Source organism: Desulfothermus naphthae (assembly GCF_054657475.1).
On the sequence record NZ_BAAHYQ010000001.1, the window covers coordinates 1,093,701 to 1,150,245 of the forward strand.

The following is a 56,545-nucleotide window of genomic DNA, read 5'->3' on the forward strand; positions in this document are numbered from 1 at the left end:
AACTTAAACAGGATAGATTAAACCTACTCCTGGATAATAACAACTTTTCTTTCTACAAGATTTCTATTGAAGATCGTAACAGCATAGAGGACATTTTTAAAAAAAACAAGATAAGATATGTAATTCATCTTGCAGCTCAGGCTGGTGTTAGACATAGTCTAAAAGATCCCTATTCATATATTGACAGCAATATCGTTGCATTTATTAACCTTTTAGAAGGTTGCAGGCATACAGGTGTTGAGCACTTAGTTTTTGCATCATCTAGTTCGGTTTATGGGTTAAATACAAAAATGCCTTTTAGTGTTAAAGATAACGTTGATCATCCTATTTCATTATATGCTGCAACAAAAAAGGCAAATGAGTTAATGGCTCACACATATAGTTATCTTTACGCACTACCTTGTACAGGACTTCGTTTTTTCACTGTATATGGCCCTTGGGGTAGACCAGATATGGCCCTTTTTAAGTTTACCAAGGCTATTATTGAGGATAGACCTATTGATGTTTACAATTATGGCAAGATGGAAAGGGATTTTACCTATATAGACGATATTGTTGAGGGAGTAATAAAAGTAATGGGCCGCATACCAGAACCAAATCAAAAGTGGTCATCTGATAATCCTGACCCTTCATCCAGTATATGTCCCTATAAAATCTATAATATTGGTAATAATAGAAGTGTTAGTCTTGAAAGATTTATTGAGATAATTGAGAAATCTTTAGGAAAAAAGGCAAAAAAAAATTATATGGAACTACAGCCTGGAGATGTGCCAAAAACCTATGCTGACATAGAAGATTTGACTAAAGATATTGGTTTTAGACCCAAAACAAAAATAGAGGAAGGGATACCGAAATTTATAAAATGGTATATTGACTACTTTAAGGTGAAACTTTAAAGAACATAGAGGGCTAACTTTTTAAAAGCATCCAATTGGAGGAGTTCATGGATTTTAAAAAGTTAAAAAGGGAAATGGAACGATATTTTACAAAATTAATGGACAATGTAGAAGAAGGTCAAATACCGACAAAAGAAGATGTGAAAGAATTTACAAAACTTGCATTACGTATGCAGAATTTTGCTCAGGAAGATTGGTCTTATGAGGCAGAAGATTTTGCTCACCTTGCAAATCAATTAATTGGAGCTGTAAAATCTGAAGATTTACAGGAAATATATAGACTAATATCTGCACTTGAAGACGCAAAAAATTATTGCCATCGTTCATTTAGGGATTTTTAACATGAAAAATGTGGTGGCAATAGCAAATCAAAAGGGAGGAGTAGGTAAAACTACTACTGCTATAAATCTAGCTGCATCATTGGCAGCTCTGGAAAAAAAAATTTTATTAATAGATTTAGATCCCCAGGGAAATGCCAGCAGCGGCCTGGGGGTTGAGGTTGATGCTGAGAAAAATATTTATAAAGCATTATTTTCACCTGATAAAGTTCGGTCAATGATATCAGATACAAAACTTCCTTATCTTTCATTATTAGGGGCAAACCAGGATCTCATTGGTGCAGAAATAGAGCTGGTAGATAAGATAGGTAGGGAATTTTATGTCAGGGATCTAATAAAAGAAATATCACAGGATTATGAATGTATAATTATTGATTGTCCGCCATCTCTTGGCCTCTTAACTGTTAATGCATTATGTGCTGCATCAAATTTATTAATACCTCTTCAATGTGAATATTATGCTTTAGAAGGCATAGCCCATTTACTTAGAACCTATAACCTTGTCAAAACCAGATTAAATCCAAATCTAAACATTTTTGGTGTAGTACTCACTATGTTTGATAAGAGAAACAATTTATCCCATCAGGTAGCAGAGGAAGTAAAAAAATATTTTAACGAGTTAGTTTTTGACACAATAATACCTAGAAATGTCAGGCTTTCGGAGGCCCCAAGTCACGGGCTTCCTGTAATTTTATATGATGTGAGGTCAAGAGGTGCCCGAGCATATATGGAGCTGGCCAAGGAATTTTTAAAGCGTTATAGAAATAATTCAAAGTAAAAATGTTTTTTTATAAATGGTGGTTATTTATTATTAAATTTTTTTAATGTTCGCTTTTGCTTTAATTTTTTTCATCTCTAGCCTCCAATCTTTAATAGAGAAGTCAACCTTTAAACAATCTTTGGAAAAATATCTCTCTCAATTGACAAAGTTTAAGTAACCCTATATAGATACCTATCAAAAAGAAGTTTGTTATTGATAATCCAGCCAAATCTCACTTAGCTTTAGCTGGATATTTTAGAAGTAATGGCTTTTGTTAAATTTTATTATGTTTCTCATAGGAGGAGGAAACTATGTCTCAAAATGCCTTAAAGATAGGCAGAGAAGAGAAAAAGACCACCTTTATGCAAAAAGTTATGGAAATTTTGCCTGAAGGTGGAAATTTAAATCTCTGCCTTACCTGTGGAGCATGTTCCTCTGGGTGTCCAGCTTCTGGAATAGATGGAATGGATCCCAGAAAATTTTTGAGGATGGCTGCCCTTGGATTAGATGAGGAAGTAACGAAATCTGGATGGGTTTGGTGTTGTACCCAGTGCAGACGTTGTGTTCATGTCTGTCCTATGAATATAGACATCCCGAGATTGGTCTATTATGCTAGACAAACATGGCCAAGAGAGGAAAGACCAAAAGGAATTAGAGGATCCTGTGATTTTGCATTAAAGACGCCTGGAAATAGCGCTATGGGTGCCGGAACAGAAGATTTCAAGTTTGTTGTAGAAGATGTTTTAGAAGAAGTCAGGGAGACTCAACCAAAGTTTAAAGATCTGCAAGCTCCAATTGACAAACAAGGTGCATATTATTTCTTGAACCAGAATTCAAGAGAACCTGTGACAGAGCCCGACGAAATGGTTCCCCTGTGGAAGATTTTGCATATTGTGGGGGCAGATTGGACATACAGTACTCAAGGATGGGCCGCTGAGAATTATTGTATGTTCTTGTCAGATGATGAGGCGTGGGAAAAGATTGTAAGAAATAAGGTTGAGGCAGTTGAAAAACTTGGGTGTAAGGTGTGGCTCAACACTGAGTGAGGACACGAATTTTATGCATTCCTGGAAGGAATGCGCAAATTCAATATCAAAGGAAATTTTGAAGTTAAATCTATTATTCAATTATACGCCCAGTGGATAAGGGAAGGTAAACTTCCAGTATCCTCAGATTGGAATAAAGATCTTAAAATAAAATTTACTGTCCAGGATCCCTGTCAGCTCGTAAGAAAGTCTCTTGGAGACCCGGTTGCAGAAGATCTACGTTATGTTGTGAAAGCATGTGTTGGTGAGGAAAATTTTGTTGATATGCATCCAAACAAATCCAATAATTTTTGTTGTGGCGGCGGTGGTGGCTTCTTACAGGCAACTGGTTTCCAGGAGCAGAGACGACAGTTTGGAAAAATAAAGCTCAGACAAATTTTGGAAACAGGAGCCAAGTATTGTATTACCCCATGTCATAATTGCCATTCCCAAATTCATGATTTAAGTGAATATTATGAAGGCGGATTTCATGCAGTTCATTTGTGGACAATAATCTGTCTCTCCATGGGTTGCCTAGGTGAAAATGAAAGGGAGTACCTTGGTGATGATTTAAAAGAAGTTGGCCTTTAATTAATAGATTTTTAATTAAATAAAAAAGGGACATCCACATAGATGTCCCTTTTTTATTTTCAGCCTGTAAAACTCTTTTCTTGACTAATTTCTAACAGATCTTCAATTTTTATTTTACCTCTATCCAACAATCTTAACAATAAGTCAACTGGTTTGGTTTGATTGATTTCACCTGATTCATATTTATAAAAAGCTCTAATCCCCCCACCAAAAAGCAAAGAGGCGTCTTTTTGAGTAAGACCAAGTTTTTTCCTTATCTTTCTAATTTCCTTACATGTTAATAGATTATCAACCTTACGTTTAAAATCAGCAAGTTCTTTCTTAGTGGATTTTATATCCTCACTATTATAAAAGGCTTCTCCACATTCATCACAATAAAAACCAGGTTGTTTTATCGTTATTTTTTTCCCTTTATACTCAAAGATTGTATCCCGAACATCTCTTTTTATTTTACTACTGCCACAAATTGGACATTCTTTCATTTTATTTACTCCTTATTTCTTTTTAAAAGAAATAACAACTGCTCTATCTGTTAATTGAAGTTTAATATATAGTTTAATTGATTTATAACTAAAATGATAAACGTCTTGCCATAATTTATGATTTTTATAACTTGTCATGGATTTATAAAAATTTTTGTAAGTTAAACTATCCACTACTTTTAAATATCATTTTCATCAAAATTTAATGCAAAGGCTTCTCTATATGCACTACGAGTAATAAAATACTTTTTCTCTTTTATAAAATGCTGGATTGTTGAAAGGTTATAATGTGGTCGCTTTTTTTCCATATCATCCTCATTATTCTTTGAAGAAGAATAACCAATATGGTTAAAAAGTCAAGATAAAACTAGAGAAAGGAGATGAGTTGCTCAAACTTGGGTGGTAGTTGCTGAACGGAAAATTTTTAAAACCACCAAAGAGGAAAAAAACAAGTTTCTAAAAAAACCGACCGAAAAAAAGGGGTTATGGAAATTTTCCATAACCCCTTGATTTTTCTTTATGGAGCCGAGGGGAATTGAACCCCTGACCTCTTGAATGCCATTCAAGCGCTCTCCCAACTGAGCTACGGCCCCTTTACAAAAAAATATATTTATCAAAATTTTAGCCAATGTCAATATTTTTTTCTTTTTCCACAAACAAATAAATTGAACTTTTTTTTAAAAAAGTATATAACGACCCCTCATAAATACTCATAAAAAGTAAATAAAAGATGTTGCAGTTTTTGCGAATCAAAAATTTAGCACTAATACAAGACGCAGAATTAGAGTTTGCCCCAGGTCTCAATGTTATTACAGGAGAAAGTGGTGCTGGAAAATCTATTATTCTAAAGGCATTGGACTTTCTTTTGGGGGAAAACCTGCCCTGGAAAATCGTGAGACAAGGAAAAGAGAGGGCCTTTGTGGAGGCTATTTTTTCCAATCAGGAAAAGGAAGTTATAATCAGACGAGAAATCATGCCCCAATCTGCACGAAGCAGACTCTATATAAACGACAATTTAAGTTCAAGAAACAAGGTCCTAGAGCTTAGAAACAGACTAATAGTTTACACTTCTCAGCATGAGCAACATAAGTTGCTTAAATCTGATTATCATACCAAACTTTTAGATGAACATCTACCTTTAAATTTGATTCAAAAAAAAGAGTTTTTGACTAAAAAAATAGCAGCGATTCAACAGAAAATTGCTAATACACGACAACAAATAGCAGAGATAGATTCTCAGAAGGATTTTCTGGAGTATCAATTAAAAGAAATTCAAAGGGTTTCTCCAGCGCCAAATGAGGAAGAGGTGTTATTAAAAAAAAGGGAAGATCTTAAAAATAACGCAAAATTAAGAGAAAAAATAGACAAATGTCTTGAACTAATAGATTCAGATTCATCCCCCCTTTTAGACCAATTAATTGTTTTAACTGGATTGACCAAAGAAATCGCTAACTTAGATGATGATTTTAATGATTTCATTGAACCTTTAGAACAGGCCAAAGAGACAATAGTTGATTTGGAAATTAAACTAAAATCTTATCCCATTGGATTTGAACAGGTAGCTGAGTTGGAAAATATAGAATCACGTTTATTTGAAATAGAACAATTAAAAAGGAAGTTAAACAAATCTTTAGATGAGATTATAAACTTAAAGGAGATTCTTGAGAATAAGATTTCTAAAATGGATGAATTAAAACTTGAGATTAAAAAATTAGAAAAAATTAGACAAACCTATATATCAGAGCTAAAAGAGGTCATAAACTCTATTAATAATTTAAGGGCAGATATCTCACAGAGATTGGAAGGAAGAATAAAAAAAGAACTAGTTGAACTCGGCTTTCATAAGGATATTGGAATCAAATTTGATTTTTTTTCAGTTGAGTTATTGGAACAAGTTGAGGAAAAAAAAGCCAGGATCCTCTGGAGTCCTAATCCAGGTCAACCAATGCAACCAATAGAACAAACAGTTTCAGGCGGAGAGTTATCAAGATTTTTTCTTGCCCTAATAACTACAACAACAGAAGAGTTGCCAACTCTTGTATTTGACGAGATAGACACAGGTATTGGCGGGCTCACTTTAAATAAGGTGGCAAGTAAATTAAAAGAACTATCAAAAAAGCATCAAGTAATACTTGTTACCCATTGGCCACAGCTGGCCTGTTTAGCCCAAAAACATTTCAGGGTTAAAAAAGAGGTCATTAATTCGCAGACTATCAGTAGATGTGATACTTTAACTGGAGATGAAATTTTTGAAGAACTCTCAAGGATGGCGGGGGGAGGTCCACAAGGTAAAGCCCTTGCAACTCAACTTCTTTACGGAGGATAGATGAATATTATGGAGTGTGTTGATCTCCGGGTGTTGGAATTGCTTTCAATGGATGGAAAAGAATTTTTTATTTTGAAACTCTCTTCTCCAAAGTGGCCCTATAAAACTGGTCAATTTGTAATGGTAAGACCCATATCCTGGGGATACGACCCCTTTCTTCCCAGGCCTTTTTCCATAGCTAACTTAGATGAGGAAAAATTAGAGATATTTTTTCAGGTTGTTGGGAGAGGAACTAAAAAGCTCGCTGAGTTAAGACCAGATGACATGGTAAAGGTTTGGGGGCCTCTGGGCAATGGCTTTGAAATAGACGAGTCATTGCCTATACTCATTCTTGCTGGAGGAATGGGAATAGCCCCCTTTTTGGGATTAATAAAAAAACACCCCTATCCAGAAAATATTGAAATTATCTTTGGTCATAGGAAGGATATCTCTTGTTATCCCCTGAAAAATATCTCAAGAAAAATCCTATTATGGACAATCAGGGAGAGGACCAAGTCAGATCTTTTACGTTTAAAAAAAGCAATTCAAGTAAAAATAGAAGGATATTCATCAGATGGACAGATTTTTGCTTGTGGGCCCCTTCCTTTTTTGGATATGGTCCATGAGGTTTGCGTAACTAAAAAGACACAACTGCAAATTTTGTTGGAGAGGCCTATGGCTTGTGGAATAGGGGTTTGTTATGGATGTTCAATACCTGGTCCAATACCTGGTCTATTTAACAAAAATTTTCAGGTTTGCAAGCATGGTCCTGTATTTAGATGTGAAGATCTTTCTATCTTCTTTGAGCACAAAGGTTTCTAACTAGGTGAAAATTTAAATAAAGGTATTTTACTAATGGATCTATCTGTAAAAATTGGAAATTTACTTTTAAAAAATCCTATCTTAACTGCATCGGGTACCTTTGGATATGGGATAGAATTTGAAAGATTTGGAGATTTAAAAAGGCTTGGTGGCATTGTTGTAAAGGGTTTGTCTATTAACCCCAGACAAGGAAATATGGGGGATAGAATAGCTGAGACACCCTGTGGGATGCTAAACTCCATTGGATTAGAAAATATAGGAATAAGGGCTTTTTTAAATAATCTATTGCCCAGACTTCCATACAAAACCACTCCAATAATTGTAAATCTTTATGGAGAAGATATTCAGGAATTTGAAATCTTGAGCAAAATAACTTCAGAGAGGGATGAAATTGCTGCCCTTGAAGTGAACATTTCCTGTCCCAATGTAAAACAAGGAGGCATGCAATTTGGGCAGGATGAGAAAAGTGCTGCTAAGGTATGTGAAGCAGTCAAAAGACATGCAGGTTCAAAAGTTGTAATTGTAAAATTAAGCCCAAATGTATCAGACATAAAAAAAATAGCAAAGAGTGTAGAACTTGCAGGTGCAGATGCAATATCTTTGATAAATACTATTCCAGGAATGGCTGTTGATATTTATATGAGAAGACCTAAACTCACTAACGTGATTGGAGGACTATCTGGTCCTGCTATAAAACCTATTGCACTTAGAATGGTTTATGAGGTGTTGCAAATTGTGGACATACCTGTTATAGGCGTTGGCGGCATTTGTAGTGTTGAAGATGTATTTGAATTTATTTTAGTTGGGGCCCATGCAGTACAGATTGGCTCTGCAACCTTTACCAATCCTGCACTCTGTTTCGAAATAGTAGATAACCTGGAAAGTATGGCCCTTAAATTAAACATAAATAGCCTGGAAGAATACAGAGGGAAATTGAGAACTTGAATTTTAGATTCTTTATGAGTCTCTCTTAACCCTTTATTACCGCATCACTCCCCGTGTTTGGCCTATTATTTTTTTGGCAATTTATTCTCCAATACTGTCTTAGACCATCACTTATTTTTTTGATTTAAGTCTAATAGATTTTATTTTTTAGGTATAAAATTTGCTGGAGATACTAAAGTCCATTAAATAGAAGCCAAAAACCCCAAAAATATCAATCCCCTCATGGATATTTTTAATTTTAATTACGCAGACTTTTTAAGTTTTTTATTAACCCTTATGAGAGTGAGTATTGTGGTATTTTTATTGCCTTTTTTTGGTGGAAGAGCTCTACCAAACCTAGTAAAGGCATCACTTTGCATTGTTATGACCCTAGGACTTTGGCCTAATTTGACTTTTGATCCATCCTATTTCCCTTCTCATCCATTTGGGATCTCTTTGATGATTTTTGGAGAACTGATCTTAGGACTTATCTTATCGCTTATAATCAGATGTATTTTTGCTGCAACAGAAACCGCAGGTCAGATAATTGGGTTTCAGATGGGTTTTGCCATGATGAATGTAGTTGATCCATTGTCTGGAACATCTATTGAACTTACCTCTCAATTTACCTATATGATAACTCTTTTACTTTTTTTGTCATTAAATGGACACCTATATCTATTGACTGGATTTGCAAAGAGTTTTGAACTTGTTTCACCAGGCTCTATTCTTGTAAACCCAAGGGTATTTGACAGCATTGTATATTTTTCTTCCCAGATATTTGTTGTAGCAATAAAGATAGCTGCGCCAGTTATGATAGCTGAACTCTTAGTTAGTTGCTCTCTTGGAATTGTTGCCAGATTAGCGCCACAAATAAATGTCTTATTTGTGGGCTTTCCAGTTAAAATAGCTGTTGGGTTCTTTTTTTTAGGCATTATGTTTAATTTGCTGGGATATTTTTTAAGGGATATAATTTTAAATTTAGACCAAATCCTGGGTTCTGTAATGGTAAATGGGTAGATGCGTTAATGGGTTTACGGGTGTATGGGTAGATGCGTTTATGGGCGCATGAAACTTTAGTCACTCATTCACTTATTCACACATTTACACATATACCCATTAACTCATATACCCAAATCACGAGTAAAAAAGGGCTAAAAAATGCCACAAAGAGATCCGAGCAGGACGGAAAAAGCCACACCAAAACGAAGGGAAAAGGCAAGAGAAGAAGGTAATGTCCCACGGAGTGAAGAAGTTTCAAAAGTAGTGGTACTTGTTGTAGGTCTGGTGTCTCTGAGATTTTTAATTAAATTTATTGGAAAAAATATTTTTGATATATTTATATTTATATTCCATAGTTTCAATATGGAGATCTCTAAGAATTCCACTTATTATCTGCTTATCTATTGCATGCAAAAAATATTAATTATATTACTTCCTGTACTATTATTAATTGCAATTGCCAGTATTGTAGCAATTAGACTCCAGACAGGACATGTTTTTACCTCTAAAGTATTTACGCCAAAATGGGAGAATTTTAATCCAATAAACAATATAAAAAATAGATTTTTTTCCTTTAAAACTATTGTAGAAATATTAAAAAGTAGTTTTCAGGTTGTTTTAATTGGTATTGTTGCATATTTTGCTGTAAAAAATCAAATTAAATATCTTCCTTCTCTTTTTTTTGAAAATATAAGTGCTATTATCTCTAATATGCTATTTTTGATATATAAAGTAACCTGGATTTTATTAATTCCCCTAATAATTATAGCTATAATCCATTTATTTTATACAAGGTGGGATTATGAAGAGAGTATTAAAATGACCAAGCAAGAGGTCAAAGATGAACACAAACAGCTTTATGGGAGTCCTGAGATAAAGAGGGAACAGAGAAAGAGGATGCAACAGGTTATGATGTCCAGGATGATGAGTGAAGTGCCTAAAGCAGATGTTGTTATAACTAACCCAACTCATATTGCAGTTGCCTTGAGATATGAGTTAAATGAGGCTCCAGCTCCAATTGTTGTAGCAAAAGGTGCAGGTCTAATTGCTGAGAGGATAAAAAATATAGCAAAAGAGCACAATATCCCAATCAAAGAAAATAAGCTTTTGGCACAGGCATTGTATAAAAGTGTGGAAGTTGGGGAGATGATCCCAGAAGAACTCTATCAGGCTGTGGCCTCTGTATTGGCCAGTCTGGAAAAATTCAGAAAAAAATATGCAAGAAGATAATATAACCTAGTTAGAACATTGAACCAAAAAATTGACAGAGTTTTTCCTCAAAGAATATAATTAATTCTAAATCACAGGAAAAAGTTGAGTCAAAATTATGGCAAAGGAAGCAATAAAAATACCTTTTGATTTAAAGGAAATACTCAGACAAGGAGATATCCTCTTAGCTATCGGGCTGGCACTTATACTTTTTGTTATGTTGATCCCTTTGCCTCCTTTATTTTTGGACCTCATGCTCACCTTAAGTATCTCTTTTAGTTTAGTTGTATTAGTGACTGCCATGTTTGTTGAATCGCCATTAGATTTTACAGTATTTCCCTCAGTGGTTATGATAGCCACAATGCTCAGACTTGCTTTAAATGTGGCAACTACTAGAAGAATTCTTTTATATGGAGATCAGGGCTCTGCTGCAGCGGGTAAGGTTATTCAGGCCTTTGGATTTTTCGTAGTGGGTGGCAACTATGTTATTGGTTTTATAGTATTTTTGATCTTATTTGCTTTAAATAAAATGGTCATAGCCAAAGGAATGAAAAGAATAGGTGAAGTAGCAGCCCGTTTTACCTTGGATGCAATGCCTGGAAAACAGATGTCTATAGATGCAGACCTAAATGCAGGTCTAATTACTGAGGAAGAGGCCAGGAAGAGAAGGGAAGATATTAGGAGAGAGGCAGATTTTTATGGTGCAATGGATGGTGCTGGAAACTTTGTTGAAGGTGATGTTAATGCAGGTATTTTAATCACATTAATTAATATAATTGGTGGATTTTTCATTGGTGTTTTTCAAAGACATATGGATTGGCTAACAGCAGCAAAAACATATACGATCCTCACCATAGGTGATGGCCTTGTATCTATTATACCTTCTCTTATCATGTCCACAGCAGCAGGTTTTATAGTAACCAGATCTGCTGATCAGGGGAGTTTGGGCTCAGTTCTTCTTGAGCAGATAACGTTAAGCTATAGGGCTCTTTTTTTGGTATCTTCCATCCTGCTTATTTTTGGGAGTGTTCCAGGTATGCCAACAATTCCATTTTTTATTCTGGCATCCCTTATCTGTGGGCTTGGTTTCTTATCCAAAAGATATGCAGCCAGGATAGTTGAAGAGACTGCGGTTGAAGAAGCCAAAGAAAAAATAGAGACCCCCGAAGATGTTAAGTCTTTGTTGCCTTTAGATACTTTGTCCCTTGAGGTAGGGTATGGACTGATTCCACTTGTGGACGAACAACAGGATGGAAATCTTTTGATGAGGATAAGGTCATTAAGGAGACAGATAGCTTTAGAGAAGGGTGTTGTAATCCCCTCCATGCATGTGAGGGACAATTTAAATCTAAAGCCAAATCAATATGTAGTTAAGATTAAAGGGAATACAGTAGCCACCGCAGAAGTGTTACCTGATCACTATCTGGCAATGGATCCAGGTACTGCAAAGAAAAAGATAAAAGGAATCGAGACAAAAGAGCCTGCCTTTAATTTGCCTGCAATGTGGATTACTGAGGAGCAGAAAGAGGAAGCAATATTGGCAGGATACACTGTAGTAGATCCTGCAACGGTAATAGCTACTCATCTTAGTGAAATATTTAAAAAGCATTTACACGAATTCATTGGCAGACAAGAGACTCAGGAACTTCTGGATACAGTGGCAAAAGGCGCTCCAAAGGCCGTGGAAGAGTTGGTGCCCAATATATTACCCTTAGGTACAGTCCAAAAGGTACTTCAAAATCTCGTATCAGAGGGTGTATCAATAAGGGATATGCTTACAATTGTTGAAACATTAGCGGATTATGGTGTTTCCATAAAAGATCCAGATCAATTAACAGAATTTGTAAGACAGAAGCTAGCAAGAACAGTGGTAACTCCATATTTAAGTAGCACAGGTTCTTTAAAAGTGATAACTCTAGATACATCTATTGAGAAGATGATAAAAGAGCATATTAGACAGACAGATACAGGGACTTACTATCTTTCCATGCCTCCGCAACTGGCTCAAAAAATAATAAATGCTATATCTAATACCTTTGAGAAGGTGGAAGTTACAGATGGTCAGCCAGTACTTTTGACCGGCATTCAGGTAAGGCCTCATTTAGCTAAACTTCTCACACGCTTTATTCCTTATTTACCGGTTATATCTCATGGTGAAATTCCACCTGACATTAAACTGGAATCAGTTGCAGTAGTGAGGTTGAACAATGCAGGTTAAAACTTATAGAGGACACTCAAATTATGAGATTTTACAAAAGATTAAACTTGAGATGGGAGACGATGCAATTATTTTAAACACCAAGACAGAGAAGGTAAATGGGAGAAAGATATACACAATAATGGCGGCCAAGGAGGTGGACACATCTCAACAAAAGAATAAAGAGAAACCAAGGGAAAAGTTTAAGACCGAGGAGGTTTGGTACAGAGAGTGGAAGGAATTTAAGGATCATATATTTTCTTTGTTAAAGAATTCTCTAGATATTCCTTCACTATCTTCAAGGCAAAAGGCTGCTATAAGACAACTTGAGCTGGAAGGAGTTGGTCAGGACTTTATTGTAAGTTTGCTATCTTTACTTAGGAGAAACAGTAAATCTTTTATGGAAATTTTAAACAGTATGGTAAAGATCATACCAATAGATAAGTTGATAAGAACTAAGAAATGTCATGTATTTGTGGGACCCCATGGCGTTGGAAAGACCTCTTTGATTTTAAAATTGGCTTTGAGATATAAAAGAAACAATCCAGATTCTAGGATATGTCTGGTAAATGTTGATAATTATCAAGGAAAGGGAAAGCTCTTTTTAAAACACTATGCCGAATTATCAAATTTTTGTTATAAAGATTTAAATGGGCTAAGAGACGCTGCTGCACTAAAAGCAGACTTTGGGAAATTTGATAGGGTATTTATTGACACGCCAGGGCTAAGACAGGGAATGGATTTAGATGTATGGTGGGAGGAATCTCCCTTAAGTATGATTGAAGATGTGGACACTCATCTGGTTTTAAGTCCCCTGTATTCATCCCATCAAATAGACCATTATTTGGCTAGATTTCTCTCTGATAGACTCACCTCTCTTATGTGGACAAAACTGGATGAAGCATGTATATTTGGTACTATGATATATGCTGCTTTTAAGACACAATTACCTATTTCATTGATTACAAATGGGCCCCAGCTAAAAAATTCAGTTTATTCAGTAGACAAAGCCACTTTGTGGAATTTAATCTTTAAACACAAAATTTAGGAGAATTGTTTTGTTTACTTGAGAAGATTTAAAGGATAGATGGGTGAATGGGGGGACGAGGTACCAATACACCAATATCAGTGAACAGTGAACAGAAAGAGGGGTGTAGAGGCAAATTCCATATTTGCCCAATTGTAGGGGCAATTCATGAATTGCCCAGTTAATTAGTGATTAGTAAACAGGAAAAGGAGTGAACCAATACACCAATATACTAAATTAAAACTCGAAGATCATAAAGTGGAGGGTTGTTTGTGATATATTTTGAACCAAAGGGTGAAGAGACATCTTCTGAGACTACAAAAGTCCCTTTTGTAGTCTCAATAACCTCTGGTAAAGGAGGAGTGGGAAAGACTAACATATCAACAAACTTGGCATGTCTTCTAGGAGAAAAGGGCTATAATACTCTACTCTTAGATGCTGATTTGGGTCTTGGGAATGTAGATGTACTCCTTGGTATCACGCCCAAATTTAATGTCCTTCATTTACTTTCAAATGAAATATCCTTAGACAAGGTTTTATTTAAAACTGATCACAATTTTTCTATTCTTCCAGCTCCTTCAGGTGTTATGGAACTTGTGTCACTTACCCCTGGCCAGAAATTGGAATTTTTGGATGCCCTAGATCCTTTAGATAGTGAGCTGGATTTTTTTATAGTTGATACTGGTGCAGGAATAAATGACAATGTCCTTTATTTTAATATGGCAACCCAGTATCGTATAATTGTATTGACTCCAGAACCAACTTCTTTAACAGACAGCTATGCCCTTATAAAGGTTTTGAACCAACACCACGGTGTGAATGACTTTTTTATAATTATAAACATGTGTGTACATGAAAAACAGGCAAAGGAAGTGTTTAAAAGATTCTATTTGGCTTGCGATCGCTTTTTAAAAGGAGTATCTTTAAATTTTTTAGGATTTATACCAAAAGACAACAAGGTAGTTGAAGCTGTTAAATTACAGAATCCTTTTTGTAAAAAATTTCCTAAGACAAAAGCTTCTGTTGCTTTGAACAATATCCTAAATAAGTTGTTAATTTTAAAAAATAAAAAAAAACAAGTAGATGGGAACATCAAATTCTTTTGGAAAAAACTCCTATTGCAAGGCTAGCAATGACATATCAAATTACCTCAATGGGCTGTCCTCCTGGCAAGAATTAGATTCAAAGCTACAAAAAGATGTAGTGGATTCTTTGATTCAAAATGTCAAGATCATTGCTTGTAGATTCAAAAGTAAACTACCTTCCACTATCGAACTGGATGATTTGATCTCTGCTGGATGTGTTGGCCTTATGGAAGCCCTTAGAAATTTTGATGGCTCTCATAATGTCAAGTTAGAGACATTCGTTGAAAACAGAATAAAAGGGGCGATTTTAGACGAATTAAGGCGCCAGGATTTTCTCAGCAGAAAAGTTAGACAGAATGTTAAATTGGTAGAAAATGTGAAGCAAAAACTTGAGCAATCCCTTGGACGAGAACCAACTATTGAGGAAATAGCAGCAAAATCAGGTCTATCAGAGATAGAGACACAAAATTGTTTGGACATGATGAACACTAATTTGTTGATAAATTTCGATGTAGTAAGTCATATGTTAAATAATGGCGAAGACAATCCAGAAACCTTATTGGAAAAAAAAGAGATAGTCTTAGAAATTTCTCATCATATTAGCAAGTTGACAGAAAGAGAACAGTTAGTATTATCTCTTTATTATGTAGAAGAGCTAACAATGAAGGAGGTAGCTGAAGTTTTAAATATCACAGAAGGGAGGGTTTCACAACTCCATTCCCAGGCAATTAAAAAATTAAAAAAAATATTAGGTTCTAAGGGTTAAGTGTGGGTTAATGGGTTTATGGGTTTGTTGGGTTTAATCTTCTACCCATTCACTCATTATCCTCTAAAACCTCGAACTTAGAACATAGAATTAAATCTAATGTTCAACGTTCAACGTTCAATGTTCAATGTTCAACGTTCAATGTTTAAGAAATCTACAACCTAAAACATAGAACCTAGAACCTAGAACATAGAACGTAGAACATAGAACGTAGAACATAGAACGTAGAACTTTTAAAATAGGGTAAAACATGGCAGAAGAAAAGGAATTAGAGCTTGACGCAGAGGAGATAAATGCAGATTTAGATGATGTGAATGATGAAGAGGAGAAGAAAGCTCCATCAAAGGCTGAACAAAAAGTAGAGTTAGACTTAGATGACGCTCCTTTTTTAGAAGAAGAGGTTGAAGAAGAGAAGGAAGAAGAAGAAGAAGAAAAAGCTGAGGCAGAGACAGAAGAGGACAAAGAAGAGGAGGTTAAAGAAGAGCAAGAGATAGAAGATTTAAAATCAAAGCGAAAAAAGATAATTTTACTTGGAGCAACAGTAGGAATATTGATAGTTGCTGCTTTGATAGTATTTTTGTTTTTAAAAGGGGAGAAAAAAGAGCCTTCAAAACAAGAGAAAAAGATTCCAGAAAAAAAAGTTGAAGTTAAGGAAAAACCACCATCTCCAAAGCCAAAAATGATTCAGCTCACCTTAAGACCATTTTGGGTAGATTATCCAGTAGAAAATGGCCATAGGTATCTCCATATTGTGTTGATATTATCCTATGAAGAGAGTAGACTTAATTGGGAATTAACAAGGAAGAGGATAGTTATTAGAGATGCTTTATATTATTATTTAAAAAATAAAAAAATTGACTTCTTTTTAAAAAAAGAAAATATTCCTGTGTTAAAAAAGGATATATTGTCCATAATTAATCAATATCTTGTTTATGGAAGAATAAAGGAAATTTATTTAAAAGATTATTTGGTTGAATAGAAGATGTAAAAATGGCTGGTAATTTTGATTTTTCAGTTATAATATCGCAAGTGCCCCATGTGCAAAAAATGCAAGGGGATATCCAAAAAGGGCCTTTTAATCTCCAGGAAGGTCTGCAGAGGGAAATTGATAAAAAGCAAGATAAGGTTCCAAAAGAAATAGAAGAGTCAGCTAAGGGTGGCAAATTTCAGAAAGTTGGAGATGACAGACAGAGAAAAGGTAGTCAATCAAAAGAGAGGCAGAAAAAAGAAAAAAGGGAAAAAGAAAAAGATAAGAAGGCCCATAAGTTAACTGATTCAACTATTGGCAGAATTTTGGATATAAAGGTTTGATGTGGCGGATAAAATGCATATTTCTTTATATTTATTAGTAATCTCAACAATAATAGAAATAATTTTGCTTACAACAATTATTTTTATTTTTTATAGACTAAAAAAATCTGAAGACTTTATGTTGAGACTAAAACAATCCCAAAAAGAGCTCCTTGATAAGCTCACTTTTAACGAGCAAATAGAAAAGGAGCTGGTTAAGAGCTTTGAAGAAAGGCAACGGCAACTTGCATTGCTTCATTCAAAATTAGAAAAAAAGCTCAGTGAAGCAAGAGAAGTGTTAAAACAACTTGAGGAAGCATCTAATTCTCCAAAAGTTTTAAAGGAAATAATAGTAAAAGGTTATAAAAAGGGACAGAGCCTTGAGTCTTTGGCAAGAAGGACTGGTCTTAGCATAGAAGAGATTGAATGGATTTTGGAGCAAGAAGAGGTATGAAAATTAATAGACAAAGGATTTCAAGTAATTATATATACTTTGCTCCAGATAAGGGGAGAGTAAAAAAATTTAAAAAAAGGTATAGAGTCGGTGATAGATTGAGGGCAAAGGTATTAAAGCTTTTAGACAAAAAAAGGGCAATTATTCAAATAGATGGTGTAAAATTAATTGCTTTACTTAAAGAAAATTTATTACCTGGCGAATTCGTGTTACTAGAGGTAAAACAACTCTCTCCCCACATTATTTTAAAACACGCAAAAGAACATAATAAAGGTATCAGTCTTTATATCTAATCTATGACAGAGATTGTAATATCTCCCTATCATCCCTGGCTTGCTCCCCTTTCAGGGTTTAGTGACCTTCCTTTTAGACTAGTTTGTAGAAGGCAAGGTTGTGGTGTTACTGTTACTGAAATGGTGAGCGCAAAAGGTTTATTTTATAATTTTGATAATACCATGAAGTACTTGGAAACAACAGAAGAAGATTCTCCATTGGTTGTGCAACTCTTTGGTGAAGACCCAAAATGTATTGGAAATGCTATTTCTACTTTACTGAAAAAGGGATACAAATATTTTGATTTAAATGCTGGGTGTCCTGTGAAAAAGGTTACAAAGACAGGTGGCGGTGCTGCCCTGCTTAAGGATCTTAAAAGACTTAAAAATATTTTAATGAGTATGATAGATGCAGCTGGAGAAAATAGGGTTGGTGTGAAGATTAGACTTGGGTGGAATAAGGAGAGCCCTGTTTATCTTGAGATAGGTGAGATGGCAAGTGAACTAAATATTGCATGGATAGGCATTCATCCAAGATATGCCAAAGAAGGATTTTCAGGGAGAGCAAAGTGGGAATGTATAAAGAAATTAAAGGAAAATACAGATGTACCAGTAATAGCATCAGGGGATCTTTTTTCTGCTAAAGACGGAGTAAATTGTATTATCAATACAAAAGCAGATAGTGTAATGTTTGCCAGGGGAGCACTTAAAAATCCATTGATTTTTAAAGAATATAAGATGTTATTAAAAAGGTGTTCAATGTTCGCCCTTCAGGATTCAATGGTTAATGAGGAAAAATTACATGATATAAATTACTGGCTATTAAAAATTGAAGTAATCAAGACACATATAGAATTAATAAAAAAATATGGAAGGGATAAAAATCCTATATTCAGGTTAAGGGGGATACTTGCGAGATATTTGCGAGGCTTTAACAGGTCAAAATTTTATAGAGAAATGGCTGTAAAAGTAAATTCATGGGAAGAGGTGAATAGATTACTTCAAATATTAGAGGAGGATGTTAGAAATGAAAATCATTAGGGGGAAAAGGGCTGGATTTTGTATGGGAGTTGGATTGGCCCTAAAAAAATTAGATGAAACCATTTTAAAATATCCCTTGCAGAAAATATATACATGGGGACCTATAATCCATAATCCTCAAGTCGTAGAGAAATATGCTAAGAAAGGTGTAATTCCTATTCACGACATATCGGTAATTAGCCCTCATGATGTAGTGGTTATCCGTGCTCATGGAGTTCCTAAAGAATTATATCAAGAAATAGAAAAAAAAGGTGGTATTATAATTGATGCAACATGTCCCAAAGTTAAGAAAGCACAAAGATTGATTGACAAGGAATCTTCAGCCAAAATTTTACTTTTGTTTGGAGAAAAAGATCATCCTGAAGTCAGAGGACTTTTGAGTCATGCCCGAAATAATGGTATAGTTTTTTCCTCAATTGAGGAATTAAAAAAAATACATTTAGATCCTACTAAAAGTTATTTTCTGGCCTCTCAAACTACCCAGGAAAGATACGAATTTATGCAAATAGTGAAATTACTTAGAGATAAATTAGGTAAAGATTTTCCTGTGTTAGATACCATATGTGATGCCACAAGGTTAAGACAACAAGAGGCCATTGAAATAGCTAAAAAGTCAGATATGGTTATAGTGATTGGAGGATATAATAGTGGAAATACCAGGAGATTGGCACAGGTGGTGAGGGCAACTGGTACTGAATGTTATCACTTTGAAACTCCAGAAGAGATTTCCCCAGATTTGATTAAAGGTAAAAAGACAATAGGTATAACTGCTGGAGCCTCTACTCCTGAATTTATTATTGATCAACTAGAAAAATACATTCGAGATCTTCAATAATCCATTTCTTCCCTCCTTGTGGCATGTAAATTGAAACTTCTGTTACAAGGAGGGAAGGATGAAATTTTTTCCTACCAATATAAATTTGAATGCAAATACTCCATGCTCAAATTTCAAAAGTAAAATAACTCCTTCCAGTACTCCTCAATTTTTCGATCACCTAAATTTTGTTTTTACAAAACCTCCACAAAAAGCTTCTCTTTTAGAGAAAGATGTTAGTAATAATCAAATATTATTAACTTTTATATTTCTGTTCTTAATCACTTCCAATGAAAAAATATCTCAAAATAACTTGTTAAATAACGAAAAAAGTGCTCAGTTAACTGAGCTGAACAAAAAATTCTCTCCTGAACTAAGTAACTTATCCAAATTGTTTGAAAAAAGAATAGAAAATAATTCCGAATTAAAAAAACTGATAATAAAACTCCAACAATATTTACAAATCGACGAATATAATAAAATAGGAGAGGGAAATATAGAGAATATTTTAACAAGATTCTATAAAACCATTTTTGAAAGCGGTAGAAAAAAGGAAATTATTTCTAATATACAAAAAATATATGATAGTACTAATTTAGATAAGGTGGTAAATAAATTATATAAACAATTAGGTTTAGATGAAAATAATAAAAAGGTAGAAAACAGTAATGAAGCTGAATTCAAAAAAATAAACCAATTAATAAAAGATATAAATGAATATATGAAAGATAATTCTCCTAAATTACTTAGTAAAATTAGCAAATTTGTAAAAATAAATTTGACAAATAAAAAACATATAAATGTTATTGTTAAATTAGATTCAGATACAATAAAATTAAAAAATAGTCTAATTGAAGATAATTTAAAATTAATCATAGAAAAGATTGATAATATTAATGAACAGATTAAAAATATTTCACAGTATATAAGTTATCCAAATAAAAAAGGCAAATATTTGGATTTAAAAAATATAAAGAATCAGATAGTTGAATTACAAAAGAAACTTTTTAATATTACAGAAGAAAACAGAGGATTATTAGAAAAAGGTCAAATTCAAAAGACAATTGAGCAAATAGTTCATAACATTGGATCATTAAAAGATAGGTTTGATAGAATGAAAGGAGAATTATTAAAAATGGATATGGAAAATCAATTAAAGAAAAGATTGTTAGATAGCAGTGGAATAGACAAGGGTTTTAATGATTTTAATGAGTTTGCAACAGGATCTTACATAAGGTCATTTGTGTTGGACAAAGCAGATCAAGGACCATCAAGTACCGTTGATAGTAAATTTAGAGATGAGATTTTTAGACAAATTGAGATGGGAATCTTTAAAAATTTGGGAGAAGGCAGACGCGAAGTATCCATTAAACTCCATCCGCCAGAGCTTGGATTGTTGAAGGTTGTTATGCAAGTGAATAATAAAGAAGTATCCATGGTGCTCCATACAGAATATAAGGATATTGCTGATGCATTAAACAGGCACATTGCTAATTTTGAAAAGTCTTTTGAGCAACAAGGATTAAAGATAGTTAAATTAGAAGTAAAAAATGATCTTTTTTCAGGGGGAGAAAATTCTTTGAAAAATTTTACTGGATCTAGAAATCATGCCCAAAAAAATAATAATGGTTTTAAAAGACGCCATTTTGTGGGTTTAGGATTGGAAGGAGAAGAAAATATATCTGCAATAGCTCATAAGACTATACAGAGCTTTCAAGGAATGGATAGTGGTTTCTTATATGTGGTGGTTTAAACAAATTAGAGGAAGTTAAAATGAATTTAGATTATGTAGGTACTCAAAACATAATTGGTAGAGCTGAGACAGATTTTGTGAGTTCCACGCCAACTGGCCCCCAAAGTGAACTAGGAGAGGATGCTTTTTTACAACTTTTAATAACCCAGTTACAACTTCAAGATCCAACAAATCCAATGGATGATAAAGAATTAACAGCTCAGTTGGCTCAGTTTAGCAGTCTTGAGGCTCTCAATAATATTCAAGAAACAGTGGAACAAATTGCGTCTAATTTTGATAATACTAATTTCCTTTCTGGGTTAAATTTTTTGGGAACAGAGATCCGTGCCCCTGGAAATGAAATAGTAAAACAAGATGGCGAAATCTCTCAGGTTACATATCAATTAAATGGAGATTCTATCAGGACATATGTAAATATCTTTGATCAATACGGGAATATAGTTAATACTATTGAATTAGGGGCAAAGAACGAAGGTTCTTATACTTTTCAGTGGGACGGAAAGGATTTTGATGGCAATATTTTACCCGATGGACATTATTCTGTATATTTTGGAGCAGAAGGAGCTGACGAAGAACCAGTTTTAATAAATACTGAGGTAAATGGTAAAGTCGTGGGAGTTACTAAACAGGATTCAAATATAATATTGGAGTTGGAAGATGGTAGAGAAGTCTCTATGGATAAAGTAGAATCTGTTACCTATTTATCTCACGAGAATAGTGGGGAAACTGCTTCAAGTACTGAAAATTTTGATGAAAATTCTGAATTTAAAGATACCTCTGATTCTCAAGAATAAAACACATAAATGATTAATTTTAGGAGGAGGTAAGCCATGTCATTAGGTGCTGCACTTTACGCAGGAACAAGTGGCTTAGAGGTACACGGAGAAAAGATGAATGTCATAGGTCACAATCTGGCTAATGTGGGTACTATTGGATATAAGGCAAGTAGAATGGATTTTGAAGATGCTATGTATCAGTCAATTACAACTGCATCTGGTGCGGATCAAGTTGGTAGAGGAGCTTCTATTTCTGCAGTCTTAACAGATTTTTCTCAAGGATCTATGGAATCTACAAATGTTTCAACTGATTTAGCCATAAATGGTAAAGGATTTTTTATTGTGTCTCCCAAAGGAGAGGAACTTGAATATTACACCAGAGCAGGTAATTTTAGATTTGATAAGGAAGGCTATTTAGTTGATCCCCATGCCTATGTCTTGCAAGGCTGGAGGGTGGAACAGGAAAATATTGCGCAGGCAGCCACAACAACGGCCTCTGTGTCCAATGAAGGTACTTCGGTCAATACGGTTGGTTCCTACGGAGATATACGGTTGGAAAATTTTCAGTCTCCTCCTCAAGCTACGCAATATGTCCAGATAATTGCTAATTTAAATTCACAAAGCGAGGAAAAGGCAATTTCCACCACTGACCCCTTTTTTGCTATGTTTGAAAAATGGGATGCAACTCAAGATCCTGCTTTAGGAGATAACCTTTATTCCTATCAAACCACTTTAAAGGTTTACGATGAAAATGGTTCTCCCCATGATTTGACAGTATATTTTGATAAAGTTGAGGAGAATGTGTCAAATACTACTGCTGGATATCAATATTGGGAATACATGGTCACAGTAAATCCAGATGAAGACAACAGATCTTTTTGGAGTGCTACGGATACAAAAAAGGGAATTTTAATGATTGGTACTCTTACCTTCGATAGTGCTGGAAATCTTATAGGACAATCTGCATATACTATACAAGATGCTCAAGAAGATGATCCCAGCAACCCAGCGACGCAAGGCATGCAACTCAGTGGTGATCCTAATGATTTGAATACGTGGACACCTGCACAATTTAATATAGAAGGATATCCAATTCTCACGGCAAATTTCTTGGGTAATCAGGACGCAGATGCAACTAATTCACCTAATGCAAAAAATATAGCCCTAGATTTTGGCGCATATTCTCAATCACTTGCATGGACATCATCTAATGATGCCTCAACTGTAGGAACTGATGCCTCTAATTTACCAACAATTCAGGACATGAAAATAGGTGCTTTATCTGTTACTAGCTACAGCAGTCCTTCCACAACCTATACCCAGGCCCAGGATGGATATCCTGCAGGAGATTTAGAGTCTATTTCTGTTAACAGGGACGGGGTGATAACTGGCCACTACTCCAATGGACAGGTCTTGGATCTTTATGTAATCACATTGGCTAACTTTAACAATCCTGAAGGTCTAAGAAGGGAAGGAGGAAATCTCTTTATAGAAACTAAAGATTCTGGTACTGCGTTGACCGGTCTTCCAACTACTGCAGGACTTGGAAGTATTGCCTCAAATTCTCTGGAACAATCTAATGTTGATATGGCAGAAGAGTTTGTAAAGATGATTACCACTCAAAAGGGATTTCAGGCAAATGCCAGGACTATAACTACAACTAATACCCTTTTAGATGAGGTTATTAGGCTTGGTAGGTAATTTTTCTTGACAAAAAAAAGTAATGGATTAAATATAAATGCAGGCGCCAGTAGCTCAGGAGGATAGAGCGTTGGACTACGAATCCAAAGGTCGGGGGTTCAAATCCTCCCTGGCGCATCAATAATAGCTTGATTTTTTTGGTTTTGTCTTTCTTTCTTTTTGTGGAATTTGATGGAATTTTATGTCCAAATTGTCTGCACTTTGCAGGCAATTTGCAGACAATTTTTTTGGTGCACGTGTAAGTATAAACTTACACACAAAACGAGAAATTTTTCCAAATAATTTGAGAAAAAATTATTCCCAGAAGGTATAAATATGTTTTAACGCTTGAGGGGCTGCTAGACCTAATTGTTGAACAACTTCATTGGTTAAAAAAGACAAGTTATTTTTATTCTTTAATAACAAATCAAAAGTTTGGTCTTTATTTATAATCAGAATGTTATTGATGTCTTTATAAACGTTACTTGTCCATATTCCACCCATTGATGTAGGAACATGGGTATTTATTGTTGCTGGTGGGGCTGTTGATTGGTATTGACAACATGCCAATAAATTTGGATCCTCACAAACTTGGGGGTCGTAATTCCTATAATAATAACAATCCACACATTGAGCATTCATTATACCTTCACTGCAGGTACTATCAATTGTTTCGCTAAATTCTTCTTGAAGTTCTGTCTCATTTAATAGTTGATTGCCTGTGAGATAGAGCTCAACCAAAACATCATGAGTATAAGTGTGCTCAATATGGTTTGCCACACAAAAATCTTCCCATTCCAAATATACTGTAGGGCCTTTTGTCTGCTGTCTCTGTGTCCTTTTATAATCTTTAAAAAAATAAAAAGTTGGTAAAGAGTAAAAGCAAGGTTGAAGTGAAAACTTTGACGCTTGAGTTTGAAAAAAAGGAGAGGTAAAAGTAATCTCCTCTCCCTCGTCTAACGAATTTGCATTACCACTACATTGACTGACGTTACAAAAACAAGAATTTGGGGCACAGCCATTACCATTGCCCTCTACATGTGAAGTTTCATCATAAGTATAAATACTTATCTGTAACTCGTTTAATACACTGTCCAATTGATAATCTTTAAGAAAATCTCTAATAAAAGTGCCGTTATTTTCTGCAAGTTTAATATAACTCCATGAATGAATTTCTTCATCAATAACAGTAGAACAAGGTGAAGCAAAACAATCTTGTTGACACGTATCATTGCGATTATAAGGATGAGTTGTGTTTTCATCCTTATCAATAGTTGAAAATTTTATATACCCATGTTTTATCACTTCTTCTAAAGCAAAAGGATTCTCTTTCCAATTTAAAAAAGTTTTATACCATTTTCCTCCATCACCTAAATCAGCAGAATCTATCAATATACCATCTTTATTATATACATAGAATGTCTCTAAATATTTAGTGTTTTGATGGTGCTCCTTTGCAACAATAAAAGTTCCGTCTGGATTAACCCCTAAAAGAATTAAGTTATTTTCGCCAATAAAAGGGATTTGTAAATGTTGGCTCTCGTGTATCCACTCAGCCGTGGTTGGGGAATATGTGAAGGTTTCATATTCAATTATTCCCCTTGCTGAGTCTCTTTGCTTAACAAAATATATAATATTTTCATTAAGGGCATAATCAAAATTATCCTTTTCTTCTTCAAAAAGATAATCTTCATGAATCAATTGTCCTGATTGTCCAACCTGGTCAACAAAAAAGATGCCAACAGAATCTCCAGTTTTAACAAAAAAGACTAATAAAGCAGTTCCTATAAAGGGGTATTGAAAAACTCTAATAGAAGATTCTGGGTAAAGAGTAAGTAAGGATAAAATAGGATGGTCTTCTAAAGGAACAGTTTCTTTTAATTCTATCGTCTGACTCTCTTCTTTATACAGAAATCTATAAACTTGTTCATCTATTCCTAACCAAAAATATTTACCACAATCCCTTTTTTCAGTTAAATTAGCTACAACTTTGGCTATTTGTTCATCTTCAGATATAACTACTACAACTTTATCACCAACTTTAAAAGCAGACGCTGCATTTTGCAAGGAACCATTTGGCAATTCCTGGACATTATCATCACAATGGAAAAAAATTGGTATGCTTTCAAGAATCACAGATGGTTCACCTTCACCTTCTGGTTCTAGTTGGACAGTCGCTGTATTTGCTTCTGTTTGTATTGCAGTTATAACGCCATGCCTAAAATATGTGTATTGGATATAAGAGGAATTATTTTTCTGGATTCTCGCCATTATGCGCCGACTCCCATAAATTGGAAGGGAACTATTATATCTTGTTCCTTATTTAAAGCATAACTTACATTTGAATCTGAGATAATCGCCTCTTCTTTGTCACATTCAGCTACAGTTGGCCATCTACAACCCTCTATTGTGTATGTAGAACCATCCTCAAAACTTTTAAATATCCCTAGCCCATTTTTGTAAATAAAACACCTCTCACCTATTCTATATTTAGTCCAATCACTTGATTTAAGCCAATATAGGTTACCCTTAAACCATACAAGCCAGTGCAATTTCTCATTACCTATCCAACCATCATCCATATCCACCAGATATCCACCTGCTATAACATTCTCTCCATCAAGCAGGCCACATCCTTGTATTATCCCACTGGTGAAACATTTTGTTTCAAGCCATGAAGTAGCCCATACAATAGGTGCGCAATCAGTGTATCCTCTAATCCAGACATATAAGGCTATCCATTCCCCAGGGATAAAACAGGCCTGAGTTAGGTTGAATCTAATGGTGAGGTTGCCTGATCTATCAATAAAATAATTGCTTGTTCCATCTTCCTGCCAGGTCAATTTTAAGCTGTTATCTTCTGGGATATGTTGCAGCAAAGGAACAGGGTCTAAAACCCAATTACAAGGAGATATTTCAAAGCGAAATTCAGCTCTGGAAATAAGACATAATGGAGGAAGTTTAGCTCTAAAAATAAGCTGATTCCCAGGGACACGTTTTGTCCTCTGGACTGGTGTATTACCAGAATGGTCCCAATAGGTCTCAATAGTATATGATTGACTCCACCTGATTTTTTGGACTTCTGGAAGAGAACATGGAAGTTGTGGTGGATCAGAATTTATTTCTGTGTCTTCATTTTCTATATTTGCAAAATCAACTACTGCAAAGGCCTTTTCTCTATATCGTCCCTCTTCATTTGTAAAAGATGTCCTTGCCAGCCCAAAACCCAATCTGTTGAAGCGTGGCTCCATAATATTATGTCTATGAGGAGGACTATTCATCCAGCCATTAAAAAAGATATTAACAAGCTCCTCATCTGAAGGGAGCGAGTCCATTTCAATGAAGCCAATATTTTCTCCAGCACCAACCCAACTAACTCCAAAATCTTCTTACCTCTTCCAAAAAGGACGACCCAATCTATCGACATGATCTGGCGCATAATAATCATATTCCGCCATATCCTCGGCAAACCATTGAGCACAAGCATTCAGTTTTTCATCTAATTCAAGATGTTCAGGATTTGGACATTCTTCAGGATGTGTTGCCCTGGCATTATTATGGAGATCCAAAATTAAAGATCTATCCCCCTCAACTCCTGATTCTTTTTTTATATCTTCACAAGCAGGAGTAAGTAAGAGGCAGCTAACTTCTTCTTGACCTTCTGGAAGCAAAAGAGCTGTAACATCAACCCCATCACAATAATGACCTTCAGGACAGAGATAAACCACAAGCTCTACACTAGTTTCGTCTTCTATATTTTCTTCTTCTATATCATTATTGGGATAATAAACACAAATTCCAACAGGTTTCCACTCTCTAGGACACAAATAAGCGATAATTTCTTTATCTGATGATAAACTTGTCATTTGCTATTGTATCTCTGTCGCTGTCTTGATAGTTTTGGGCTGTTATTTTTAGCTGGTGTTCTCCAACTCTAAGTTCACCTAAAAAGATACGTCCATTATTATCCGTCAATCCAACAAACTGCCCATCAACAAAAACTGAAGCTCCAGGAATGATTGTTTTTGTGCAGGCGTCTTTAACTGTGAGATAAACAGGCTTTGTTTCTGTAGTGTAATCAATAACTATATTCCCAAATCTAGACCCATTCCAGGCATATACCAAAACTTTCCCTTCATTATCAGACCTTAATTTGATAGAATCATAGTAAGAAATATAATTAACTTTTAAGACACCATAGACTTTATTTGGCAAGGTAATCGTTTTTCCATTAAATAAAGGAGTGCCACCATTTCTCCCTAACCATTCCCAGCTCATAATTGAGGAAGCAGGATACATCAAACTCTCCTCTTGAGTATTTGCAAAAACAATCTCTTCTTCTACTTCTAAAGGAATATTATGTCCCTCTATTGTAACTGTCCCCATTGTGCTATCTACCTGCAGGTCTGGAAGAGAAGGAAAAGACCTTATATAAACATCTGTTTGAGGGATAAAGCGTGATGATTGGCCATTTAATCTATTATCCAGCTCAAGCAAAAGCTCTTCTTGCTCTTCTATTAATTCTTCTTTTGTAAATAGAATTGTGGTCTGACTCATGTTTGTCCCACCTTTACTTTGAGGTAGCAGCAACTATTACCTGGTATTCATCAACGTTCTTTTCAGGGATAGAAATAGCATAACGCTTGAACTGTGTTGTATATTCTATTTTGGCTAACCCAATACCATTGCTTCCACCTAACTCAGGTGTTTTTTCAGTAATAATAGAATATAGACCTTGCTGAGTGATAGACCCAAGAGAATTGCCAAGCCATTCAACGGATAAAATATTTAAGCATGGTTTGTTTAGTGTTGCCTCGTTAGAATCAATAAAAGATACAAACTCTTCTACTGTCTCTTGCCCTTGCCCTTCATCAGTCAATGTCCCATCTGTTTTGTCCACCACTACATTAAGCGCTGGATCGTAAAAAATCTTAAAATAAGCTTTTTCGCCATACCTAAAAGTTGTCTTGCCATTGTTTTTTTCATCATCTAATTCAATTACAACATCTCCGCCAGTTGCTGATGTAGTAAAGCTAATCGTTACAGATGACATATCTTAACCTCAAAAAAAGATTTTATTTTTAATGGATTGGATGTAATTTTTATAGTATTGCTGGTAACTATTCCTAAATCCTGTCCTATTTTAAATACTAGATTAGGGGCAATAAAATCAACATCAAACAAAGTCTCTATCTCATAAACATATCCGCCCTGTGCCTTATATAGTTCATATAGAGCCTTTTTGCTTGCTAAAGATGGTATTGTATATTTTTCATTAAAGACCTTTTTTAAACCACTTCCTATGGTGTAACTATTATCAGTAATAACTGAACAAACAAGCTTTCTGGCTTCTGTATAGTTAGTGATTCTGTAAAAATCATAATATGTCTTTATATCAACATCTATACTTGAACATACATCGCTTGTAATAGTTTGTCCTTCTATTGTATAATTATCGCACCCTCTCACTTCTAAGACTTCATACACAGGTTTTTGAAATATGCCTTGCCCATCCTCTAAATTAAAGCTCTCTGTTATTATTTCTTCTTGCTTTTCTGCTATTTTTTGAACAACATCTGCTGTTGTGTGAAGCTCATAATGATATTTAGAATAAACCTTTATATACGCCCATTCATAAGGTCTTACTTCTGATTTATCAGCACTTATATACACATTCTGGTCTCCACCACAAACAACTGAGACCTGGGATGCTTCTCCTATGGTTTTAGTTTTTTTTAATGAAAAAATTTTATCTAGGCTTCTGGATGGAGAATTATCTGGATAAACTAAATAAGCCTTACCGTCTGGCAAACATCTAAGTTGCCCACCTACTGCTGATGCTACTGCTTTGGCTGCATCTAAAGGATAAACATCAGTCTCATAAAACTCTTCTATTACCCAGTCATCTATATCATAAACTACATTATTACCCAAAATATCTCTTACTATTTCACTGGCCATTTTATTATGGTATTTATAACTATTTTTCGGGGAATAAGGCTCATAAAGACTGGCCATTTCTGATCGTCCCCAGAAAGATACTTTATTCCCTTTTTTGTCATATTCTATCTCATCAACTATAAAAGAAAGTGAATTATTTTGTATAATAACTTCAATTTGTGAAACTTCCATATCTTCATTTGATGCAACTTGCATTGATAGAGAAGACAAAGTCATATTTTCCGAGAAGAGTACAATTTCTATTTCCTGCACCTTATTTGTTATATCTTCACCATCAGCCTTAACAAGGATGTCTTGAGTAACTTGTTGTGGCATATAATCAACTGGATAAATGAAATCTCTCTCTACTCCTTGAAGAACCAGGTCGTTTAATAAAGACAAATCTAATTCAATCAACACATCTAAAACATTTAACGCCTTAAAATCTTTAAATACTTTATCTCTGATTTCATTTTCTAAAACACTATTGATTTGTGTAGCCAAAAGAGAATTAATTAATTTTCTATCAATTTTAATACCAGAATATTCAATTAAATTTTTATAACCTAAAATCTGCAATTACAGTTCAATCGTAAGCAACTGATTGTTCTGGACAGAGATACCTAGATATGGAGCTGTTATGTTAAAGGATATGTCTCCCTCATTGTGACTTGGAAGGCTTTTTCAGGTAGAAGCTGCGGTCAGTGGCACTCTTTACGGGTGTGTAAAGGCACACCACTGCACATGGACTTACGCAAAATCCTATTTTGGAGGATACTCTCAAAAAAAGATTAAGCAAATTGTAATGACCGGATGGAATTTTCTATCTTTATCCAACGTTCTTTGAAAAAATAATCCCTCGATAATCGAAGGAACCATTGTCGTCCCGCATGCATCAGCCGAGCTGGAACATGGATTAGAAACATGCGGATTGTGTTGGGCTCTTCTCTAAAACCATCTTCATCGTTGAGCCACATCATCCAAACCAGTAGATTGTAAGCCAGAATACAGGTCTGGAATATGGCGGAGTTGGCCCAAAAATCCTGTGTCAAAATGCTTCCAGAGGCCATCTGTCCCTTACACCACTCAATCCAGTTTTCACTGGCCCCCCGTTGGCAATAATACCTGTGGACGTCCCAGGGACTCAGGTTCATATTTGTTACATAACAAAAATAATCATACTCAGTCTTTGTAACGCTGAAAAAAAAGCAACTAAATTTGCTCTCTATTACTTGACGTACGGCCACAAACCGGCGGGGGTGTTTCCACCTCTCACATTTGTATGTGAATTCGGTCTTCTCATAGCCAGGTCTATTTTTAACCTTGTGCCATTTCTGAGCTTCTAAAAGCTGAGTGAGTCCTCGCATCTTAACCTTGATTAAGTACAAAGCATGAGCCTCTTCTAAGTAGTCTAAAAGTTCTCCATTAAAAAAGGCGGAATCTGCACGTACAATAATTTTCCAGACTCTCCTTGGAAGCTTGGCAAAGCACTCTTGCATAAACTCTACACAACCATTGGCTGAATAAGCATCTCCGGCTCTAAACCAGTTGTGAAGACATTCCCGCGTCTCAGCAATAAAGCAAAGTAGCGGATGATATCCCCTTTGTCCTGGCTTCTTGGGGTTGTAACCCTTCTCGGCACCTTCCTGTTTCCCATACACCCCACGCACTGTAGAGTCCAAATCTAAAGTGATGCGGCTAAACCATTTTTTACCCCAAACCTTTTTGCGCACTTTTGTTTCTACATCGGAGAGCTCATTGCAATGTCGGGGATTAAACAACTTAAAAACCCGATTTATGGTAGTATAGTCAGGAAACCTTTCCCATTTAAAAAGCGACCTCAATGCTAAATCAGATCTTAGGATAAATACATGGCTCATATGCTTAGCCCCAGCTAACACTGCCATCATCAAAATCATGATAATGTCGGAAACCTTATACTGTGCGGTAGCTCCCCGCTTAATAGTAATGTGTTGCTCAAGCATCTTGGGAAGCTTCAGTTTGTCAGCAAACAGGCCCAGCAATACCAGTCCGGCGTTGCCCGTAAGATTTTTTTCAGTGAACTTAACATGGAATCTACGCATAGAATCAGTGCCTCCTTCATACTTCCTATTTGAAACACTTTATACCATTAATTCACTATATTGTCAAGCTAAACATTATCTTATGATGCAAATTTTAGGTATAAGTATAATTAATAGGGATAATTTCACGAGAGTGTTTACATTTAGATAGAAATATAATATAAGTTATCCCAACCAAAATAATGGGAGGGAGAAAATGGTTGTATGCAAGCATTGTAATTCAACGCAAGTCGTCAAAAATGGTTTTGTTCGTAAAAAACAGCGGTATCTCTGCAAGAACTGTTCACGAACTTTTGTGATAGGAGATGCAAGGAGAAAAGAATCTCTGAAAGTAAAAAAAGCCCTTGCAGTTATTCTTTATTCTCTTGGTAAAGCATCATTTGGCTTTTTAGCTAAATTATTTGGAGTTTCTCGTTCATTGACTTACCGATGGATAAAAGAGGAAGCCGAATCACTTCCAGAACCAGTTATATCTAATGAGATAAAAGAAATAGAATTTGATGAGATGTGGCATTTTATCCAGTCAAAAAAAACAAAATATGGATTATCAAGGCGTTGGATCGTAGCAGAGGGCGAACTATTGCCTGGGTTATCGGCAATCGTGATGCTTCAACCTTCAGACGGTTATACAAAAAACTTGAACAATTGAAGGACTGTGTTTTTTATACAGATGATTGGGAAGCTTTTAAGAAGGTGTTGCCGCGAGAGCGCCATATAATAGGAAAAAGAGGAACAGTAACAATAGAAAGAGATAATAGCAATACAAGACATCATCTTGGACGAATGACACGTAGGACGAAAGTTGTATCTAAAAAGGAAGAAATGGTTCATGCATCAATGAAATTATGGCATGCATTAACTGATCCTGAAATTTTTGCCCAATATCAGCAAAGATTTTTATCTATCTTTAGGTGAACACTCTCAATTTCACATAGTTTATTTAAATATTTAAAATTAATTTCACTAATAAGGGTGTTAAATTTTGAGAAATTCTGGTCTTGTATAAAAGAGTTTAGGTGTGAAATAGCGGTATCTAGCTCTGTTTGATTTACAATCTTATAATTCTTCTCTTCTATAAGAGCATTATTAAAGGAAAAATCTACTCCAATTCGTTGTCTTTTCCCAAAAAGAACTACTGTCATTTTCTTACTCTACTGCTACTCTAGCTATAACAACGTTGTTAGGTTCTCTATTTGCCCCTGCTGGGACTACCTCTTTCCACCAGACTGCTTTAGCTGCTGGAATAGTTGTGAAAGTGATAGAATCTCCAATATCCCATACACCGCCCCATGTATCAGCAGGGATTTTAAAATAAGGGGCATTGACGTTACTATTAATGGGTGCATATTCTAAAGATATTGTGCCATTTGGGAGACTTCCTATTCTTGAGCCAGAAACACTAAAAGTAGTAGAGGAAATAAAAGTTATAGTCCAAGTCTCATAAATTGTTCCAACATTAAAGACTTCTATTTTACTGTCATCAAATGTCCCATTCGGGGAATTAACAGAAACATTTTCTATGCTCGGAATCAGGTCCCCTAATTCTAATCCTACGCCTCCATATACATCGTTGCTTGCTTGATAAGCAAATGGTAAAACGTCTTCTAATCTAATAATTGCAACATTCCCGCTCCAGGTATAACATCTTCTAGTATATTGCGCCCTTAACTCGCTTCCCTGATCAGGAGATGTGTCAAAATGTAGATTTATTTCTCCAGCCTCATAATCAACAGTGGCCGAGGTGAGATGTTCACCTATTATATTCCCTTGCCCATCATCCTGTGCCTCGTATTGTGTCCCACCAATCGTATATATAATTTTTAAAGTATTTGGGGTGATTGGCCTATCATTGCTACCTATAAAAAATTGATAATAGGTAACATTTAGCTGGGCATAACCTAACAAAATATCTCTATTTTCATTTTTGGTCCGCACATAAGACACATTTTGAAATAGGTCTGTTCCCAGAGGTGTATATTCTCCAATAACAAATAATCCTCCATTTGGGATAAAGACATCAGTGGATTCAAAAAGTAATTTTATTTCAGTAGCTCCTGCTGCTACATCTTCAAATAACTTCCCCCCTGCAACCCAACCTTCATTAGATAAATCGGCCTGTGTGTCTGTCTGTGTGCCTTGTTTAATATAAAACCTATCGTCTCCATTAGATGGTTTTAATATGGCTATAATAGCTCCATATGCAGGCTCGTTATTTGCGTTTCTGTTGACTATAAATTCTTTTCTATATCTTACTACACCATTTATGCGCTCTAGATATGTAACTCGTGGGAATAGATTATATTTTACATTATTTATCACTTCTTTTGTCTCATCCATGACACCGCCGTTGCTGTCGGTATCTGACACATTCAGAGATTTAAAACATTTTATATCATCCCTACTCAAGGACATAACTCCCCCCTATTTATGTTTCCGCTAAAAAGACATCCAATGTCCCGCTTGAAATAGCTTCAATCTTAAGCTGCGCATAAGATGCTCCATGAGTCTTGAACATACCATATTCTCCTAAATATTTGCCATTTTCTTGTTCATTTGTAGATGCTATAGCTATGAGTTCTGAAACTATTTTTAACCCATTTACATCTTCTAATATCACTCTCATTTGCGCTACTGATGATGGATCAGAAAAATTAAGCTTTAAAATCAGGTTTGTTAAGCCTCTTAATTCCAGTTTATCAGTAAGTTCTCCTCCAGCTAACCCACTGCCTACCTGATAAAATTTTAAAGGGATGGTAACCCCAATGAGTCCCTGGACATAATTTGATTCAGTTTGAAAGCCTAAAACCGGGACATTTTCTCTTGTTTCAGAGTCCTGAATATTTAATATCTTTAAAATCTCGTCTTGTTGAATAATAGATGTTTGCTGCCCACCTGATTCTTGCTGTTGATTAAATAACAGTAACAGTCCCATCTTATACCCCTTTTGCTAATAACTATCGTTAAAATTAACCTTCTCCTCCACCACCGCCTCCAGTATCAACGTCAAAAACACTAATCTGGTTAGCTGGTTGTTCATAAAGGCCTAAAATTTTAAGGTTTGTAATTACTTCACTTGTTTTGTCATTATTAATAGTAACATGGATATCACCCTTCTCAGCAACTGAGATAAAATGAGCATTAGCAAAAGCATTCATAGGAAGTGTAGTAACAAAAATTGAACCTCCACCTGAAACATTTTTAGGTCTGTTATGATGGTCAAAAACAGAAGGTTCTTGTTCATCAAAAAATATAGTTCCGCCAAAATAGAGAGTTATCTGTAGGATAAGTTCCAGTTCCGCCATTAAACCTGGTGGGGGGATATAAGTTGGAAATTCAGCAATAAAAACAAGACCATTTACAGTAGAGATGTCCATGTTAAGATATTCCATAACAATTTGTCCTGGGCCTTCAGATGCTGCTGGAATACTTATATTTGTGTCTTCAGCCAGCACTTTATATGGTGGTCTAAAGAAACCCTGTAAATAATTATTAGCATCAAAAGAGTCTGTTAATATATCTACACCTTCTGTGGCTTCCTGTATCTTCACGCCATGTAAGGGCAAATTAAATACTGTTCCATTTGCCATAAAGAATCCTCCTCTTTATTTTTTACACTTCTTTTAATTTAATACGCCCATAATATTTAACCTTGCTTAAATCATCAGCTATTGGATTAATAGCATTAAATTCTATTGGTGGCTTATCTTCAAATCTAAAACGCACCAACATTTGCTCGCCATGATAATCTAACACTAAATTATCAACCTGCTTTGTCATTTCTGCCAGCTCTTCAACCATCTGTCTGGTCAACCAGCCACTTTCTTCAGTAGCCACCAAATCAAAGGCTTTCTCAACATTTTTTGGCTGCAAAAATACCACTTCATCGCCCGTTATAGTGTTCTCAACATCTGCAGCCATAAAATCAAATATCTCCTCAATAACCAGATCAGGTGGTAATTCTAAGTTTCCCAGCTTAATCATTTATCTAATTTAAGCCTGCAAGACCCCTTCCTTTAGGTAGGGGATGTAGCAGGCTTGTCTTTTTTCTTTTTGTTTTGTATAATAATAAACATGAAAAAAGCATATAAATACAGAATATATCCAACACGTTCTCAGGAAACACGTATTCTCAATCAGTTCTCCATGTGTCGCTACCTCTATAATTGGGCTCTCAAAGAAAGAATAGAAGTTTACCAATCTACAAAGAAAAGCATTAACTACTACCACCAGGCAAATTGGCTTCCACAACTCAAAAAAGAACGTCCATGGTTCAAGTCTATACATTCCCAGGTTCTTCAAAACGTTCTCAAAAGACTCGATAAAGCATTTAAAGATTTCTTCCGTAGAGTCAAAAAATGTGAAATACCGGGATTTCCAAAATATAAAAAGAGAGGACAGTGGAACTCCATCACCTATCCACAATTCTATGACAGACCTGTTGTTGAAGGTAGATACGGATACATTAGAGTCCCCAAAATCGGTCAAATTAAAATTCGCTATCATAGAGAAATCCCAACTAACGCAAAGATAAAGACCCTGACTATATCCTATGAGGCTGGCAAGTGGTTTGCCTGCTTCTCCTTCGAGCAAGAGCTTGAAGTCGAGCCTAAGCAGGAACTTCCACCCATAGGGATAGACATAGGTCTTTTTGACTTTGTATATGCCAGCAATGGCCTCCATGTGCCCTGTCCGAAGCATCTGAGACGAAAAGAGCAAAATCTTAGAAAGTTGCAACGCAGGTTCTCCAGGGAGAGAAAATATACTCCCCGCTGGTATAAACTCCTCAAGGCTATTCAAAAAACTCATTACCGTATCAGATGTGCCAGGCTCGATTTTTTGCATAAGACCGTTAATCTCCTTCTGTCTCATACTGACCTCGTTGTGTGTGAAAAACTTAAAATTAAAAATATGGTCAGACGTCCTAAGCCAATACAAGATGAGAACGGTAAATATCTTCCCAATGGTGCATCCTGGAAAGCAGGTCTCAACAAGTCCATTCTTGATGCTGGTTGGAGCAAATTTTTTAATATTCTCATCTATAAAGCTTTGGAACAGGGTAAAAAAGTTTTGTTTGTAAATCCCAGGCAAACCTCACAAATTTGTAGCAATTGTGGCTGTGTAGTCTCGAAGAGTCTATCAATTCGCACTCACGTCTGTCCTGAGTGTGGTTTTGTGGCTAATCGAGACCATAACGCAGCTCTAAATATTCTGAGACTGGGGCTACAGTCTCTCCAAGCACCTTGTTAAGGTGTACGGTAGAAGCCTCGTCCTTTAGGGCGAGGAGTAGTCACTGCCTCCACAACCACCACTCCTTATTACAGGTCTAGAAGGTGGTATTGGTGGTCTTGGTGAAGTCATTTGATGAGCTTCAGGCGGTCCAGGAGTAGGCCTTATAATACGTGGTTGAGTTCTAGGTGATAACATACTCTTGGGCGATAAGATGTTCTCAATCTTAAAATTATAAAGGTCAACAGGCTCTTCAAAAAACACCTGAACCCCAATCACCTCATCGTGGTCATTTAAAACTAACGTTATCTCACAACCTCTTATACAGTCATACCTTGTTATGCTCCGCACAGCCTTCTCCTCCTTAAATGTCTTTCAAATTCGTCTATTATATCTTTCATGGCAAAGCCTTCTAATCTGGCTCCGCCAATATTGATTTCAAATTTTCTATACATTTTTGTATCAATGCCTTGCTGGCCTTTAATCTTTGGGATTTTTAGGTCTGGCAGGGAAAGAGAAGGCAAATTAAATCGCAAGTTATTTATCGCTGAAAGAAGTCCCACTCCATATTTTCTTACAGCCTCTTTCCTGACCACAAACTCTCCAGCTTCTAATAGGGCCTTTATTCTATCACCTCCACCATATCCTGGAAGCTTACCTCCTCTAAATAAGCCAACAAGACCGCCAGATTGGTGGGTTTCAACTGTCCTCTGTTCAATAGTCACAGTCACTGTTTTGTCTTTGATTTGCGACAATTTTTCCTTTAATTCTTCAATCTTCTGCTTTGCTTTATCTATATCTGCATCTATTTGGGTAATTGTTGGCTTTTCTGATATCTGCTTGAGCTGGGAATTTAAAGCTTCTAGCTTTTTTTTGTATTTTTCTAATTGAGCATTTAATGTTGTTATATTCTGTTGTAATTCTTTTGTTTTTTCCTTTTGTGTCTCTAAGCTGTCTTCTGCCTCTTCTTTTATTTGTTCATGAATTTCCTTCAGTAATTCACCAGATTCTTTAACTTTATCAATTGCTTCTTGTTGGTCCTTTAATCCTGCAGCAACATCTTGAGCTTGTCTGGCATATTTTAATGCCAGATTATAATTTTTCTGATAATATGCTTCTTTGGCCTTTTCTAATTTTTCAAAATATTCTCTTTGTTTATCAGCTTCCAACTCCTCTTGGGTCATGCTCCTGCGTCTAATCTCTCTAATCCTATCTTCAGTTGTTTCCTGAATATTTAAAATCTCTTGCTGTTGCCTTTTTATTTCTTCTGCATATTCTTTCTCTTTTTGCAGAGACTCATTTAAAAGGGCTTCTGTCTTACGTTTTCTTTCTTCAAGTCCTTTTATTATCTCTTTAATTCCCTGTATTTCTGCCTTTGTAGCCTCCTCTGCCATTAATTTACGTTTTGTCTCTAGTCTGCTGAGCTCTGATTGCCATCTAGCTAGTTCTTGTTCTAAATTTATTTTTTGCTGGTTTAACATCATCTCTTTTTTCATTTCAGCAATAGTCTTCTTTTTTTCTGCCTGGACATCTTTTTCTCCTTTTAAGGCCATTTCCCTCACTTGTTTGTTTAATTCTAACTCTGCCTTAAGGTCATTTAATCTATTTTTAAAATTGCCCCAGTTAAAAGAAGAAAAATCCCACCATAATCCAGCAAGAGTCTTGAGTCCTGCTATAATATCCATAATCCAGGCCATAAAATAAGCGCCCCAATCTCCAATAGTGCGTTTACCTACCTTGATTTCAGCTATAACTTTCCCGATATTCCAACCAATAAATGCTGCTGTTCCTATTGCACCCAACACAGAAAGGGCACTACTCAGACTTACAACAGAAGCCTTTAAAATCCCTATTTCTGTTGCAATTTGTTGGATTTGTCCAATATTTGTTATATTGCTAAAAAAGAGTCTTAAGATGTCTATTAAATTTTCAAAGGCAGGACGCAGTAACTTAAATCCTAAAAAAGCAGCTAATAGCCCTAACAATAAAGGATGCACCTTAGCTATCTCAATTGACATTTCTCTTAAAATTGAGATGAAAAAATTTACACCAGGGAGAACAAAACTTCCTAAGTTTATTCCTATTTCAGAAAGACTATTTTTTAAAAGCTGTAATTGGTTTTCTGTAGTGGCTGCCCTTGTTGCGAATTCCTTTTGCATTGCCCCCGCATATTTGCTTTTTTCAGCTATCTCAGAAAGGGCCTTTTTATAAGCGTCCATCCCATTTACTAAAAGGGCAATATCGTCCTGGAATTCCCTGCCAAAAATTTCTGTTATTACAATGGTTCGGGATTCTTTATCTAATCGTTTTAATGAATTTAAAAAGTCTAAAATTGCCTTTTGGGGATTTTCTCTTATCTGTCGGGCTAAACTTTCTGCTGTATATCCTAATACTTTGAGGGCATTTTTTGCTTTTGGAGTTAAAGTCTCAATCCCTTGCAAACGATTTAAAAGGGCATTTATAGAAGTTGCTGCAACTTCTGGAGTTTTGCCAAGCGCAAGCATTGCATCCGCTAAAGCCGCTGCTTGTTCTTTTGTAATGCCAAATTGCCTTGCTGAACCTCCAATTCTAAGCAGGACCTCAATAATATCTTTTTCTCTAGCTGCTGTGGTATTCCCAAGACGGTTTATGGCATCTCCAAAAGATTTTATTTCCTGAATAGAGAGACTAAATACATTTTTCAGCTTACCTATTGCCGTGCCTGCTTCTTCTGCGGTCATATCAAAGGCAGTTGCCATTTTAGCTGTAACTTCAGTAAATTCCTTTATATCTTCAACAGGAATACCAAGTTGACCACCTAAGGCAGCTATTTTGGCAAGTTCTTGATGGGACAGAGGGATAACACGGCCAAGTTCTAAAATCTCCTTTCTCAAATTTCTAAACTGTTCCTGAGTAGCATCCACTGTTTTTCTGACATCTGCCATTGCGGACTCAAATTTAATTGCCTGTCTGATACTAATTGCAAAAGAAGCTACAGCAGCGCCTATTTCCACAAGTTCTGCTTTTGCCATGCTAAGGGCCTGCACCCAGCCATTTGTAGATGCTTTAAGCTCCTTTATTTGTTGATTTAACCTTACCTTAGCCTGGGCAAGTTCCCCAAAAGAGAGTTTTCCTGAAGTGCTTAAATCTTTGTAAGCTTTTTTTAATTTCTCTATATCTTGAAAGATTTCAGAATGAGGTTTAATGCCAAGCAAATCTCTGGCACTGGCTATTTTTGCCTCTTCTTCAAAGGCCTTTTTAGCTTCTTTAAGTTTTTTGGTCAGAGCAGATTGAGCAGAAGCAAGATCCCTGGAAGAAATTCCAGAGGCATGGAGTTCTTTTCTTAAATTAGCAAGAGTCTCTTGTTGTTCCCTTAGTCTCTCTTTTAATTGACGAGCTGTCTTTTTGGCCTTTTCAAAATTAGAGACTAGCTCTTTTGAAGGCCTATCGGTTGTTTTTAATTCTTTTGCAAGAGATTTTATCCTCTCCTGAACTTTTGCAAATTCATCTTCTGTCTTTTTTATCTCTTTTTTAAGGCTAACAAAGGAGTTTATCTGGCCCAGTGGTTTCTTTATTTCTTTTACAAAATCAGAAAAAGATTTTTTTAGAGAAGAGAGGTTGACTTGGCTCTCTTTTGAATCTACATTAATTTTTATGGCTAGGTTTAAATCTTTCATAGCTAAAGAAAAATATAGTCTTGCTGCCTTTTTTCTTCTAATTTGTGGTTATTTAGGGGCATATCAGCATATTATGTGGGCCAAAGTTATTGTGATGATTTTTATCTATACTATTTTATTTGCCCCTGTTTTGCTTTTATTTCTTCTTCTTATTTGTGGATTATTTGGACTTGTTCCACGCATTCCAGAAACCAAGTCCATCCATATTGATAGACGTCCTGATGGCCATACATGAGTAAAAAACAACATGCTTTAGCGAGCTCTTTTCTAAAATTAGAGTTTAAATTGGAAGAAGACCTTTTACCTGAACGAAAAAATCTTTATTAACCTCGCAAAAACTTTTAATAATCTCTAACACATAAGACATCCCAATTTTAGAAATGTCTGGTTCTACACATCTTTTCAACACACCTTTAAAAAGATTAAAGTGTTCCTGGATAAACTTCACCATTTCTTTATCTGAAATGTCTTCTTCCAATTCTACAATCTTTTCAAATAAAGGGGTGAGCATCTCTATTTCTTCAATGGTCATTTCTTTTACTACAATAGTCTCATCTTCTATTTTAATCTCTTTGTATTTTCTTATCATGTCTATCCCTTTCTAGGTTCAATGTTCTATGTTCAATGTTCAATGTTCTAGGTTCTAGGTTTCTTAAACGTTGAACGTTGAACTTTGAACGTTGAACTTTAAATTAGGTTCAATGTTCAATGTTCTATATTCAATGTTCTAGGTTCTAGGTTTCTTAAACGTTGAACGTTGAACTTTGAACGTTGAACTTTAATAACAAGTTCTATGTCACTATTTCCTTCGTGATTTCAGATATTACTGCTTTTATAGCAGTTAAAGAGACCTGAATCCCTGCTTGAGAAAGCCTCTCTTTTAATCTATTCCATAGTCTTTTGCTACGCATAGCCTCCAGGAGTTCATAACCCTCCCAGGTTATACGCAAGCCCAGGCAAAAAATTTTTTGCCCAGGTCTTTGGCCCTGACATTTTGCCACTATCAATCCTGCCTCATGCAGTAACAATAGATGATATGAGACCTCTTCCTCACTGTAGCCTTCTATCTCCTTTGGCCTGAGAACATCATCTATGGACTTTTCTTCCAGGGCCTCAAGAATTTGTTTTATTAAAGCCCAATTACGCTTCATGTTTATTCCTTATTTAATCTATGTATTCCACATGATAAGCTTCAGTTTTACCCTCTGGCACTACTAAAGTTCCTTCCAGAGAAAGACTCTGAAAGTCATCCATAAGAAAGTCCACTTCACTTCCAGGTCTTAGCTTACACTTAAACACTCTCACTTTGCAGTCTTTGCCATTTGTCATGTTCTGCCCATCTAAAAGCAGGGCACATTCTATCTCTGTTACTCTTCCAGCCTTGATGCGTTTTCCTGTTACAGCTCCATAATCGTATGATAATTTAACAGTATCGCCTTTAGAAACAGCTCCAGAGGATAAAAATTTTATTAGCCCTAGCCTTGTATTTACAACATAATCATCATTTTCATTGTAAGTTGTGGTACCTGATTGGTCTTTCACCACAAGATTTGAAATATTTGTATTTCCCATATCTAACCATACATCCAGTTCAGAGACATTAAAATCCTTTCCACTAATAGATCCAGCACTGACATTTATAATTTCAATTAAACCCCTTAGAGCCAGAGCCATGTTTTCAGCATCAATATCATTGAGTTCCAGGCTTATCTTTGCTGGTTTAGGGATAATAACTGTATCCAGTGCAGAACCATAGGTATCTCTCATCTTTGACACACGCTCTTTAACTTCTGCCTCGGTTTCTGAGATTGCAAATTTGGTGGTGTTGCCAAGTAGCTTAAACTGGCCTTTTAAGTCTCTGTCTATGTAAACATCGCCTTTTCCTAAAAATCCTGCCATGTTAAGCCTCCTTATATTTTACCTAAAATCTGCAATTACAGTTCAATCGTAAGCAACTGATTGTTCTGGACAGAGATACCTAGATATGGAGCTGTTATGTTAAAGGATATGTCTCCCTCATTGTGACTTGGAAGGCTTTTTCAGGTAGAAGCTGCGGTCAGTGGCACTCTTTACGGGTGTGTAAAGGCACACCACTGCACATGGACTTACGCAAAATCCTATTTTGGAGGATACTCTCAAAAAAAGATTAAGCAAATTGTAATGACCGGATGGAATTTTCTATCTTTATCCAACGTTCTTTGAAAAAATAATCCCTCGATAATCGAAGGAACCATTGTCGTCCCGCATGCATCAGCCGAGCTGGAACATGGATTAGAAACATGCGGATTGTGTTGGGCTCTTCTCTAAAACCATCTTCATCGTTGAGCCACATCATCCAAACCAGTAGATTGTAAGCCAGAATACAGGTCTGGAATATGGCGGAGTTGGCCCAAAAATCCTGTGTCAAAATGCTTCCAGAGGCCATCTGTCCCTTACACCACTCAATCCAGTTTTCACTGGCCCCCCGTTGGCAATAATACCTGTGGACGTCCCAGGGACTCAGGTTCATATTTGTTACATAACAAAAATAATCATACTCAGTCTTTGTAACGCTGAAAAAAAAGCAACTAAATTTGCTCTCTATTACTTGACGTACGGCCACAAACCGGCGGGGGTGTTTCCACCTCTCACATTTGTATGTGAATTCGGTCTTCTCATAGCCAGGTCTATTTTTAACCTTGTGCCATTTCTGAGCTTCTAAAAGCTGAGTGAGTCCTCGCATCTTAACCTTGATTAAGTACAAAGCATGAGCCTCTTCTAAGTAGTCTAAAAGTTCTCCATTAAAAAAGGCGGAATCTGCACGTACAATAATTTTCCAGACTCTCCTTGGAAGCTTGGCAAAGCACTCTTGCATAAACTCTACACAACCATTGGCTGAATAAGCATCTCCGGCTCTAAACCAGTTGTGAAGACATTCCCGCGTCTCAGCAATAAAGCAAAGTAGCGGATGATATCCCCTTTGTCCTGGCTTCTTGGGGTTGTAACCCTTCTCGGCACCTTCCTGTTTCCCATACACCCCACGCACTGTAGAGTCCAAATCTAAAGTGATGCGGCTAAACCATTTTTTACCCCAAACCTTTTTGCGCACTTTTGTTTCTACATCGGAGAGCTCATTGCAATGTCGGGGATTAAACAACTTAAAAACCCGATTTATGGTAGTATAGTCAGGAAACCTTTCCCATTTAAAAAGCGACCTCAATGCTAAATCAGATCTTAGGATAAATACATGGCTCATATGCTTAGCCCCAGCTAACACTGCCATCATCAAAATCATGATAATGTCGGAAACCTTATACTGTGCGGTAGCTCCCCGCTTAATAGTAATGTGTTGCTCAAGCATCTTGGGAAGCTTCAGTTTGTCAGCAAACAGGCCCAGCAATACCAGTCCGGCGTTGCCCGTAAGATTTTTTTCAGTGAACTTAACATGGAATCTACGCATAGAATCAGTGCCTCCTTCATACTTCCTATTTGAAACACTTTATACCATTAATTCACTATATTGTCAAGCTAAACATTATCTTATGATGCAAATTTTAGGTTTTATTATGTTGCTGTCCCCGTCTTGTCTTTCTGAAAGGCTTCCGCCATGCATCAGAAATCCAAACGCCCTGTATATAAACATCGCCTTTTCCTAAAAATCCTGCCATTGTGTCTTCCTTTTATATTCCCCTTATTATTAAGGGCGGAACAATTCTTATATTAAGATTGTTTCCTTCTACTCTGGAATGCATAAAAAGGTTTATAGCGTCAAAAGAAGTTATATCTGTATCAGAAGATTCCAGAGAAGTTGTGTTCTGACTTTCAGATCTAAGGGAAATAGTCTGTTTAACATACGGAATATTCCCAGCATAAAAAGAGCATACTTTATATCCTGCACTATTTGGAAAGGTTGTAGAAGTTAAAATTGTTTCCGAACCACTCCAATATTTATATATCTGTAGCGTCCCATCTGGACTCAATTTTCTTAAAGAATAGCGATTTGCATTATTTACTGCTTCAACCCTAAACTCATAATGTTCAGGATTATGTACAAAATACAACGAATACACATGCACCCTATTTAACGGTTGCTCAAAGGGTAATCTTCCTTGTATGCTGCAAAAAATTCCATTGAATTTGCAAAGGATTGTGTTTTTCCAATCAGAGTCATCCACAATGACTTCTGTACCTTCAGGTATAGTCCACGACAGGGCATTAAAAATTTCTTCAGCAGAATAAAAGACATTGATAGTTGTTAAAGACCCATCCATAGAATATGGGAACAAATAAGGATTTACGCCAATACAATCGCTATCGCTGTTCTGGATGCTTTTCTCAAACCAATCTAAATTTTTGATAAACGGATTAAATTTATATGGCATCTTTTACTCCCACCACTTGCCTGTCTTCATCATTTCATATAATCTTTGTCCTCTTTGTTTTACTTGTTTAAACCATTTTGAATCCTTCATCTCTTCTGCTGCCCTTTGAAAGTCCTGTTCTTTTACTGCCTTTATCATACGCTTAAAACTACGGAACCTCGTTGGTCCAAGATTAAATCGCATATCTATTAAAACCGCCTGTCTCACATCATCTAATTTAAAGAAATTATCAAAAATTTTTGTTAAATCCGAAATGCATTCCTTGATGTCATTTTGAAGCAAATATTCTATCTCATCCTCAGACAAACCCTTGTCCTCTAAGTTTCTGCCAACACCAACAGTAAGTTTCCCTGCAGGACATCTGTAAACAAATTTCTTTTTACCCTCGTGTAAAATGAGAAGTTCTTCTATCTTTTCATAATTCATAATCACTCCTTATAAGTAATTATATGATTCTCTATTATCCCACACTTTATCAAAATCTGCTGTGCCTTCTGCAAAGAGCACAGCAATTAAATTCCCGTTTGCGTCATACTCATATTTTTCTATTTTCCACACGGGATCAGATGTAGAAGATCCAGGGTCTGCTTCCCCTTTGTATATAACATTTCCATTCGCATCGTATTCAAGTCGAAGGGTTTTACCAACAGTACTTGCACTTCCACTTGTTGTGCGCAAAGATTGAGATTGTTCATCAAAAACCCTATTAAAAATTTCTTGTGAAAGCTTCACGAGTCTCTCCTTTCACGTAATTTAATATTTGCTTTCTCAAATTGAAAATATACTGGATATTGTCTCAGTGGAGCATTTTCACTGATGCTTGGAATTTCTTCTTCCACAAATTCTATAGGAGCAACTACATTTTTGCTTATTTCTTGTCTTATTAGCTGAGCCAACTGATCTATTTCTAATATTCCAGAATAAATAAGCCCTTTCCCATCATCTTGAATGTCTGCCTGATAAATACAAATAAAAATATAAAAATCGCATTCTATCTCTCTCAAAGTATTGTCATTTTGCAATTTTGCTTTGCCTCTATCTAATAAGATATATGGACAGTTGTTTATTTCAGGCAAATCTCTCTCGTCTGCTCCCAAAAAGACTTTTATTTCTTTGGTGTATTTCTGGAAACAAAAATCTTGTATGGCCTCGCTGTTTATAATTGCATTTCTTATGTCCAATAATATCTCTGTAATCAATTTCTCATTCATGGTCTTGGCCTTACCACATCATAACAAATTAATTCCCATAATCCTCCGACCTTATTTCTCCTTTCAACCTCCCATCTGTCTGCAATAATATCATGAGGATAAACCATTTCCAGTCCCTTTTCTTCTATTTCTTTTGCCGATACATATATTGTAGCTTTAGATTCAACAGAAAGTTCTTCTTGTGAATCTAAACTACCTTCTAAAATCAAAGCTGTTATTTGATATTCTACATCGTTTCTTTTATAAGAAACAGTTTTGCCTAAATCACTAAATAGAACATCATTAACATCAGCGTTCCATATATCTTCTAATATCATCTTAAACCTTATCTAAATCTATTATAACTTTATCAGAAAGACCTGTTTTCTCTACTGCTATCTTTAGCGCCTCTACGACTTCACCTACAGTGATTTTTTTATCCTGCGAAGCCTGTTTAAAATGCATAATTTCTGCAAAAATGATATTCATTATATTCTCCATTTTTATCCTCCTCATTAGTGTTTTATTAAAAATGCCAAAAGTTGAGGCAATATTCCTGCCGATGCTCCAATAACACCTGCCACTGCATACACAGCCGACAATTTGTTTTCTAATTTACGCACCCTTTCTTCTAAACCACTATACTGCTTGTCTATACCGTCAAAACATCTATCTATCTGGTCAAATCTTCTTGTGCCATTTTGCAAACGTTCCTCTATTTTCCCAAACTCAACCTTTATCTCCATCATCATTCTTTGAAGGCAGTCCTGGCCTTCTTTCAATTCATGGATACTGGTGATTAATTGCTCCAGCCGATCATCGCTCATTTACAAACCTCACTTTTTTATTAGGTTCTATGTTCTATGTTCTATGTTTAATGTTCTATGTTCTAAGTTCTAGGTTTCTTAAACGTTGAACGTTGAACTTTGAACGTTGAACTTTAAATTAGGTTCTACGTTCTACGATGTAACGGTTGCATAAACGATAGCTGCTGGACGTCTCACCACAGGTAATGGTCTTGTCTCCAGCTTGACCCATACGCCTGAAGGATCTTCTTCTTCCCATATCTTTCTAAAGATAAAATCGCTCATAGGCTGATTTGAGCCAACTCCACCTTTTGCCTTAAGGTCAATTACTGGAGCATATGGACAATCAAATACATCATTTGTCTTAAGCTGCGCTACCAGCACAAAAGCATTTTCTGGAATATATGGGACGCTATTACCATTTTTATCTGTAAATGTGGCGTTATATTCTTCAATAGTGACACCAACCAGTCGTTCCACATCTCCCTGTTCTGCCATTCTGGCTCCTCTCTGATACTGCAATAATTTTAGAACCGCATCATTTTTTAGAAGTGCATTCATGGCCTTTTGACCACAAATAGCCTCATAACCAACCACAGGTGCTTTGACATCCTTTTCAATCAGGGCCTTCCAGTCTCTTATGTCCTCTATTGGATTACTGGAAGCATCTGTCCAATCCGTTGTTGGCAAATGAGAAGATGGCATGTTGTAATCAACTAGCACAGTTGAAAGATCAGCATCATAAATCTTTCCCTTTAGTGCCCTAGATGCCCAGAATTCCAGTGTTGTTTCTATCTTGGCCATCACTGAGTTTTGCAATTCCCTTTCAAATTTCTGCTGGAAGGTTTCTCTGGCTTTTCTTGCACCAAACTGACTTGCTATTGTTGCAACTCTGTTAAATTCTGCTGCTGCAAAAAAGGTCTTTGGGGCCAACCTGGGTGCTATGACTGTAATTGCCTTTCTATTCCCTTTATCTACAATCTGTGCAGGTTCAAAAATAGACAAGTTCTTTAACAACCCAGGGCTGCCTTCATAAATATCAAAGGTTATTTTATCGCTATCAGCAAAAGATAGATTTGGTCTAAAATATCTATCAAACAATTTTGTATTTTGTGGCTGTATATTAAAAATTGTCTTCCTAAGTGCCACTATAAAAAAATTGCTATCCATTGCTACTGGCATTTCCTTTTCCCCCTTTTTGTTTATTCAACGATTATCCCCCTATCCTGAAGTTGCAGGATAGCTGCATTTTTCTGATCATCAGTAATACCATCAGGCCAGATTAAATCAGACAATCTATATTTACCTACAAAAAATGCCTGAGCATTTACATCATTACTAGAGGCATCTACGTCCTCAACTAGAATAGCTCTGGCTATTTCTGTCCCATTAGAGGCAGAAGGGTCTAATTGCTTGTATTTGTATGTAGAAGTATTTATTCCGAGCACTGTTCCACGCTTCAGCTTTCCTGCCCCTGAAGCTATGGTTATTTGCTTTGCCAGGTGAGTTTCACTTGCGATTAAAATACTTAGTTCAGGCATTTCTTCTGTTGTTATTCCTAAAGTTCCAGCCATTTTCCCCTCCTCTTTTATTCTTGCTTATTGTCTTTACCTAACCAATTATCTACAGCTTCCTCTAATTCATCTTTTTTGCTTTTGTTTGTATCGTTGGTTTCGTTTTTTTCTTCTTTTCCAAAACCTACAGTAGGTGGATCGCTCTCCTTAAAATTATTCAGAACATCCTCTTTTTTCTGCGCTATCTTCTCTTTAAAGTCCTGATTCAATTGTTTAACTGCCTCTTCAACTGAAGTTCCTTCTTCAACGAGTTTTTTCACCAGCTCCTCTTGCCCTTCAAAAGCTGCTGACTGAATATCCAAAATCCTCTGCCTTTCCTGAGCTATTGCCTCTTGTGCGAGCTTGTTGCATAGCTCAGGATACTGCTCCTTTAATTGTTCTATGCTTTCTATTGACACTTTTTCACCCTCCTTTTCTTCGTGATTAGAATTAAAAACTTCTATTTCCAGACTTTGTTTATCTGAATCAGCAAAGGCTTTTGCCTCGGTATGCTTATCCGCCCCCAGGACACAAAAGGAACACTCTCTTAAAACAGATTGTCTAAAAATTGTTCCTGGACCTCTTAATATTTTACCATTAACTTCTGCTGATCCACCTGGTTCTACTTTCTCTATTGATAATGGCGGGATATACATACTGGCCTGCCAGGGGAAACCTTTGCGAGAAAGCTTGACAACTTCCTGTCCGTCTTCTGTGTCTTCCAGAATATAACCTTTAACCTTAACTTTTCCCTCTTTTGCTTTAATTTCCTTTGTGTATCCAACGATTCTATCTGACTCATGGTCTCTTAAAACAGGTAGTTCCTGTTTGTATATGTCTATTCCTTCTACATCTATCGCCAGATTTCCCCACCACCAATGATTGGGGATTATCTCTCCAGAGTAGACCGTCATTTCAAATGGAATACCTGGAGTGTCGTCGTCTTCATTTTTTTCGCTTAAAGCAAAAGAACAGCTAAGAGTTTCACCAAGTCTAAGCGCATCCTTTGGAACGCTGAGAAATTGTTTCTCGCCTTTCTTTTCTGTTCTTGTTTTATTATTATTTTCCCCCATTTTGTTTTCCTCCAAATATAGGATATTCCAGACCTAACTCTTGCCTTTTCTCCTGTTCTCTTTTTTGCTGTTCCAAAAGTTCTTCCCAGTCTTTGCCTTCTTCTGCTGCAATATCTGCAAGGGTTGTTGTCCCATACATAAGATTGGTCTTTTTGGCGTTTGACTCTTTAAGAGGATCTACAGAGCGCCATCCAGGCGGTGTCCAGTTGGCATTGCAATATTCATCTTTCTTTTCCAAAAAATCATAAACTGGGAATAAATTCTTTGCCCAGGCTTCCTCTAAGACGAGCTCCAAAACAGGCTGGCAAAAGTAATCTATAAGCCAGACCTGCCAGTATTTAAATAACTTAATCGCTTCGTTAATTGCAGCTCTAGCACTGGAATAGTTTGTCTTGGAGAAATCTTTCATTACCAGCTCATAAGGAAGTCCAAGACTGGCTCCAATTTCTCTTACTATCTGCTCAATAAACTTATCTAAATTAGGATTGGGCCTTTTGGGATCAGCAACCACAACATCTTCACCAGGCCTGAGATATTCAATCATCCCAGGATAAAATTGTTCCACCCTTTTAGAATCCTCTTCCTCAGTGGCCCTTATTTGATAGAAAGGAGCATTTTCAGATTTAATAAAAGCAGCAAAACAAGCAGCTATCCTTGCGGCAACTACTTCTGCCTCTCTATATCTGGACAGGTCATACATAAGGTTTAAAATTGGAGTAAACCAGGGCTCGCCTCTTGTCTGGCCTGGTCTGAGTTGCCAGTAAAGATGATAAACTAAAGGCTCACCTTTTTCGTCTCTAGCTGGGATGGTAACAAATTCCTGGTTATTATCTGAGGCGTCTCCAGGATGTGTTTTTAAGATGTAATATTTTACAGGCTCTCCATCTTTATTAAGCTCAATTCCCCGTCTTATGTCTTTTGATTTAGAAGCATTTGGTGGCGTTTCAACTCTATCTGCTTCTACAATCTCAAAACACAGACCTAAAGGAGCATAAGGCCTTTCACGATAATGTCTTACTAAAAAAATTTCGCCATCTTCTAAAATTTTGCGGATAATTAGGTGTTGAATTTCTCTAAAATGGAGTCTGGCTGTAAGGTCTAAATATTTTGAGTGCTTTTTCCAAATTTTTTTAATTTGATATTCAAGTTCTGTCTTTTGGTCAGGTGATAGACCCAGTCTTTTTTCATTGAGCTGAGGATAATAAGAAATTCCATGTCCAACTATATGGGTTGTAAAAGTATTTAATATCCCAGAGATTATTCCATTGTTACGCCTAAGCTCCCTGCTTTGATTCCGTAACACATCCAGAACAGGGAGAAGTTCACTGTCAGCAGATTCAGAAGCTCCAAGCACCCAATCAGTTCTTAAACGGTTTGCCAGTGCTGATTGATAGGATAAAATATAACGTGCAGCCTTCCGCTTTTGTCCGTAAATAGGGGCAAAAACACAAATAGCATTATCTATAAAATTTTCTATTTTTTTGACAATCTTCACAGTTTAGCCAGGCTCCTGGTTTTGCCTTCTAAAATGGCTATTTGCATCTGAAGGTTTGCCACTTCTTGTCTGAGTTCTTTAAGATTGCGCTCAACCCTGACTGAGCCAATCTCATAAGTGGCAGCCTCTTCGGCCTTTTCTAACCGTGCCTTTGTGCGTTCTAATTTGTCTTTGAGTTCTGCTAAATCTAGGTATGACATATTGCATATATATCAAAGGCAAAGTGATAAGTCTGGGGTTTTTATGGGGTTTGTGGGGTTTTTGGTTTTTGTAGGGTTTTTTTAATCCCCCCTGAGAAGACCAGGGGGGATGGATGGATTCTAGAAAACTAAGACAAATCTTGAGGCATTAGGGGTATGTTTATTAAAAACTGGCTAAAAATAACTTGCCACTGTCATCCTTATCATTCAGCTTTAAACAAATATCTTCTTTGGCAATAATATCTTGATTACCCTTTGGCAAATCAGAATCTATCAAGGTTAAAATATACTGAATATTATATTTTTTGCATATATTTTTTATAAAATTAATGTATCTAACTTTAATTCTATCATCCAGCCCCTCAAAAACTCCATCGTGATAAACAAATCTATAAAAAGACTTATTTGAATAATGAATAAGTAAGGCTAAATCAAAAGCTACACATAAAAGTTTCTTATATGTTGTTCCTTGCGATTCTGATGTTTTTATTAAATCATTTGGATTTTGATAATCAGCAGAAAATTCAATATTGCCCTTCTTGTTTAATTTTAAAGAAATTAAAGCATTTGTATCTAAAATATTCTTTAAAATTGAGTTAAATATTTTATTAATGTTAGAGTGCTTTCTCTCTGATATTTCCTTTTTTAATTTTTCAATTTTTTGTTTAAGTAATTCTCTTTTTTTCTCTATTTCTTTTTCTAATAGCAAGGATTTATCAATTGATCTAAGTTTATCCTTTATTCTTTCTATCTCTACTTTAATTTGTGTAAGTTTTCTTTGATATTCTTTAAACTTTTGATAACTATCCTTTTGGACCAACAACGATAACAAATTACTTTTTTCTTCCTCTAATGCTTTTATCTTTGCATCTACTTCTTTATATTCGTCTTTTAATCTTTGTAAATTTTGGGAAAGATATTTCTTTCTTTCTAAAGTTATTGTCTTTTGAAATTTAATTAATTCTTCATAACTTTTCTTTAGTTCTGTTGGGAAATAAATATTTAGCTCACTAAATAAGGTATTTATTTCATCTATATCAACATCATCAATGATATTTTCTAAGGACCTATTAATTTTATCTATTTCAAAGGATATTCTATATCTATCAGTATTGAGAGCTTGTAGTTTATTGTCAATTTGTTCTACTAAAATTTTATTTGTTTCCAAATCCTCTCTATAAAAATTAAATTTATCAATTAATTTTTCAACTTCTAACAACTCACTTTGTTTAATTTCTAGCAGTCCTTCAAGTTTATCTTTTTCAGAAGTATCTATTTGGGCCTCAGATTCAAGAATTTGAAGTTTTTTTTCTAATTCTTTGATCTCTTCTTCTATTTTTAACTTTTCTTCTATTAAGTCACTATTAAATCCTAACAATTCAAAAACAAAAGGTTTCCAGTTTTTGTCCTTGCCTTTGAACTTATTTAACTTAAAAACATCTAAATAATCTTGCTGAGTTCTCAAAAAATATGTGATAGACTTTCTGAAATTCCATTTTTGAAGAACATCAAAAGATAGATACTGATTTAATTGTTTTTTAGCTTTTTCAAAGGCTAAATTTTCAACATCCCACTTAATATTAGTTATAAACCCTTTAAGTTTGCTATTGTTAAGTTTGAAAGAAATCTTAGTTGGTGCATCTACGCTACGTTTTATTATTAAATATTTTCCATTATTTAATTTAAATTCTCCGTAAAAAACTTGACCAGTGAATATATCATTGCTGAATAATTTATCTTGTTTCTTATTAATCTTTGATAATAACAAAAAATCAATTACTCTAATTAATGAAGTCTTCCCAAGATTATGAGTATCTTTCTTTTTATTACTTGCAATGAAAGCGACTACAGCATTGAAATTTTCATTAAATTCAATGTTTTTAAAATTTTTATTCGCATATATTTTACTTATCTTCATTGTTCATTATTTCCATTAATCAATGTGATTGCATCTAATTCCTTTATATACTGAATTTTGTCTAAAGCATATAGAAAGGTTAAAGAGATATTAATATTATTTTTTACCTCTTTTCCTAATTCATCAACTAATAAATTCACAAGGTCATCAAGTTTAATGATATTTTCTTTTTTTAAGTGAATTAATATCTTACTAGCAATATATAAGATTGAATATTTTATATTTGTATGCTTTGTTGGAGTAATCATATTTTATGTCCCTTTTTCACTTCTTCTCCAATATCGCAATAGTAATACATATAATGTAAAAATAAGCGAACTAATCTACGATTATCCTTTAATTCGGGACTACTATTTAAAACAAAGTTATATAAATATTCTAGTATAAATTCAAATTTATCATATTGTTCTCTATGTAAAGATATTATAGCATTTATATCATCAATAGTATTTAAGTATTTATTTTTAAACTCTTTATTAATTGGATTTTTTAGAAATCCTTCTATTTGTTGAAAATAGATTAAATTCTTTTTTATTACATTATCAAAATAATTTTTACTTAATCTATTTAATTCATTTTTTTTCTCTATATCAACTCTTTTAATTTCTTTTAATACTTTACTTATTGTTTCTTTATTACTTTGGATGCTTTTGTTAAATGCATTTATAATTATCTTTAAATCACTTTCATCAAATTGAAGAGGTAAAAGCAGTTTATTTAAATCAGCAATTTTTGCTATCTCTGGATATTCCTCTAACCATAGATATATTTTTTCAAGACCAATAACCCTATTTTCTATTGATACTGCTTCCTCTAAAAATTTTTCTATTTTAGCCTCTTGAATACCACTTAACTTTCTGTTTGTAAAAAGTAAGTAATAATCAATTTCTCCATTCTTTTTGAGTTTCCTTATTGATGGAACAACATCATTTTTTAAAATGCTTTTAAAATCAGGATCAGAACAACTAGCATTTGGTCTTTGTGTATGCTTGGCCTGGATGATTATTTTCCCATCCCAAGGCTCAGATTCGCTTGGAAAACAGTTTGCTTTTCCTCTAAATTTAGCGTCTTTTCCACCGTCTTTACCCACTGAAAAGTTAATGGTTCCCATTCCTAAAATTCTTTCACAAATTAAAACGACAAGGTCTTCAAATTCCTTATCTGTTAAATTTTCGAGTGGATATTTCATATTGTTTTAAAGATTCCTCAATGTCAAAATTAAGCCCAACATTTCCTTGTTTTGAGCTTTGTTAGTCATAACTTTCTGCCTTTTTTAATAAAACTTTACTTTTCAGCACCCATTATTCTGACTTCCTTTCTTCTCTTAAAAGAAGAAATGATATCAATGCTTTGTTCAGGAACAATCTTTATATGTAAATTAGAATTAAGCGCTCTTGTTAATTTTACCATTGTATCAATTGTGAAGTTTATATTTCCCCTAAGTATTCTAGAAACATATGCTTCGGTAACACCTAATTTTCTAGCAAATTCTTTCTGTGTTATGTTAGATTCTTGCATCAGTTTGTATATCTGGACTATAAAATCTAATTTTGTTTGCTCAGCTATATAAGAATCAGTTTTTTTAATCTCTTTAAAAAAATTTTTGATTCTTTTTATCTTTTTCATCGTTAGTCCTCATCGTCTATAACTATTAATTTATCATTTCTTTTAGCAGTAAAATACTGTTGCTTTAATTTGATTGCCCGCTCCTTCTCTTTTCGTGGTGTTTTTTGCCCTTTTTTTATAAAAATGTTAGTGCATATAATAACCCTCCCTTCATCATAAAACCATAATAAACGTAACCTGCCAGATGTAAACTGCCAAATGCTATTCTCTTTATCCACTTGATGAGAAATTTCAGTTGGGAAACATCTTGGACCTTCGGGAGTCTTTGCTGCCCTGTCTAAAATAGCAACCATTTTTACTACATCTCTTTCAAAATTTTGACTCAAAAACTCCATCTCTTCTAGGACTTCACACCTATCAGCACTTGAACCAATTCCATATATTTTCCATATTTCATTCTCTATTAAAAACAAGTACATTCAACTTAACCCAGAAGTTAATTTTTTTTCTAAAAAAAAGCAAGTGTTTTTAAAATGATATTTTATGCATTATTATTTTTCAAGCTTCAATCACCCTCTCCAAACTTTTCTTTTTTACAAACCACCTTCCGCCTATTTTTATGCCTTCCAGTTTGTCTTCTTTGATCCATCTCCTAATGGTCTCCTCGCTTCTATTCATTTTTCTTGCAAGGATAGACACTTCAATTAGCTCTCTTGTTCTGAGCTTTTCACAAACTTCTTCAAAAGTCATATTTAAAGCCAATTTGTAGTCCTCCCAAGCCATGTTTGGTGTGTAACTAATGCCCCAGCCTTATTCGCTGTTCTGGGGCTGGCCTCTTGCCTGTTTTTTGTCTCTATTTGTATTGGTTTACTCAAGACCTCAATTCCACCCAGCCATTCTGCATCAACACAAGCCATTGCATATATTTCACAATCAAGGGCATGGTTCTCTCTATTGACCTTTACCCACTTTTCTTTCCCTGTCTTGCTATCTCTTCTTTTCTCCTCAGATAAAAGCTGTTTCATATACTTATCAGACACGTCCCTATGGAATAAAAAGGCCCCTGGTTCATCAGACTTTAGCTTTAGCCTATAATGCAAAGCTTCTTTAAAGGCATCGGTATCAATCAAAAAGAGAGTCAAACCGCCAATTAAAGCCTTTCCTGATGGTAATTTATCTATAACTGTCATCTTTACTCTTTTTGCCCCTTTGTGGCTCTGACCTTTGACACCAAATACAACTCCTCTACTATTGTGCCTCAGCCAATCATAAATCGCTTCTGTCATTGTAAAGCCCTGATCAAGAGCAGTTCCCCCTGTATCTATTGCAGCTCTCCAAACTCGCATTCGCTCCTCACTCCCTTCCACAGGATAAGTTCTGTTGAAAATAATCTCTTCCAAGTCCTTGAAAGACGGAGCTAAGCCAAATTCTACTAGTTGGCTTGTCTTGTCCCGTTTCCATGCCCTTACAACAAAATAAAATCCATAAGCCTGAGTATCTATTCCCATGGTCAAACAAATGGTGCCTTTTGGGACTAACCGTGGTGGAAGATTAGTTCTGTTTGTTTTTAAAATCTCAACTGGATCCACCTTAACAACAGGAGGTTCTTCCCATTCCTTTGCCAGCCAGCCGTTTACAAATACCCTATGCCTTGCAGGATCATCTTTGACCTTTAAATATTTCACCACCACATCGCCAAAAAGGAGAAAAGGGGAATATAGGCTGGAAATCCAAAATCCAAGACTTTCAGCATGTCTATTTGGTTTAGATCCATCCATCCTGGCCCATGTTCCATCTTTCAACATCCTGTTTTTATGCTGGTCTGTTATTTTTTCTTTGCAATGAATACATTCATAGTAGGCACTATCTCGTATTAAACGCATTACGCCTTCATTTTTCCCCTTTTTCTCTAACTCTTTATCCCATCTGAGTTGCTCAAACTCCAATACCTGGTAACTTCCACAATGA

At 35.5% G+C, this 56,545-nt stretch carries 65 protein-coding genes and 2 tRNA genes (2 of these 67 only partly in view); 27 read left to right on the top strand and 40 right to left on the bottom strand.

All coding sequences use genetic code 11. The features are described 5' to 3' along the window. The 4 genes from ACYQ1E_RS05220 to ACYQ1E_RS05235 form a co-directional block, all read left to right on the top strand. Positions 1–896, top strand: partial view of an NAD-dependent epimerase gene (locus ACYQ1E_RS05220; RefSeq protein ID WP_459876139.1) — the 3' portion only. 124 nt of this gene lie to the left of the window's left edge; the window shows 896 of its 1,020 coding nt (coding positions 125–1,020); its start codon lies beyond the left edge, outside the window; its stop codon occupies positions 894–896. A gap of 47 nt (positions 897–943) precedes the next feature. Further along, complete coding sequence (locus ACYQ1E_RS05225) at positions 944–1,237, top strand: GAK system XXXCH domain-containing protein (RefSeq protein WP_459876142.1); 294 nt, start codon at positions 944–946, stop codon at positions 1,235–1,237. 1 nt (position 1,238) lies between these two features. Beyond that, on the top strand, positions 1,239–2,012 hold the full coding sequence (locus ACYQ1E_RS05230; RefSeq protein WP_459876145.1) for a ParA family protein: 774 nt from the start codon (positions 1,239–1,241) through the stop codon (positions 2,010–2,012). A 293-nt stretch (positions 2,013–2,305) separates the two neighbouring features. Further along, on the top strand, positions 2,306–3,610 hold the full coding sequence (locus ACYQ1E_RS05235; protein WP_459876148.1) for a (Fe-S)-binding protein: 1,305 nt from the start codon (positions 2,306–2,308) through the stop codon (positions 3,608–3,610). A gap of 59 nt (positions 3,611–3,669) precedes the next feature. Here the strand turns inward: ACYQ1E_RS05235 and ACYQ1E_RS05240 are convergent, their stop codons facing one another. From ACYQ1E_RS05240 to ACYQ1E_RS05255, 4 genes are all read right to left on the bottom strand, one after another. After that, positions 3,670–4,092: a type II toxin-antitoxin system MqsA family antitoxin gene (locus ACYQ1E_RS05240; RefSeq protein WP_459876151.1), complete on the bottom strand. Its 423-nt coding sequence runs from the start codon at positions 4,090–4,092 to the stop codon at positions 3,670–3,672. Positions 4,093–4,104: 12 nt separating this feature from the next. Further along, entirely contained in the window at positions 4,105–4,230 is a 126-nt protein-coding gene (locus ACYQ1E_RS05245; RefSeq protein ID WP_459878460.1) for a type II toxin-antitoxin system MqsR family toxin, read from the bottom strand. Between the two features lie 41 nt (positions 4,231–4,271). After that, positions 4,272–4,400 carry a hypothetical protein gene (locus tag ACYQ1E_RS05250; RefSeq protein ID WP_459876153.1) on the bottom strand — a complete coding sequence of 43 codons (129 nt, stop codon included), beginning with the start codon at positions 4,398–4,400 and terminating at the stop codon, positions 4,272–4,274. A 212-nt stretch (positions 4,401–4,612) separates the two neighbouring features. Beyond that, positions 4,613–4,685 (bottom strand) — tRNA-Ala (locus tag ACYQ1E_RS05255). 137 nt (positions 4,686–4,822) lie between these two features. Between ACYQ1E_RS05255 and ACYQ1E_RS05260 the strand changes: the two genes are divergently transcribed. From ACYQ1E_RS05260 to ACYQ1E_RS05350, 19 genes are all read left to right on the top strand, one after another. Further along, complete coding sequence (locus ACYQ1E_RS05260) at positions 4,823–6,418, top strand: DNA repair protein RecN (protein ID WP_459876156.1); 1,596 nt, start codon at positions 4,823–4,825, stop codon at positions 6,416–6,418. Continuing rightward, entirely contained in the window at positions 6,419–7,219 is an 801-nt protein-coding gene (locus ACYQ1E_RS05265) for an iron-sulfur cluster-binding protein (protein WP_459876159.1), read from the top strand. 33 nt (positions 7,220–7,252) lie between these two features. Then, complete coding sequence (locus ACYQ1E_RS05270) at positions 7,253–8,164, top strand: dihydroorotate dehydrogenase (protein WP_459876162.1); 912 nt, start codon at positions 7,253–7,255, stop codon at positions 8,162–8,164. A gap of 222 nt (positions 8,165–8,386) precedes the next feature. Beyond that, complete coding sequence (fliR, locus tag ACYQ1E_RS05275) at positions 8,387–9,163, top strand: flagellar biosynthetic protein FliR (RefSeq protein WP_459876166.1); 777 nt, start codon at positions 8,387–8,389, stop codon at positions 9,161–9,163. Positions 9,164–9,304: 141 nt separating this feature from the next. After that, the gene (gene flhB, locus ACYQ1E_RS05280) at positions 9,305–10,375 is read left to right on the top strand and encodes a flagellar biosynthesis protein FlhB (protein WP_459876168.1); all 1,071 of its coding nucleotides are present in this window, start codon (positions 9,305–9,307) and stop codon (positions 10,373–10,375) included. Positions 10,376–10,472: 97 nt separating this feature from the next. After that, positions 10,473–12,572, top strand: a complete 2,100-nt coding sequence (flhA, locus tag ACYQ1E_RS05285; RefSeq protein WP_459876171.1) for a flagellar biosynthesis protein FlhA — start codon at positions 10,473–10,475, stop codon at positions 12,570–12,572. After that, entirely contained in the window at positions 12,562–13,599 is a 1,038-nt protein-coding gene (locus tag ACYQ1E_RS05290; protein WP_459876174.1) for a flagellar biosynthesis protein FlhF, read from the top strand. The genes flhA and ACYQ1E_RS05290 overlap by 11 nt, the downstream gene beginning before the upstream one ends. 251 nt (positions 13,600–13,850) lie before the next feature. Continuing rightward, the gene (locus tag ACYQ1E_RS05295) at positions 13,851–14,708 is read left to right on the top strand and encodes a MinD/ParA family protein (protein ID WP_459876177.1); all 858 of its coding nucleotides are present in this window, start codon (positions 13,851–13,853) and stop codon (positions 14,706–14,708) included. Beyond that, entirely contained in the window at positions 14,662–15,429 is a 768-nt protein-coding gene (locus ACYQ1E_RS05300; RefSeq protein WP_459876180.1) for a FliA/WhiG family RNA polymerase sigma factor, read from the top strand. The genes ACYQ1E_RS05295 and ACYQ1E_RS05300 overlap by 47 nt, the downstream gene beginning before the upstream one ends. 250 nt (positions 15,430–15,679) lie before the next feature. Continuing rightward, complete coding sequence (locus ACYQ1E_RS05305) at positions 15,680–16,408, top strand: flagellar basal body-associated FliL family protein (protein ID WP_459876183.1); 729 nt, start codon at positions 15,680–15,682, stop codon at positions 16,406–16,408. Positions 16,409–16,419: 11 nt separating this feature from the next. After that, complete coding sequence (locus ACYQ1E_RS05310) at positions 16,420–16,740, top strand: hypothetical protein (protein ID WP_459876185.1); 321 nt, start codon at positions 16,420–16,422, stop codon at positions 16,738–16,740. Positions 16,741–16,753: 13 nt separating this feature from the next. Next, on the top strand, positions 16,754–17,173 hold the full coding sequence (locus ACYQ1E_RS05315) for a hypothetical protein (protein WP_459876188.1): 420 nt from the start codon (positions 16,754–16,756) through the stop codon (positions 17,171–17,173). Continuing rightward, positions 17,170–17,466, top strand: coding sequence for a hypothetical protein (locus ACYQ1E_RS05320; protein WP_459876192.1), 297 nt, complete (start codon positions 17,170–17,172; stop codon positions 17,464–17,466). The genes ACYQ1E_RS05315 and ACYQ1E_RS05320 overlap by 4 nt, the downstream gene beginning before the upstream one ends. A 3-nt stretch (positions 17,467–17,469) precedes the next feature. After that, the gene (locus ACYQ1E_RS05325) at positions 17,470–18,486 is read left to right on the top strand and encodes a tRNA dihydrouridine synthase (RefSeq protein ID WP_459876195.1); all 1,017 of its coding nucleotides are present in this window, start codon (positions 17,470–17,472) and stop codon (positions 18,484–18,486) included. Further along, positions 18,473–19,321, top strand: coding sequence for a 4-hydroxy-3-methylbut-2-enyl diphosphate reductase (gene ispH / locus ACYQ1E_RS05330; RefSeq protein WP_459876198.1), 849 nt, complete (start codon positions 18,473–18,475; stop codon positions 19,319–19,321). Before ACYQ1E_RS05325 ends, ispH begins: the two co-directional genes overlap by 14 nt. A 58-nt stretch (positions 19,322–19,379) precedes the next feature. Further along, positions 19,380–21,053 (top strand): flagellar hook-length control protein FliK, encoded by a 1,674-nt coding sequence (locus ACYQ1E_RS05335; protein ID WP_459876201.1) that lies wholly within the window; start codon positions 19,380–19,382, stop codon positions 21,051–21,053. Positions 21,054–21,073: 20 nt separating this feature from the next. Next, positions 21,074–21,847 carry a flagellar hook assembly protein FlgD gene (locus tag ACYQ1E_RS05340; protein WP_459876204.1) on the top strand — a complete coding sequence of 258 codons (774 nt, stop codon included), beginning with the start codon at positions 21,074–21,076 and terminating at the stop codon, positions 21,845–21,847. Positions 21,848–21,883: 36 nt separating this feature from the next. Continuing rightward, positions 21,884–23,530: a flagellar hook protein FlgE gene (locus ACYQ1E_RS05345; RefSeq protein WP_459876208.1), complete on the top strand. Its 1,647-nt coding sequence runs from the start codon at positions 21,884–21,886 to the stop codon at positions 23,528–23,530. A gap of 43 nt (positions 23,531–23,573) precedes the next feature. Beyond that, positions 23,574–23,647, top strand: a tRNA-Arg gene (locus ACYQ1E_RS05350). Positions 23,648–23,824: 177 nt separating this feature from the next. Here the strand turns inward: ACYQ1E_RS05350 and ACYQ1E_RS05355 are convergent. From ACYQ1E_RS05355 to ACYQ1E_RS05385, 7 genes are all read right to left on the bottom strand, one after another. Beyond that, entirely contained in the window at positions 23,825–25,780 is a 1,956-nt protein-coding gene (locus ACYQ1E_RS05355) for a hypothetical protein (protein WP_459876212.1), read from the bottom strand. Further along, positions 25,780–26,844, bottom strand: coding sequence for a CAP domain-containing protein (locus ACYQ1E_RS05360; RefSeq protein WP_459876215.1), 1,065 nt, complete (start codon positions 26,842–26,844; stop codon positions 25,780–25,782). The genes ACYQ1E_RS05355 and ACYQ1E_RS05360 overlap by 1 nt, the downstream gene beginning before the upstream one ends. A gap of 54 nt (positions 26,845–26,898) precedes the next feature. Continuing rightward, positions 26,899–27,375 carry a CAP domain-containing protein gene (locus tag ACYQ1E_RS05365; protein ID WP_459876218.1) on the bottom strand — a complete coding sequence of 159 codons (477 nt, stop codon included), beginning with the start codon at positions 27,373–27,375 and terminating at the stop codon, positions 26,899–26,901. Then, complete coding sequence (locus ACYQ1E_RS05370; RefSeq protein ID WP_459876220.1) at positions 27,353–28,066, bottom strand: peptidase associated/transthyretin-like domain-containing protein; 714 nt, start codon at positions 28,064–28,066, stop codon at positions 27,353–27,355. Before ACYQ1E_RS05370 ends, ACYQ1E_RS05365 begins: the two co-directional genes overlap by 23 nt. 13 nt (positions 28,067–28,079) lie before the next feature. Next, positions 28,080–28,562: a hypothetical protein gene (locus ACYQ1E_RS05375; protein WP_459876223.1), complete on the bottom strand. Its 483-nt coding sequence runs from the start codon at positions 28,560–28,562 to the stop codon at positions 28,080–28,082. Further along, the gene (locus ACYQ1E_RS05380; protein ID WP_459876226.1) at positions 28,550–30,028 is read right to left on the bottom strand and encodes a hypothetical protein; all 1,479 of its coding nucleotides are present in this window, start codon (positions 30,026–30,028) and stop codon (positions 28,550–28,552) included. Before ACYQ1E_RS05380 ends, ACYQ1E_RS05375 begins: the two co-directional genes overlap by 13 nt. A gap of 212 nt (positions 30,029–30,240) precedes the next feature. Then, a complete protein-coding gene (locus tag ACYQ1E_RS05385) occupies positions 30,241–31,533 on the bottom strand; it encodes an IS1380 family transposase (RefSeq protein WP_459874805.1) in 1,293 nt (430 codons plus the stop codon). A 196-nt stretch (positions 31,534–31,729) separates the two neighbouring features. Between ACYQ1E_RS05385 and ACYQ1E_RS05390 the strand changes: the two genes are divergently transcribed. Both ACYQ1E_RS05390 and ACYQ1E_RS05395 read left to right on the top strand, forming a co-directional pair. Then, positions 31,730–32,182 (top strand): IS1/IS1595 family N-terminal zinc-binding domain-containing protein, encoded by a 453-nt coding sequence (locus ACYQ1E_RS05390; RefSeq protein ID WP_459875674.1) that lies wholly within the window; start codon positions 31,730–31,732, stop codon positions 32,180–32,182. Continuing rightward, complete coding sequence (locus ACYQ1E_RS05395) at positions 32,089–32,448, top strand: IS1 family transposase (protein WP_459874973.1); 360 nt, start codon at positions 32,089–32,091, stop codon at positions 32,446–32,448. The genes ACYQ1E_RS05390 and ACYQ1E_RS05395 overlap by 94 nt, the downstream gene beginning before the upstream one ends. Before the next feature lie 231 nt (positions 32,449–32,679). Here ACYQ1E_RS05395 and ACYQ1E_RS05400 read toward each other — a convergent pair whose 3' ends face one another. From ACYQ1E_RS05400 to ACYQ1E_RS05415, 4 genes are read right to left on the bottom strand one after another with little or no spacing between them, the layout of a single operon-like run. Further along, entirely contained in the window at positions 32,680–33,945 is a 1,266-nt protein-coding gene (locus tag ACYQ1E_RS05400) for a hypothetical protein (RefSeq protein WP_459876229.1), read from the bottom strand. Positions 33,946–33,958: 13 nt separating this feature from the next. Then, the gene (locus tag ACYQ1E_RS05405; protein ID WP_459876232.1) at positions 33,959–34,465 is read right to left on the bottom strand and encodes a hypothetical protein; all 507 of its coding nucleotides are present in this window, start codon (positions 34,463–34,465) and stop codon (positions 33,959–33,961) included. A 34-nt stretch (positions 34,466–34,499) separates the two neighbouring features. After that, positions 34,500–35,120, bottom strand: a complete 621-nt coding sequence (locus ACYQ1E_RS05410; protein WP_459876235.1) for a hypothetical protein — start codon at positions 35,118–35,120, stop codon at positions 34,500–34,502. Positions 35,121–35,142: 22 nt separating this feature from the next. Next, positions 35,143–35,514: a hypothetical protein gene (locus ACYQ1E_RS05415; protein ID WP_459876237.1), complete on the bottom strand. Its 372-nt coding sequence runs from the start codon at positions 35,512–35,514 to the stop codon at positions 35,143–35,145. Between the two features lie 90 nt (positions 35,515–35,604). Here ACYQ1E_RS05415 and ACYQ1E_RS05420 point away from each other — a divergent pair, with 90 nt between their 5' ends. Beyond that, positions 35,605–36,780 (top strand): RNA-guided endonuclease InsQ/TnpB family protein, encoded by a 1,176-nt coding sequence (locus ACYQ1E_RS05420; RefSeq protein WP_459876240.1) that lies wholly within the window; start codon positions 35,605–35,607, stop codon positions 36,778–36,780. Between the two features lie 24 nt (positions 36,781–36,804). Here the strand turns inward: ACYQ1E_RS05420 and ACYQ1E_RS05425 are convergent, their stop codons facing one another. Continuing rightward, entirely contained in the window at positions 36,805–37,110 is a 306-nt protein-coding gene (locus ACYQ1E_RS05425) for a hypothetical protein (protein WP_459876243.1), read from the bottom strand. Then, a complete protein-coding gene (locus tag ACYQ1E_RS05430; RefSeq protein ID WP_459876246.1) occupies positions 37,098–40,415 on the bottom strand; it encodes a phage tail tape measure protein in 3,318 nt (1,105 codons plus the stop codon). Before ACYQ1E_RS05430 ends, ACYQ1E_RS05425 begins: the two co-directional genes overlap by 13 nt. Here ACYQ1E_RS05430 and ACYQ1E_RS05435 point away from each other — a divergent pair. Further along, complete coding sequence (locus tag ACYQ1E_RS05435; RefSeq protein ID WP_459876249.1) at positions 40,393–40,650, top strand: hypothetical protein; 258 nt, start codon at positions 40,393–40,395, stop codon at positions 40,648–40,650. The two genes, ACYQ1E_RS05430 and ACYQ1E_RS05435, sit on opposite strands and share 23 nt — an antisense overlap. 45 nt (positions 40,651–40,695) lie before the next feature. Here ACYQ1E_RS05435 and ACYQ1E_RS05440 read toward each other — a convergent pair whose 3' ends face one another. The 23 genes from ACYQ1E_RS05440 to ACYQ1E_RS05550 form a co-directional block, all read right to left on the bottom strand. Continuing rightward, positions 40,696–41,004 (bottom strand): hypothetical protein, encoded by a 309-nt coding sequence (locus ACYQ1E_RS05440; protein ID WP_459876251.1) that lies wholly within the window; start codon positions 41,002–41,004, stop codon positions 40,696–40,698. A gap of 202 nt (positions 41,005–41,206) precedes the next feature. After that, positions 41,207–41,566, bottom strand: a complete 360-nt coding sequence (locus ACYQ1E_RS05445; RefSeq protein WP_459876253.1) for a DUF2513 domain-containing protein — start codon at positions 41,564–41,566, stop codon at positions 41,207–41,209. Between the two features lie 13 nt (positions 41,567–41,579). Beyond that, on the bottom strand, positions 41,580–42,314 hold the full coding sequence (locus ACYQ1E_RS05450) for a phage tail tube protein (protein WP_459876255.1): 735 nt from the start codon (positions 42,312–42,314) through the stop codon (positions 41,580–41,582). 247 nt (positions 42,315–42,561) lie between these two features. Next, on the bottom strand, positions 42,562–43,854 hold the full coding sequence (locus ACYQ1E_RS05455) for an IS1380 family transposase (protein ID WP_459874805.1): 1,293 nt from the start codon (positions 43,852–43,854) through the stop codon (positions 42,562–42,564). 220 nt (positions 43,855–44,074) lie between these two features. Next, positions 44,075–44,776: a hypothetical protein gene (locus ACYQ1E_RS05460; protein WP_459876256.1), complete on the bottom strand. Its 702-nt coding sequence runs from the start codon at positions 44,774–44,776 to the stop codon at positions 44,075–44,077. 3 nt (positions 44,777–44,779) lie between these two features. Then, positions 44,780–45,202, bottom strand: a complete 423-nt coding sequence (locus ACYQ1E_RS05465; RefSeq protein ID WP_459876258.1) for a glycoside hydrolase family protein — start codon at positions 45,200–45,202, stop codon at positions 44,780–44,782. A gap of 9 nt (positions 45,203–45,211) precedes the next feature. Further along, on the bottom strand, positions 45,212–45,508 hold the full coding sequence (locus ACYQ1E_RS05470) for a hypothetical protein (protein ID WP_459876260.1): 297 nt from the start codon (positions 45,506–45,508) through the stop codon (positions 45,212–45,214). Then, positions 45,505–45,987: a hypothetical protein gene (locus ACYQ1E_RS05475; RefSeq protein ID WP_459876262.1), complete on the bottom strand. Its 483-nt coding sequence runs from the start codon at positions 45,985–45,987 to the stop codon at positions 45,505–45,507. Before ACYQ1E_RS05475 ends, ACYQ1E_RS05470 begins: the two co-directional genes overlap by 4 nt. Further along, complete coding sequence (locus tag ACYQ1E_RS05480) at positions 45,984–46,304, bottom strand: hypothetical protein (RefSeq protein ID WP_459876264.1); 321 nt, start codon at positions 46,302–46,304, stop codon at positions 45,984–45,986. The genes ACYQ1E_RS05475 and ACYQ1E_RS05480 overlap by 4 nt, the downstream gene beginning before the upstream one ends. A gap of 1 nt (position 46,305) precedes the next feature. Continuing rightward, entirely contained in the window at positions 46,306–46,467 is a 162-nt protein-coding gene (locus ACYQ1E_RS05485; protein ID WP_459876265.1) for a hypothetical protein, read from the bottom strand. Between the two features lie 14 nt (positions 46,468–46,481). After that, complete coding sequence (locus tag ACYQ1E_RS05490) at positions 46,482–46,793, bottom strand: hypothetical protein (protein ID WP_459876268.1); 312 nt, start codon at positions 46,791–46,793, stop codon at positions 46,482–46,484. Positions 46,794–46,925: 132 nt separating this feature from the next. Continuing rightward, complete coding sequence (locus ACYQ1E_RS05495; RefSeq protein ID WP_459876271.1) at positions 46,926–47,954, bottom strand: major capsid protein; 1,029 nt, start codon at positions 47,952–47,954, stop codon at positions 46,926–46,928. Positions 47,955–47,974: 20 nt separating this feature from the next. Further along, on the bottom strand, positions 47,975–48,346 hold the full coding sequence (locus ACYQ1E_RS05500) for a head decoration protein (protein ID WP_459876274.1): 372 nt from the start codon (positions 48,344–48,346) through the stop codon (positions 47,975–47,977). 14 nt (positions 48,347–48,360) lie between these two features. Further along, on the bottom strand, positions 48,361–49,398 hold the full coding sequence (locus ACYQ1E_RS05505) for a hypothetical protein (protein WP_459876277.1): 1,038 nt from the start codon (positions 49,396–49,398) through the stop codon (positions 48,361–48,363). Beyond that, positions 49,385–50,893, bottom strand: a complete 1,509-nt coding sequence (locus ACYQ1E_RS05510) for a phage portal protein (RefSeq protein ID WP_459876279.1) — start codon at positions 50,891–50,893, stop codon at positions 49,385–49,387. The genes ACYQ1E_RS05505 and ACYQ1E_RS05510 overlap by 14 nt, the downstream gene beginning before the upstream one ends. After that, positions 50,890–51,093, bottom strand: coding sequence for a hypothetical protein (locus ACYQ1E_RS05515; RefSeq protein WP_459876281.1), 204 nt, complete (start codon positions 51,091–51,093; stop codon positions 50,890–50,892). The genes ACYQ1E_RS05510 and ACYQ1E_RS05515 overlap by 4 nt, the downstream gene beginning before the upstream one ends. Before the next feature lie 163 nt (positions 51,094–51,256). Beyond that, a complete protein-coding gene (locus tag ACYQ1E_RS05520) occupies positions 51,257–53,011 on the bottom strand; it encodes a DUF2326 domain-containing protein (RefSeq protein ID WP_459876283.1) in 1,755 nt (584 codons plus the stop codon). Continuing rightward, entirely contained in the window at positions 53,008–53,259 is a 252-nt protein-coding gene (locus ACYQ1E_RS05525; RefSeq protein WP_459876286.1) for an ABC-three component system middle component 8, read from the bottom strand. Before ACYQ1E_RS05525 ends, ACYQ1E_RS05520 begins: the two co-directional genes overlap by 4 nt. Then, positions 53,256–54,200: an ABC-three component system protein gene (locus ACYQ1E_RS05530; RefSeq protein ID WP_459876289.1), complete on the bottom strand. Its 945-nt coding sequence runs from the start codon at positions 54,198–54,200 to the stop codon at positions 53,256–53,258. The genes ACYQ1E_RS05525 and ACYQ1E_RS05530 overlap by 4 nt, the downstream gene beginning before the upstream one ends. Positions 54,201–54,295: 95 nt before the next feature. Next, positions 54,296–54,637 (bottom strand): helix-turn-helix domain-containing protein, encoded by a 342-nt coding sequence (locus tag ACYQ1E_RS05535; RefSeq protein WP_459876292.1) that lies wholly within the window; start codon positions 54,635–54,637, stop codon positions 54,296–54,298. Between the two features lie 2 nt (positions 54,638–54,639). Next, positions 54,640–55,056 (bottom strand): type II toxin-antitoxin system RelE/ParE family toxin, encoded by a 417-nt coding sequence (locus tag ACYQ1E_RS05540; RefSeq protein ID WP_459876295.1) that lies wholly within the window; start codon positions 55,054–55,056, stop codon positions 54,640–54,642. A 79-nt stretch (positions 55,057–55,135) separates the two neighbouring features. Next, positions 55,136–55,339, bottom strand: a complete 204-nt coding sequence (locus ACYQ1E_RS05545) for a helix-turn-helix domain-containing protein (protein ID WP_459876297.1) — start codon at positions 55,337–55,339, stop codon at positions 55,136–55,138. After that, a protein-coding gene (locus ACYQ1E_RS05550) for a terminase gpA endonuclease subunit (protein WP_459876300.1) crosses the window boundary here: on the bottom strand, positions 55,330–56,545 show its 3' portion. Its footprint extends 728 nt past the window's final position; 1,216 of the gene's 1,944 nt are visible here — the last part of the coding sequence; its start codon lies beyond the right edge, outside the window; it ends in the stop codon at positions 55,330–55,332. The genes ACYQ1E_RS05545 and ACYQ1E_RS05550 overlap by 10 nt, the downstream gene beginning before the upstream one ends.

Bases quoted from the DNA above. Each gene is read 5' to 3' on its own strand.
- ACYQ1E_RS05225 (WP_459876142.1), top strand. From the start codon at position 944: ATGGATTTTAAAAAGTTAAAAAGGGAAATGGAACGATATTTTACAAAA.
- ACYQ1E_RS05230 (WP_459876145.1), top strand. From the start codon at position 1,239: ATGAAAAATGTGGTGGCAATAGCAAATCAAAAGGGAGGAGTAGGTAAA.
- ACYQ1E_RS05240 (WP_459876151.1), bottom strand. From the start codon at position 4,092: ATGAAAGAATGTCCAATTTGTGGCAGTAGTAAAATAAAAAGAGATGTT.
- ACYQ1E_RS05245 (WP_459878460.1), bottom strand. From the start codon at position 4,230: ATGACAAGTTATAAAAATCATAAATTATGGCAAGACGTTTATCATTTT.
- ACYQ1E_RS05250 (WP_459876153.1), bottom strand. From the start codon at position 4,400: ATGGAAAAAAAGCGACCACATTATAACCTTTCAACAATCCAGCATTTT.
- ACYQ1E_RS05260 (WP_459876156.1), top strand. From the start codon at position 4,823: ATGTTGCAGTTTTTGCGAATCAAAAATTTAGCACTAATACAAGACGCA.
- ACYQ1E_RS05265 (WP_459876159.1), top strand. From the start codon at position 6,419: ATGAATATTATGGAGTGTGTTGATCTCCGGGTGTTGGAATTGCTTTCA.
- ACYQ1E_RS05270 (WP_459876162.1), top strand. From the start codon at position 7,253: ATGGATCTATCTGTAAAAATTGGAAATTTACTTTTAAAAAATCCTATC.
- fliR (WP_459876166.1), top strand. From the start codon at position 8,387: ATGGATATTTTTAATTTTAATTACGCAGACTTTTTAAGTTTTTTATTA.
- flhB (WP_459876168.1), top strand. From the start codon at position 9,305: ATGCCACAAAGAGATCCGAGCAGGACGGAAAAAGCCACACCAAAACGA.
- flhA (WP_459876171.1), top strand. From the start codon at position 10,473: ATGGCAAAGGAAGCAATAAAAATACCTTTTGATTTAAAGGAAATACTC.
- ACYQ1E_RS05290 (WP_459876174.1), top strand. From the start codon at position 12,562: ATGCAGGTTAAAACTTATAGAGGACACTCAAATTATGAGATTTTACAA.
- ACYQ1E_RS05300 (WP_459876180.1), top strand. From the start codon at position 14,662: ATGGGAACATCAAATTCTTTTGGAAAAAACTCCTATTGCAAGGCTAGC.
- ACYQ1E_RS05305 (WP_459876183.1), top strand. From the start codon at position 15,680: ATGGCAGAAGAAAAGGAATTAGAGCTTGACGCAGAGGAGATAAATGCA.
- ACYQ1E_RS05310 (WP_459876185.1), top strand. From the start codon at position 16,420: ATGGCTGGTAATTTTGATTTTTCAGTTATAATATCGCAAGTGCCCCAT.
- ACYQ1E_RS05315 (WP_459876188.1), top strand. From the start codon at position 16,754: ATGCATATTTCTTTATATTTATTAGTAATCTCAACAATAATAGAAATA.
- ACYQ1E_RS05320 (WP_459876192.1), top strand. From the start codon at position 17,170: ATGAAAATTAATAGACAAAGGATTTCAAGTAATTATATATACTTTGCT.
- ACYQ1E_RS05325 (WP_459876195.1), top strand. From the start codon at position 17,470: ATGACAGAGATTGTAATATCTCCCTATCATCCCTGGCTTGCTCCCCTT.
- ispH (WP_459876198.1), top strand. From the start codon at position 18,473: ATGAAAATCATTAGGGGGAAAAGGGCTGGATTTTGTATGGGAGTTGGA.
- ACYQ1E_RS05335 (WP_459876201.1), top strand. From the start codon at position 19,380: ATGAAATTTTTTCCTACCAATATAAATTTGAATGCAAATACTCCATGC.
- ACYQ1E_RS05340 (WP_459876204.1), top strand. From the start codon at position 21,074: ATGAATTTAGATTATGTAGGTACTCAAAACATAATTGGTAGAGCTGAG.
- ACYQ1E_RS05345 (WP_459876208.1), top strand. From the start codon at position 21,884: ATGTCATTAGGTGCTGCACTTTACGCAGGAACAAGTGGCTTAGAGGTA.
- ACYQ1E_RS05355 (WP_459876212.1), bottom strand. From the start codon at position 25,780: ATGGCGAGAATCCAGAAAAATAATTCCTCTTATATCCAATACACATAT.
- ACYQ1E_RS05360 (WP_459876215.1), bottom strand. From the start codon at position 26,844: ATGGACTCGCTCCCTTCAGATGAGGAGCTTGTTAATATCTTTTTTAAT.
- ACYQ1E_RS05365 (WP_459876218.1), bottom strand. From the start codon at position 27,375: ATGACAAGTTTATCATCAGATAAAGAAATTATCGCTTATTTGTGTCCT.
- ACYQ1E_RS05370 (WP_459876220.1), bottom strand. From the start codon at position 28,066: ATGAGTCAGACCACAATTCTATTTACAAAAGAAGAATTAATAGAAGAG.
- ACYQ1E_RS05375 (WP_459876223.1), bottom strand. From the start codon at position 28,562: ATGTCATCTGTAACGATTAGCTTTACTACATCAGCAACTGGCGGAGAT.
- ACYQ1E_RS05385 (WP_459874805.1), bottom strand. From the start codon at position 31,533: ATGCGTAGATTCCATGTTAAGTTCACTGAAAAAAATCTTACGGGCAAC.
- ACYQ1E_RS05390 (WP_459875674.1), top strand. From the start codon at position 31,730: ATGGTTGTATGCAAGCATTGTAATTCAACGCAAGTCGTCAAAAATGGT.
- ACYQ1E_RS05400 (WP_459876229.1), bottom strand. From the start codon at position 33,945: ATGTCCTTGAGTAGGGATGATATAAAATGTTTTAAATCTCTGAATGTG.
- ACYQ1E_RS05405 (WP_459876232.1), bottom strand. From the start codon at position 34,465: ATGGGACTGTTACTGTTATTTAATCAACAGCAAGAATCAGGTGGGCAG.
- ACYQ1E_RS05410 (WP_459876235.1), bottom strand. From the start codon at position 35,120: ATGGCAAATGGAACAGTATTTAATTTGCCCTTACATGGCGTGAAGATA.
- ACYQ1E_RS05415 (WP_459876237.1), bottom strand. From the start codon at position 35,514: ATGATTAAGCTGGGAAACTTAGAATTACCACCTGATCTGGTTATTGAG.
- ACYQ1E_RS05420 (WP_459876240.1), top strand. From the start codon at position 35,605: ATGAAAAAAGCATATAAATACAGAATATATCCAACACGTTCTCAGGAA.
- ACYQ1E_RS05435 (WP_459876249.1), top strand. From the start codon at position 40,393: ATGGCTAGGTTTAAATCTTTCATAGCTAAAGAAAAATATAGTCTTGCT.
- ACYQ1E_RS05430 (WP_459876246.1), bottom strand. From the start codon at position 40,415: ATGAAAGATTTAAACCTAGCCATAAAAATTAATGTAGATTCAAAAGAG.
- ACYQ1E_RS05440 (WP_459876251.1), bottom strand. From the start codon at position 41,004: ATGATAAGAAAATACAAAGAGATTAAAATAGAAGATGAGACTATTGTA.
- ACYQ1E_RS05445 (WP_459876253.1), bottom strand. From the start codon at position 41,566: ATGAAGCGTAATTGGGCTTTAATAAAACAAATTCTTGAGGCCCTGGAA.
- ACYQ1E_RS05450 (WP_459876255.1), bottom strand. From the start codon at position 42,314: ATGGCAGGATTTTTAGGAAAAGGCGATGTTTACATAGACAGAGACTTA.
- ACYQ1E_RS05455 (WP_459874805.1), bottom strand. From the start codon at position 43,854: ATGCGTAGATTCCATGTTAAGTTCACTGAAAAAAATCTTACGGGCAAC.
- ACYQ1E_RS05460 (WP_459876256.1), bottom strand. From the start codon at position 44,776: ATGCCATATAAATTTAATCCGTTTATCAAAAATTTAGATTGGTTTGAG.
- ACYQ1E_RS05465 (WP_459876258.1), bottom strand. From the start codon at position 45,202: ATGAATTATGAAAAGATAGAAGAACTTCTCATTTTACACGAGGGTAAA.
- ACYQ1E_RS05475 (WP_459876262.1), bottom strand. From the start codon at position 45,987: ATGAATGAGAAATTGATTACAGAGATATTATTGGACATAAGAAATGCA.
- ACYQ1E_RS05480 (WP_459876264.1), bottom strand. From the start codon at position 46,304: ATGATATTAGAAGATATATGGAACGCTGATGTTAATGATGTTCTATTT.
- ACYQ1E_RS05485 (WP_459876265.1), bottom strand. From the start codon at position 46,467: ATGGAGAATATAATGAATATCATTTTTGCAGAAATTATGCATTTTAAA.
- ACYQ1E_RS05490 (WP_459876268.1), bottom strand. From the start codon at position 46,793: ATGAGCGATGATCGGCTGGAGCAATTAATCACCAGTATCCATGAATTG.
- ACYQ1E_RS05495 (WP_459876271.1), bottom strand. From the start codon at position 47,954: ATGCCAGTAGCAATGGATAGCAATTTTTTTATAGTGGCACTTAGGAAG.
- ACYQ1E_RS05500 (WP_459876274.1), bottom strand. From the start codon at position 48,346: ATGGCTGGAACTTTAGGAATAACAACAGAAGAAATGCCTGAACTAAGT.
- ACYQ1E_RS05505 (WP_459876277.1), bottom strand. From the start codon at position 49,398: ATGGGGGAAAATAATAATAAAACAAGAACAGAAAAGAAAGGCGAGAAA.
- ACYQ1E_RS05515 (WP_459876281.1), bottom strand. From the start codon at position 51,093: ATGTCATACCTAGATTTAGCAGAACTCAAAGACAAATTAGAACGCACA.
- ACYQ1E_RS05520 (WP_459876283.1), bottom strand. From the start codon at position 53,011: ATGAAGATAAGTAAAATATATGCGAATAAAAATTTTAAAAACATTGAA.
- ACYQ1E_RS05525 (WP_459876286.1), bottom strand. From the start codon at position 53,259: ATGATTACTCCAACAAAGCATACAAATATAAAATATTCAATCTTATAT.
- ACYQ1E_RS05530 (WP_459876289.1), bottom strand. From the start codon at position 54,200: ATGAAATATCCACTCGAAAATTTAACAGATAAGGAATTTGAAGACCTT.
- ACYQ1E_RS05535 (WP_459876292.1), bottom strand. From the start codon at position 54,637: ATGAAAAAGATAAAAAGAATCAAAAATTTTTTTAAAGAGATTAAAAAA.
- ACYQ1E_RS05540 (WP_459876295.1), bottom strand. From the start codon at position 55,056: ATGTACTTGTTTTTAATAGAGAATGAAATATGGAAAATATATGGAATT.